Genomic DNA, 54,085 nt, shown 5'->3' on the forward strand with positions numbered 1-54,085 from the left:
CCAGAAGGGCGTCCAGGTTTGTCTTCACACACTGACCAACGGGCGCCCTTCGCCATGGTCGCGACCAGCACGAACATCGGACTCATTCATCTAGGAGCGAGCCGGTGCAAGGCTTGGCAGACGCAAGGCCCGGTCGGCGTAAAGGCCCTACCGGTCTAAGGCTTGGCCGGTCGGCCGTCGCCGTACAGCCAGACGTCCCACAGCGCGTCGAGGTCCTTGCCGGACACGCTCTCCGCGTAGGCAGTGAAGTCGTCCGTGGTGGCGTTGGCGTGACGGTACTTCGCGGGCCAGCCGCGCAGGATCTCGCCGAAGGCGTCGTCGCCGACGGTCTCGCGCAGCTTGTGCAGGACCATCGCGCCGCGCTGGTACACGGGCGCGTCGAAGAGGTTCTCCGCGGCGGGCGGAGCGGCCGGCGGAAACGTCCAGTTGGCGTCCTGTGCGAAGGCCCGCTCGAAGTGCGTCCGGGCGGGCACGTTCTCGTACTCCTCCGTGTACAGCCACTCGGCGTACGTGGCGAAGCCCTCGTTCAGCCACAGGTCCCGCCAGGTCGCGGGCGTGACCGAGTTCCCGAACCACTGGTGGGCCATCTCGTGCACGAGCGTCGTCCGGTCGAACGACGCGGCGGGGAACACGGGCCGCGTCTGCGTCTCCAGGGCGTAGCCGAGCGTCCCGTCCTTCTCGACGATCACCCCGGCCGCGGAGAAGGGGTACGGGCCGAAACGCTCCGCCTGCCGACCGAGGATCACGGGGATCTCGTCCCGCAGCGCGGCACTGCCCGCCGCGACCGCGGGATCCACGGCGGTCAGCACGGGCACGGAGCGGTCGCCGGGGCCGTCGCCGGAAGCGGACGCGGAGCCGGGTGCGGAAGCGGAGCCGGTACCGGTGTCGGTGCCACCGCCGTCCCCGTCGGCATCGGCCGTCGCCGCGCCCGTCTCGTACCGGCCGATCGCGACCGTCGCCAGATAGCTCGCCATCGGCTCGGCCGAGTGCCACACGCTGGTGACGCGGCCGTCCGCGCCCGTGCGGCGCTCCGTCCTCACCCCGTTGGAGAACGCGTCGAGGCCGGCCGGGACGGTGAGCGTGATGTCGTACGCGGCTTTGTCGGAGGGGTGGTGGTTGCCGGGGAACCACGTCATGGAGCCCTGCGGTTCGCCCACGGCGACCGCCCCGCCGGGCGTCCGCAGCCAGCCCTCCGCGGAGCCGTCCGCGTCGGTGATCGCCTCGGGCACGCCCGCGTACGTGACGATGGCCCGGAACTCCGTGCCCTCGGGGATCTCGTCGTGCGGCCGGAGCGTCAGCTCGTGCCCGGCGCGGTTGTATGCGGCGGGGGCGCCGTCGACGGTCGCCCCGGTCACCGTCAGCCCGTCGAGGTCGAGGTTGAAGGCGCTGAGGTCCTGGGTGGCGCGGGCCGTGATCGCGGCGGTGGCGTCGAGCCGCCCGGTGCCGGGGTCGTACGCCAGCGACAGGGCGTAGTGCACCGCGTCGTAACCGCCGTTGCCGAGCTTCGGGAAGTACGAATCGCGCAGCCCGGAGGCCCCGGGAGTGCCGCGGACACCGCCGGTGGCCGCCGTACACCCGCCCGCGCACAGGGCGAGGGCGACGAGGGCGGCTGCGGCTCCGGTCCGGTGGCGCTGGGTCACGTACCGATCCTAAGCAACCCACTCGAACCGGGCGCGTACGGAACGGACCGTGGCCACCCGTGAACGGCGGCGGCGCCCGGCGGGGGGGCGGGCGCCACCACCAGCTGGGGGCCGCATCACCGAGGGACCGGTCGCCCGCGGCGCTGTCGCTCACCGGCGACCGGCTCGGTCACCCGCGGCTCTGTCGTCCACCGGCGACCGGCTCGGTCACCCGCGGTCTCAGTTGGCGAGGGCGGCGACGCCGGCCTGGGCGAACTTCTCGTCGAGGTCGCCGGAGGGGGCGCCGGCGACGCCGATGCCCGCGATGGGGGCGCCCTTGGCGGTGACGGGGGCGCCGCCGGCGAGGAAGAGGGTGCCGGGGATGTCCTTCAGGGTCGGGGCGTTGGCGAGGCGGCCCGCGAGGACGGAGGTGGGGGCGTTCCAGGAGACGGCGGTGTACGCCTTCTTCTCGGCGGACTCGTAGGACTGCGGGCCGGCGCCGTCGCCGCGGAGGGTGACGAGGGTGTTGCCGTTGCGGTCGACGACGGCGACGGAGACGCGCTGGTTCTCCTTCTCGGCGGCGTCGAGGGTGGCCTGGGCGGCCTTGGTCGCGGCCTCGATCGTCAGGTGCGTCGACGTCTGGAGGTTGTCGTTGCCGGCGTCGGCCGTGATCGCGGTCGGAGCGGCGGCGGCCGGGGCGGAGGCGTTCGCGGAGACGGCGCCGAACGTACCGGCGGCGATGACGGCGGCGGCGGTGGCACCGAAGAGGATCTTCTTCATGACGGACTCCGTGAGGGTGAGGCGCTGCGGGGAAGGTGTTCGTTCGTTCGCTCTGGAATCCATCCTGTGGCCGGGACCGGGGCCCGCCGGTCCACGTACCGGCTGCCCTCCTCGCGCACACTGGAGGACGGCCGGGTCAGCCGATCGGCTGATGCCGCTGTGGTCCCCGCGGGCCAGGATGGACAGATAACCCCAGGTCAGGGGGCAAGGAGGTGGCGCGGTGACACGGCCGACGGAGCAGGACCACGACCCGGACACCCGATGGCTTGCGCGGGTCATGCACATCGCCTTCTTCCTCCTCCTCGGCGCCTCGCTGGCCCGCTTCCTGCTGCGCCACCCCTGGGAGGAGCGCAGCCCGTGGATCATCGCCCTGTCCGGCGCGCTCGCCTCCCTCTACCTCCTCGGCCCGGTCGTCGGCACCCGGGCGGCCCCGCGCAGGATCGCCTGGCTGTGCACCGTCGTCGCCGTCTGGATCGTGCTCGTCGTCCTCGCGCCCAGCTTCGCCTGGTGCGCGGTGCCGCTCTTCTACACGGGGCTGCGCACCCTCCCCGCGCGGGCCGCGCTCGGCCTGGTCAGCCTGCTCACCGCGTTCGTGGTCTTCGCCCAGGTGCAGCTCGCGCACGGCGGCTGGGACCCCAACCTGATCGTCGCCCCGCCGGCCGTCGCCGCCATCGCGACCGGCGTGTTCGTCTACTCCGACCGGCAGGCGGCACGACAGCGGGCCCTCATCGCCGACCTGATCCGCACCCGCCGCGAACTGGCCGCCATCGAGCGGCGCGAGGGCACGCTCGCGGAACGGCAGCGGCTGTCGATGGAAATCCACGACACCCTCGCCCAGGGCCTGTCCAGCCAGCAGATGCTGCTCCAGGCCGCCGACCGCACCTGGGACACCGACCAGGCCACGGCCCGCCGCCACGTCCGTACGGCCGAGTCCATCGCGGAACGCAACCTCGCCGAGGCGCGCCGCTTCGTCCACGACCTGGCGCCCGCCGACCTCGCCGAGGGCGGCGGCCTCGAAGAAGCGCTGCGCGGCCTCGCCAGCCGCGAGTCGGCGGCCTTCCGCGTCGACGGGACCGCGGTACCGCTGCCCGAGCGGGTGCAGTCGGCGCTGCTGCGGATCGCGCAGGGCGCCCTCGCCAACATCCGCGAACACGCCGGCGCCGAATCCGCCGCCCTGACCCTCACCTACCTCGACGACCAGGTCGTCCTCGACATCGCCGACGACGGCCACGGCTTCGACCCCGCCGACACCCCCGGCGGCGTCCGCGGCCACGGCCTGCCCGCCATGCGCGTCCGCGCCCGACAACTCGGCGGCACCCTCACCGTCGAATCCGCCCCGGGCGAGGGCACGGTCCTCTCCGCCGCCATCCCCCTCACCCTGGAGCCCTGATGTCCGTACGCATCCTGCTCTGCGACGACCACGTCGTCGTCCGCGCCGGGCTGCTCGCCCTGCTCGGCAGCACCCCCGACATCGAGGTCGTCGGCGAGGCCGGCAGCGGCGAGGAGGCCGTCGCCATGGCGGCCAAGCTCAAGCCGGACGTCGTCCTCATGGACCTCCAGCTCGGCGCGGGCATCGACGGCGTCGAGGCGACCCGCAGGATCGCACCCACCGGCGTCCACGTCCTCGTCCTCACCACGTACGACACGGACGCCGACATCACCCGCGCCATCGAGGCCGGCGCCACCGGCTACCTCCTCAAGGCCGAACGGCCCGAGGAGCTCTTCGCCGCCATCCACTCCGCCGCCCAGGGCCGCACCGCCCTCTCCCCGCCCGTCGCCAGCCGCGTCATGGACGTGATGCGCGGCGCCGCCGGACCGAGCCTCACCGACCGCGAGCGCGACATCCTCGGCCAACTCGGCCGCGGCCTCGGCAACCGCGAGATCGCCCGCGCCCTCTTCATCAGCGAAGCCACCGTCAAGACCCACCTCGGCCGCATCTACGCCAAACTCGGCGTCGACACCCGCGCCGGCGCCGTAGCGGTCGCGAAGGAACGCCGCTTGCTGCCGTAGGAGCGACGGCCACTCCTCCCTCCCGCCCCACCCCGCCCCGCCCCACCTCCCTGAGACGGGTGGACCACCGCGTCGACACGCCCTCCGGAACGCCCCTCGCTGCTACTGTGCGCTACTGCCTGACCGCACGGTGTCATGCATCGGTTCTCCGTGGGAGCGCACGTGAAGCTCGCGATCGTCGGCGGCGGCCCCGCCGGCCTCTACCTCTCGATCCTGCTGAAGCGGCAGGACCCGACCCACGACATCGCCGTGTACGAGCGGAACCCCGAGGGCTCCACGTACGGCTGGGGCGTCACGTACTGGGCCGGACTCCTCGACAAGCTGCGCGCGGGGGACCCCGAGTCCGCGGCGGCCGTCGCCGAAGCGTCCGTGACCTGGACCGACGGCGTCGCGATCGTCCGCGACGAGCGGACCGTCCACCGTGGCGACGCCGGCTTCGGCATCGGACGGCGCCGGATGCTCGGACTCCTCGCCGACCGCGCGCGGGAACTGGGCGTCCGGGTGGAGTTCGAGCACGACGTCACCGGCCCCGAGGCGCCCGAACTCGCCGGCGCGGACCTCGTCGTCGCCGCCGACGGCGTCAACAGCGCGCTCCGCGCGGCCCACGCCGACCGCTTCGGCCCCACCGTCACCAGCGGCCGCAACCACTACATCTGGCTCGGCACCACCAAGGTGTTCGACTCCTTCAGCTTCGCCTTCAAGGAGACCGAGCACGGCTGGATCTGGTGCTACGCCTACGGCTTCAGCGGCGAACGCTCCACCTGCGTCGTCGAATGCTCCCCGGAGACATGGCGGGGCCTCGGCCTCGACACCCGCGGCGAGGCAGACAGCCTGAACCTCCTCGAAAAGCTCTTCCACGACCTCCTCGACGGCCACGAGCTCATCGGCCGCGACCGCGCCGACGCCCCCGCCCAATGGCTCACCTTCCGCACCCTCACCACCCGCACCTGGCACCACGGCAACCTGGTCCTCCTCGGCGACGCCGCCCACACCACCCACTACTCGATCGGCGCCGGCACCACCCTCGCCCTCGAAGACGCCCTCGCCCTCGCGGAAGCCCTCCGCGGCCACACCGACCTCGACGCCGCCCTCACCACCTACGGCAAGCGCCGCCGCGCCGAACTCGTCTCCGCCCAGAGCGCCGCCCGCTACAGCGCCCAGTGGTACGAGAACCTCCCCCGCTACATGGCCCTGGAACCCGCCAAGATGTTCGCCCTCCTCGGCCAGCGCCACTCCCCTCTCCTCCCCCACATCCCCCCTCAGCTCTACTACCGCCTCGACCGCGCCGCCGACCACCTCCAACCCCTCCGCCGCCTCAAGCGCTGGCTCGGCCCCCACCTCGCCCGCGCCGCCCACGGCCGCCACTGACACCGGGCGAGGGGGCGGGGGTGGGTCGGTGCCCCTTGACCACCAGCTCCGGCGGGGCTCCTCGCGTACGGGAGCGGGCCCTGCCGCTCGGAGCCCGGCGCCGGTCCGGTGGTCCTCGTGTGCGTGGCCGGTGCGGTGCCGTGACACCATCGGTCACGTGCTCGACATCGGCTACTCCCTCTCGCGTCGCTTCCCCGACCCGCCGCAGACCGACTACCGCCGCGCGGACGTCCACGCGCTGCGGCACGACCTCTTCTGCGGGGACGTGTACCTCGCCGACACGGAGGCGGACCGCGAGGTGTCCACAGCCTGGGGATGGGTGCCCGTGCTCGACTTCGCCTGGGCACTGTGCGACATCGTCGAGCAGCTCGACCAGGACCCGCGCGGCAGCCGCGCCGCACAGCCGCAGTACGCCGAACTCGACTTCACCGAGTCCTCGGACCGCATGCTCTTCGAGCGCCGCTTCGGCTGGGTCGACGTCGAGGCCGACTGGATGCCGGGCGACGAACCGCCGATCACCTTCAACCACACGGCGCTGCGCCGCGAGGCCCGCGACTTCCTCCACGACCTCATCGCCGACCTCACGGACATGCACGAGGGCCTCGCCGACAACCCCGCCATCTGGTCCCTCCAGGCCCGCTTCCCCCGCGTGACCTAGCCCCCCCCTGGCCCACCTCCGTGTGGGCGATCGTCCCGCTGGGGCGGGACGGGTGGGCACACGGGACGGCGCCCTCGGCGGCGCCCCCGCCCCCTGGGCCCTGACCCGCACCGATAGTGAGCCGCGCACCGGGTGCGGGTTCGGGCGCGGAGGCCTGGGCCCGGCAACGGGCACCGTCCGTTGTGCCCACCCTCCCCCAGACTCCGTCCGGGGGGGGACCCCCACGCCCCTGGCGGACGATTGCCCACAACGGGGGCGGCAGGAGCTGCCGCAGCGGGACGATTGCCCGCAACGGGGGTGGGCCCGGCGCGGGTGCGACGTCCGTTGGGCCCGCAACGGGGCGCCCGGCCGGGCCGGCCTCGCTGGGCCGAGTCGTCCGTTGTGCCGCAACGAGGACGGACCGGGCCACCGAGCAGGCCCGCACCGCACCCGCACCCGCACCCGCACCCGCACCCGCACCCCAGGCTCAGTCCTCCACCCGCACCCCCAGCCGCGCCGCAAGCACCGGTGCCAGGTCGAGGAGTTGGGTGGTCGTGATGACGGCGCCGGAGAGGGATTCGATGCCGCGGGCGATGTCGAGGCGGGGGACGCCGCGGAGGTCGACGTCTTTGAGGCGGGCGCGGGTGAAGTCGACGCCGGTGAGCACGCAGTCGACGAATTCGACGCGTTCGAGGACGGCGTCGCCGAAGTCGGGCTCGCTCAGGACGCAGCCCTCGAAGACGACGTCGCGGAGCTTGGCGGAGCGCAGGTTGAGGTAGTCGCTCTTGCCGCCGCGCACGACGACGCGCTCGAACACGGCACCGTGCAGCTGCGCGCCGCCCAGCCGCGCGTCCACGACTTCGACGTCGCGGAGTTGGGCGCCGGAGAGGTCGGTGCCGACGCCGCGTACGCCCGTGAGGAGGGAGTCGAGGAAGCGGGCGCCCGACAGCCGCGCACGGTCGAGCCCGCAGTCGCGCAGGGCGCAGTCGAGGAAGCGGGCGCCTTCGCCGGACTGGTCGGTGAGGTCGAGCCCGGCCAGTTCGAGGCCGTCGTAGTCGCCGTCGGGGCGGAGGTCGCCGTCGTAGGCCGTCAGGGGAGGCAGACGTACCTCCGGCCGCCGCGCTCCCGCCACTTTCTTCTTTCGTGCGATCGCCATGGCCTCATGGTGATGTACGCCACTGACAACGCCTCCGATGTCACGAACGCGGACCCGCCCCCCGTCCCCCCTACGAGACCGGCACACGAGTCCGGCACAGGCGCCGGCGTACGCGAACGGGACGAGGGAGACGGACATGCGGAAGCTCACGATCATCGGCGGCGGCTTCGGCGGACTGACCGCGGCCATCACGGCGGCCGAGGCCGGTACGAAGGTGACGCTGTACGAGTCGCACCGGACTCTCGGGGGCCGGGCGCGGACGGCCGAGGGCCCGTACCGCACCAACGAGGGCCCGCACGCGTTGTACGACGGCGGCCCGCACTGGACCTGGCTGAAGCAGCGCGGGCTCCTGGGCGCGCTCGCGGCGCTGCCGCCGACCGAGGCGATGCGGTTCCGCGTGCACCGGGACGGGGCGGTGCGGCGGGTCCCGCCGCTGGGGATGCTGCGACTGGCCCGCCGTACGGCCGAGCAGGCGCCCGTGGACGTCGACTTCCACACGTGGGCCAGTGGGGTCGTGGGCGAGCGGACGGCCCGCCAGGCGGCGGCGTACAGCGCGGTCGCGCTCTTCCACCACGACCCGGGGTCCCTCTCGGCGCGGTTCGTGCAGGAGCGGCTGCACCGGGCGACCTCGCTGCCGCCCGAGGCGCACTATCCGCGGGGCGGCTGGGGCGAGCTGATCGACCGGATGGCCGCGCGGGCCTGGGAGATGGGCGTCCGCATCGAGACCTCGTCCCGCGTCGACGCGCTGCCGGCCGACGGCGGGCCCGTGATCGTCGCCACCGCCCTGCCGTCCGCCGCCCGGCTCCTCGGTGACCCGTCGCTGACCTGGGAGAGCGGCCGTACGGTCCTCTTCGATCTGGCGCTGCGGACCCGGAAGGGCGACCCGTTCGTGATCTCCGACCTGGACGCGCCCGGCTGGATCGAGCGGTTCACCGCCCAGGACCCGTCGCTCGCCCCCGCCGGGCAGCAGTTGCTCCAGGCCCAGCTGCCCATCGGCCCCGACGGCACCAAGGCCGACGGGGTCGCCCACGCCGAGCGGCTGCTCGACCTCGGCTTCCCCGGCTGGCGCGAGCGGACCGTGTGGCAGCGCGCATCGGTCTCCCAGGGCCGTACGGGTGCGGTCGACCGCCCGGGCACCACCTGGCGCGACCGGCCCGCCGTCGACCGGGGCAACGGCGTGTACCTGGTCGGTGACCAGGTCGCCGCCCCGGGCGTCCTCTCGGAGGTCTCCTTCACGAGCGCCGTCGAGGCCGTGTCCCTCGCCCTCCGCGCCGACCACCTCGGCCACCTCGATCACGTCGACCACCCCGATCACGTCAGTCACCTCGATCGTGTCGGCCACCTCGGCCACACGACCCGCGCCTCGTAGATCGACCACGCCAGCGCCCCGGCGCCTTCGACCTCAAGCACCCTTGACCTCAAGCGCGCTTGAGGTCGGAGGCTGTACGCGTCAAGCCGCTCCGGCGGCGCACGTACGACGACGACGCAGGGGACCGCCATGCACGCCATCCGCCTCCACGCCTTCGGCCCGGCCGAGAACCTCACGTACGAGGAGACGCCCGACCCCGTACCGGCCGCGGGGCAGGTCCGCATCCGGGTCGCGGCGGCCGGGGTGCACCTGCTGGACACGGCGCTGCGGGAGGGCGCGCAGGGGCCCTTCCCGGCCCCGACCGCGCTCCCCACGGTCCCCGGCCGCGAGGTCGCCGGCACGGTGGATGCCGTCGGCGAGGGGACCGACGCGGCGTGGCTGGGGAAGCGGGTCGTCGCCCATCTCGGCATGAATCCCGGCGGTTACGCGGAACTGGCCGTCACCGACGCCGCCCGGCTGCACGCCCTGCCCGACCACCTCGGCGAGGCGGAGGCGGTCGCGATGATCGGCACCGGCCGTACGACGCTGGGCATCCTGCAGTTCACGGAGCTGGGCCCGGAGTCGGTCGCGATCGTCCCGGCCGCCGCCGGCGGCATCGGCACCCTGCTCGTCCAGTACGCGAAGAACGCCGGCGCGACCGTCATCGGCCTCGCCGGCGGCCCGGCGAAGGTCGCGCTCGTCCGGGAGAACGGCGCCGACCTGGCCGTCGACTACACCCGTCCGGAGTGGGCGGACGAGGTCCGCGCGTACCTGGCGTCCCTGGGGCGGCGGGCCACCGTCGTCTTCGACTCGGTCGGCGGCGACACCGGCCGCGCCGCGGTCGACCTCCTCGGCAAGGGCGGGCAGCACATCGTCTTCGGCTGGTCCGGCGCCGGCCTCGACGCCGGCGCCCTCACCTTCACCGGGGAGGAACTCGCCGCCCGCTCCATCACCTCGGAGTCCGTCCTCGGCCCCGTCATGATCCAGAAGGCGGGCGGTGACGTCCGCGCCCTCGAACTCGCCGCCCTCGAAGCCGCGACCACCGGCACCCTCCGCCCCGCCGTCCACCGCTTCGCCCTCGCGGACGCGGCGGACGCCCACCGCGCCCTGGAGAACCGGGGCACGACGGGCAAGGTGGTCCTGGTCCCGTAGGGACGGCAACGAGGCGCCACCGACGGGAGGCAGGAACAGGGGGCAGGGGCAGGGGGCAGGGGCAGGGGGCAGGGGCAGGGATCGGAGGGGAAGCAGGGGCCGGATCAGACCCCCACGACGTCCCAGGAGTGCGCCTTGTACTCCTTCAGGAAGTCCGGGTGGTCCTCCCACATGCGGGCGACGGAGCGCAGCACGTCCCAGTTGTGCTCCAGGGCCTGGTCGACGATCTGGCGGAGCTCCGGGGCCGTCTCGCGCTTCTCCACGAGGCCGTTGACGGCCGACGCGGCCTGCACGGTGTAGCGGGTGGCGCGCAGGGCCCGGGAGGTGTCGTCCATGCCGAAGCCGTGGTCACTGCCGTTCGCGGGGTCGAAGAGCGGAGTCAGCCGCGCCTCGATGAAGGCCGTGATCCGCTGGAAGCGCTGCTCGATGTCCGTATCCATGCCCTCTTCCTACACCCCCGCCCCACCGAGCTCCGCAAGCGCCCCGTCCGTCAGGCGGTAGACGGTCCACTCGTCCTGCGGGCGGGCGCCCAGGGACTCGTAGAAGTCGATCGACGGCTTGTTCCAGTTGAGGACCGACCATTCGAGGCGCCCGTAGCCGCGGTCGACGCAGATGCGGGCCAGTTCGCGCAGCAGGGCCTTGCCGTGGCCGCCTCCCCGGACCTCCGGGCGGACGTAGAGGTCCTCCAGGTAGATGCCGTGGACACCGCGCCACGTGGAGAAGTTGAGGAACCAGAGCGCGAAGCCGGCGACCTCACCGGACTCGGTCTCCGCGATGTGCGCGAAGGCGGCGGGATGCTCACCGAAGAGGGCCTCGTGGATCTGCTCCACGGTCGCGTGGACCTGGTCGAGTTCCTTCTCGTACTCGGCGAGGTCGCGCACCATGGCGTAGATGACGGGGACGTCGGCGGGTGTGGCTTGACGGATCATGGGGCAAGCCTGCCCCGGATCAGGCCCTCCTGGCCAGCAGGATACGGGCCAGCGCCACCTGCTCGGCATCGAGCTCCGGCTCGCCGTCCTCGACGTCCCACAGCCCGTTCTGCAGCACCCGGCCGAGCGTCCACGCCACCGCGCGCCGCCGGTCCCCGACCACTTCGGCCAGCAGGTCGAAACGCCACAGCAGTTCGCCCGGATCGGGATCGAAGCGGTCCGTCAACGCCGGCAGCAACTCGAACCCGGGATCTCCCGCCAGCGGCTTCGGATCGATCGCGAGCCACGCTCCCCGACCGCCCGCCGACCGGCCATCCGGCCACCGACCGCCCGACGACCGGCCACCCGACCACCGAGCGCCCGACGACCGACCGCCCCCGGGCTCCGACCCGGCCGGCCCGCCCGGCCCGCCGGGCCCCTCCAGACCGCCCGGCCCGTCCGGCCCGCTCGCCAGTACGTTCCCCAGGTGCAGGTCCCAGTGCAGGAGCCGATCCCCCGGTTCCCCCGCCACCTCGCGTACCGCCGCCGCGCAGTCCCGCAGAACCGCCGCGTCCGCCGTGCCGAGGCGCGCCGCGGCGGCCGGCGCCTCCGCGAGCATGTCGGCCGCGATGTCGCCGAGCCGCCGCAGCCCTTCCGGGGCGGGGACGGCGGTCAGCCGGGCGAGGAGGTCGGCCACGATGCGCAGCGCCTCCCGGGTGTCCGCGATCGAGGAGAGCGGCCGGGTCTCGTCGAGCCGTTCGAGGAGCATCGCGCCGGTGCCGGCGTCGTGGTCGAGGAGATGTACCGCCCCCGCGCCGTCCCACGCGCGCAGGGCGATCGGCTCCCCTTCGGTCTCCTCGTCCAGGATCTGCAGCTTCAGGGCGGCGCGGCCGCCGTCGGCGACGCGCTCCACCGGAAGGACCAGCGAGGCCATCCCGTACATCGAGGGCCCGGTCACCCGCAGCCCCCACCGGTCCAGGAACTCCCGTGCCCGGTCCGGCAGCCCGGCGACGAACGCCCGCCCGGCCTCCCCGTTGTACTTCGCCTGCGACGCCGCGAGTCCCTCGGGTACGTGAATCACCCCACGACCCTAGACACCGGCGTCGCGCAGCGCCTTCGAGAATCGGCGGGCGTCGTGGAGGGCGTCCCCGGCCGGCAGTGCCGTACCGCCGGTGCGGGCGCCGAGGAAGGAGGCGACGACGATCTTCGTACCGTCCACGGCCGCCGGGAGCGTCCCGAGGACGTCGGCGTGGCCGGCGGGGACCACCGTCACCGCTGCGGCGACGGACGCGGGAGACGGCCCGCCGCCCGAACACCCCTACGCGGCAAGGCCGATGAAGCCGACGGCGGCCGCCGCGGCGAGAGCGTGCCGGGTCCTGCGTACGGGCAGGGGAGGGTCCTTCCGGAACAACGAAATCCGCACGGAGTCCGCACCCTCGGACCCAGGCCGGGCGCCACCGGGGAAACACCGCCTGAGGACCCGTATCCAGGGGCCCGAGGCCCCGGGTAACGTCCCGCCCACGCACCCGGAAGAGGGATACACATGAGCACGGTCAACGGCGGAATTTCGTTCTGGTACGCGCAGGAGGGCGCCCCCGCGCCCCGCGAACCGCTCCCCGGAGACACCACCGCGGACGTCTGCATCGTCGGCGGCGGATACACGGGTCTGTGGACCGCCTACTACCTGAAGAAGGCCGTCCCGTTCCTCGACATCACGGTCCTCGAAGCCAAGTTCTGCGGGTACGGGGCCTCCGGCCGCAACGGCGGCTGGCTCTACAACGGCATCGCGGGCCGCGACCGCTACGCCCGGCTGCACGGCCACGAGGCCGCCGTCCGCCTCCAGCAGGCCATGAACGCCACCGTCACCGAGGTCCTCGACGTCTGCGAGACCGAGAAGATCGACGCCGACCAGCACCGCGGCGGCGTCCTCGAAGTCGCCCTCTCCCCCGCCCAGCTCGCCCGCCTCAAGGCCTTCCACGCCGCCGAGACCGTCTTCGGCGAGACCGACCGCGAGCTCTACGGCGCCCGCGAGACCGCCGACCGCATCCGCGTCACCGGCGCCGTCGGCTCCTCCTGGACCCCGCACGGCGCCCGCCTCCACCCGGTCAAGCTGGTCACGGGCCTCGCGGCCGCCGTCGAGGCCCTCGGCGTCACGATCCACGAATCGACCCCCGTCACCGGGATCAAGCCGAAGCACGCCGTCACCCCGTACGGCACGGTCCGCGCCCCGTACGTGCTGCGCTGCACCGAGGGCTTCACCGCCTCCCTCGACGGCCAGCGCCGCACCTGGCTCCCGATGAACTCCTCGATGATCGTCACCGAGCCCCTCAGCGACGCCCAGTGGGACTCCCTCGGCTGGGCGGGCGGTGAGGCCCTCGGCGACATGGCCCACGCCTACATGTACGCCCAGCGCACCGCCGACGGCCGCATCGCCCTGGGCGGGCGGGGCGTCCCGTACCGCTACGGCTCGAAGACCGACAACGACGGCCGCACCCAGCCGCAGACGATCGAGGACCTCCGCGAGATCCTCGTCCGCTTCTTCCCGCAGCTCGCCGGCGTGGGCGTCGACCACGCCTGGTCCGGCGTCCTCGGCGTCCCCCGCGACTGGTGCGCCACCGTCACCCTCGACCGCTCCACCGGCCTCGGCTGGGCCGGCGGCTACGTCGGCTCCGGCGTCGCCACCGCCAACCTCGCCGCCCGCACCCTCCGCGACCTCATCCGGCAGGACTCCGGCCAGACCGGCCCCACCGACCTCACCACCCTCCCCTGGGTCGACCACAAGGTCCGCAAATGGGAGCCCGAACCCCTCCGCTGGCTCGGCGTCCACACCATGTACGCCGCCTTCCGCGGCGCCGACCGCCGCGAATCCACCGGCCACACCGCCACCACCGACCGCATCGCGGTCCTGGCGAACCGCTTGAGCGGGCGCTGAGGGAACGCCCTAACCGAGGGCCCCACCCGTCGGGGCCCCGCCAGCCCCGACCGACTCACTCCACCTCACCCCACCCCACCCACCTCACTCCACCTCGATACCGAAGTCCCCCACGAGCTCCTCGAGACCGCCCCGGTACCCCTTCCCCCCGACGACGAAGTCCCAGTCGCCGCCGTCGCGCCGCCGGAACGAGCCGAGGACGAGCGCCGTCTCGCCGGGGCGCCCGTCCGAGACGACCAGCCGGTCGAGCTCGACCCCGGAGTCGTCCCGCAGCCGGATGCCGGCCCCGGTGAACCCGCCCAGGTCGGCGTCCGGATTGACTTCGGGGTCGACCGCGGCGACGAGCACGAGGCGGTCGGCCCGCTCGGGGAGCGCGTCGAAGCCGACGCGTACGGCGGCCCGGTCGCCCGGCGCGGCGGCCACCATGGACACCGAACGGCCGGGCGTGGCAGGGTTGTTGAAGAAGACGAACCAGTCGTCGCCGAGGACCCGGTTGCCGGCGCAGACGAGCGCGCACACGTCGAGCGCGACGGACCCGGACCACACCATCCCGAGCAGGTTGAAGTCGTCGTCGGCCTCGACGGAGGCCGAGGCCGGCGTCGCGGCGGAGACGGCGGGTGCGGCGGTACGGGCGCCAGCGGTCCCGGACGCCCGGGAAGTCCCACCGGCCCCGTCCACCCCGCTCACCCCAGCAGCCCCACTCGACCCACTCGCCCCCGGTCCCAACCTCCCCCGAAGCCCGTACTGGTGGAGCAGGTCGACGAGCTCGGTGCCGGATATGAGGGTGAGGGGCTTGCCGTTGGCGAAGGCGTACGAGCCGGGGCCGAACTTGGACGTGGTGACGAGGACGCCCTTGTTGGCTCCGGCGCCCTGCACGGTGCCGAAGAGGTCGCGTACGGCGGTCGGGGGGACGGTGTTCCGGTAGCGCTTCACCTGTACGACGATCGAGCCGCCGCTGATCGGGTCGGGGTCGAGCGCCTCGACGTCCACGCCGCCGTCGTTGGAACGGCTGGTGGTCACGGCTTGGAGGCCGCGGGCCCGGAACAGCTGGGCGACGAGTCCTTCGAAGGCGACGGGGTCCATGGCGAGGAGGTCGGGTTCCTCGCCGTCCCCCTGGACGACGACGTCCGCGCTCACCTGGTCGGGGACGAGCAGCGGCGCGACGGCGACGCGCTCGTCCGGCTTGGCGGAGAGGCGTCCGCCGAGCGCGCCGGTCACGCATTCGACGGCCGCGACGAGTTCGAGGTTGAGCCGTTCGAAATCGGTCCGCCGCACGTCGACGGTGGCCACGCAGACCCGGGAGGCCAGTCCGGTGGCGGGGTCGACGCCGCCGACGTAGCCGTTGAGCGCGACTCCCTCCAGCGCGCCGAACCGGTCGGCGGCGAACAGCTCCCGCACGGCGAGGAGCACGCTCTGGGCGAGTACGTCCCGGTAGAGCGCGCGCCGCTGGGTCACGGGGCGCGGGACTTCCTTCTCCTGGTCGGTGCTGGGCAGGTATTTGACGCCCTTGGCCTCGGGGACGACCTCGTACCCGGGCAGGTCCCAGTCGAGGACCAGCGCCCGCCCGCTGCGGTCGTAGGCGGCGGAGACTTCCCTGGGGAAGCCCTCGGGCCAGGCGGTCGACGCGAAGAGCACGGCGGAGAAGAAGTCGACGACGGTCTCCGGCTCCCCGTCCCGCATGGCTTCGACGGTCCCGGCGACGCCGCTGTTGTGGGCCCGTATCTCGGCAAGTCGGCCGGCCGCCCAGCTGTCGTACTCCCGCCGGTAGGCGGCCAGTTGCTCGACGCGACGTGCCTCGGCGGCCTGCGCCGCGTACCAGTCGCGCTCGAACCGGGCCCGGGCGTCCCGCTCGGCCTGCGCGCGCCCGGAAGCGGTCCAGGCGCCCTGCGCCTGGTAGTGCCGCGGGTCGGGCATGGCGGCGGGCTCCCCGAGCGGCCCGGGAGCGAACGGCTCGACCTCCTCCGCCCGGCGCAGCGCCTCCACGCCGAAGGCGGGCGCCCGGCACCCCGTGACCAGCAACGACCCGAGCACGGCCACGCGCTGGTCGATCTCGTGCGTCCGCCGCAACGCGTCCGCGTCCCTCTGCCGCCGGTACGCGGCCCGCTGCTCCCGCTGCATCCGCGCGACGTCACGCGCGTACTCCCGCTCCACCCGCTCCGCGTCCCGCTGCTGCCGCAGCACCGCCTGCTGCTGCCCCTCCCGCTGCCGCTGCGCCATCCGCTGCTGCTCGGCCCACACCCCGAGCACCCCACCGGAACGCCGACTCATCCTCCGCACCCCTCCCCACGACACCCCACGCCCTGACGCCCCCGCCGACCCCGTAAGCCCGCCACCCCCGATTCTCCCGGACGGACCCACCCGACACCCCGAAAAACCCCACCCTCAGCACGCGCGAGGCGACCCGGCCGTGATCACGCGAAAAAGCCGGCGCCGGGATACGTGTCCCGACGCCGGCCGACCCGATCATCGAGCCGCCACGTGCACGACCTCCCTGGCGACCGCCCTGACGCCGGACACCAAGTGGTAGATGGCTCCGCTCGCAAGGATCAAGGTGCCGAACAGGATCCAGCCGCCGGGGCCGCTGTCCGCCCGGAAGTCCGAACCGTCCGAACCGTCCGACCCGGAGTTCCCGTCGCTCGGGGCCCGCAGCACCTCCCTGGCGATGTGTGCCGCACCGACCGCGGCATGGGTGGCTGCGGCCAGCGCCATCCCCGTGACGCCGATGACGAACCAATCCGCTCGCCCGAGCTCGTCCATCGCCCTCGCCTCCTCGCCCCACCCCTCCGCGCCTCGCCGGGCGACCTGCCCTCACCTCCGATCCTCCGCGCGACGCACCCGGTGCCACCAGGGGTCGGAAGGGCAGACCGGGGGGCCATGGGACCCCATCGACCACGTGCCGATCAGCCCCACGCCCACGGCGTTCCCGGATGCACGGCCGCCACCACCCGCCCGACCCGGCACGGATCTGGCACGGTCCTCGCCACCGTCTGTCAGTGCCTCGGGATAGCGTCCGCCTACGCGCGGTCGGCTTCCGAGGTGTCCAGCTCTGTAGTGCGGCTGCATCCCTGGATCTGTCCGGGGGCGGCCCGGTGCAAGCCCGGGACCCAACCGACGACCAGGCTCCGCCGATGGCCAGGACTGCCCTGCCGGCGCCGGCCGCGCGCACGCTCTCCAGGTCTGCTGATGCAGTGGAAGCCGGTGCACGAGACCGTTCACCCGCGTTCATGTGCGCTCCGTGGATCAGTGCGGACGTGCTTGGAGCCCGCCCTGAACGGCAAGCGGCCACCCCGCCCGTCATCTGTGATCTCGGGGCGGCTGATGCCTCACATCGCTACCGGGGCAAGGCCGGCAGAGCGGCACAGCGGGTCAGCACCAGGCAGATCCGTCATGGCTGGCCGTGACGTCCAGGCCGTATGTGCCGGCGCTGTCGCCGAGATCGCTGGGGAACCACACACTGAGGTGGGCGGTGGTGCCCGCGACGGGCTTCTCGAAACAGAGCGCTGAGGTGTCGACCGCGAGGCCGCCAGGTGCCGGGGATGGCGAAGGATTGGCGCTCTCGAGTCGCCAGCCGTCTTCTGCGGCGGCCTGGCGGTAGAAGGACTGCACGTCAGCCCGGGATGTCGCGTATCGGTAGTACTGCCCGGCGTAGGCGAACCCGTCGTCCTCGTCGCATCCGGAGTACCGCTCGTCCTTGGACCGCGTTCGGCTCGGGTGCGCGTCGAGGATGGACAGGGACGCCAGAGTGGGCGCGAGTTCTTGGTCAGCTCTGGTGCAGCCGTAGAGCCCACCCGACAGCGCCCATACGCCCGTTGCCGCGATGATGGCCATGCCGCCTGCGCCGACGAGAACCGGCATAGCCACCCTCTTCAGCTTCATGGCGCGGAGCGTAGCGCACCGGATGAGGCAGAAAGAGAAGGCGACATACGGAGCGACCGGCCACGGGCTACGTCTTCGCCACCCGCACCGGCCGCCCCGTAGAGCCCCTCGACGTCCACCGCTCCTGAGTGCTCCGAAGGGCCGGCGCGGCCAAACGGTACGGACAGAAGTGGGGTCAGTAGAACCAGACGACGAGACGGACGTTCTCCTCGCCGTGGACCTCGCTGAGGAGGCGCATGACGCTCCAGACCCGGCCCCAGTCGGTGTCGGGTCCTGCGGCTGACGCGCGTGTCCGTGTGCCGGAGGCGTCCGTCTCCTGCCAGTCGGCAGTCAAGAGCTCGGCCCAGGTCAGCCATGTCGTCCCGTAGACGGAGTCAGGACCGCCGTAGCCCGCGAAGTCCCTCCGCAGCCCTTCCGACGCGTCGTGCGGGAATCCGCGGTCCTCGGCGAGCGGGCGGAAGCCGAAGTGGTTGCGGATGCCGAAGAGGCAGGCGAGGCCGTCGTAGGCGTTGCCTCTGTTGAGGAGGAAGAGGTCGATGCCTGCTTCCCAGACTGCGTCCTCGTCGTCCGGACCCCACACCCGGGCCCCCGGTCGGCACTCGATCGTTCCGCTGACATCGGTCGACATGGCGTGATCATGCCGGTCAGGCTCGGGAGCCGGCATCCGTATTCCGCTCCGCGCGCTCGCGGCCGTCTCCGGCCGAGCACCACCGCCGACGACCCCCGCTTTACAAGAGCGGGAGGGCGGGGCCACGCCTGACCTGCGCAGACACTGCGAGAGCTAATCGATACCCCGGAGCCCGACAGCCACCCTCATTCCCCGTGGTTCCCCGCCCGATCTGGCACGGATGTGGCACGGTCCTCGCTGGCATCTGTTAGTGCCCTTGGATAGCGTCTGCCTGCGCGCGGTCGGCTTCCGAGGTGTCCAGCTCTGTAGTGCAGCTGCATCCCTGGCTCTGTTCGGGGGCGACCCGGTGCTAGCCCGGGACCCAACCGACAGTCAGGCTCCGCCGATGGCCAAGAGTGCCCTGCCAGCACCGGCCGCACGCACGGTTTCCAAGTCTGTTGGTGGAGTGAGCGGAGATGTGTAGGGGCGTTCACCTGCGTTCATGACCGGCTGACTGCCCATGCGGGGGCGGCTCTGAGTCGCGCCTGAACGACCGTGAACGGGGCTGAACGAGACGGAAACTGAGACGGCCACACAGGGCCTAGAACTGGCCCAGCGACCAGGGCGCTTCCAGCCTGTCAGCCGGGATGACCTTGGCCCGCGCCAGAACCTTCTCATCGAGGGCCCACACGAGGGCGCGCAACTCACGCGCGCTCTTCCTTGGCAGCGCACGAAGCACGGCTTCAAGCTGCTCGCGGAAGCCAGCGCCGTAGCACCCGCACTCAGGGATGCCACAACCAGAACCCGCACGTGGGTTCACGAGTTGCCTGAGAGGACCGTGGGCAAGGGCCTTCCAGTGCCAGAACGCTTCTTCCGCGGCTTCGGGCCAGAAGCGGGTACGTTCCAGCCGACGCAGGTCGGCCGTGCAAGACCCGGAAAGGCGATCTATGGGCGGATACCGTCGCCGCAGGGGGCGGACAGGAGTGTCGCCCCGCAGGGCTGAGGGGCGCCTACGCGGCATTGCCCCTTTGGTTGTCGGTCATAGGGGGCACGGTACAGAACCGTGTGTCAGGTGGCTACCGCGTAGGGGGGCGACGCCCTGAGCTTGGAAATCACCGATCTTTGGCGCCTGATAGGCGCTGTGAGCTGCGGAAACGGGTGTCGAGTCGAGCCGTGCGTCCCTTCTCGGCACCCGTCGTTATCCGTAGTTCCCCGTCCCACCTGGCACGGAAATGGCACGGTGACCTCTTCGTCCCGAAGCAACTCGGGGGCGAGTTCCGCCCTGGCCCGGTGCACCTCTCACCTGCACTGATGGTCCGCAGACGTTCGCGCTCGTCCGCCGCTGTTCGTCGGCGTTGTCACGCAGTTAGACACTCACCGCTCAACGACCCCTCATGGCCCAGATTCGGCCCGACCGCCAGGCAGCTGACCTCAGAGGCGTTGCTTCGCCGCCCTCACTAGATGGGCAATGCCGTCCCGTGTGTGCGTCCTTCGCTCATCCAGCTCTGACCGGCTGTCTGTCTTGTGCACGGCCGTGATCTCAGCCAGCAAGATTTCACCCTCACGGCTCAGCTCTTCATCGTCGGTGAGCATCTGCATGCGGAACAGGGCCTCCTGGGCCCTGGACCTGAGGTCGTACGCCCGGATCTGCACAGCCTCAGCGGCTTCCGGAGGAGGCTGCTCATGCGTACAAAACCAAAGATGCACGAGACACCGCCGGTAGTTGATCAAAGCCGCCGCGTAGGCCGTGTATGCGTCCAGTCGTTCCTGGCGCAGCTTCTCGTCCCGTGTGAACTGGTGGCCTCTCTCAGTGGTGCGCCGCTGGACTCCCAGGGTGATCCCCGAACCAAGCAGCGTGCCCAAGACGGCGATGGCGCTGGCGATTATGGCTTCCACCCCTGTAGAAGATCACGGCTGAAGGCAGTCTGTGATCGCTTTCCACAGGAGCGGCTGCGTCGCATACCAGGGGGAGCAGAGCCTCTGCGTGAGACAGGGCTTGCGGGCCACACCGAGCCTCTGCGCACGAGCGACCTTGAAAACCGTCGTGGCGCGAGTCACCGTGGGTTCAAATCCCACACCCACCGCCAGATGAGAGGCCCCTGACCAGCCAAGACGGTCAGGGGCCGTTCGTGTGAGCTTGCCTGTCGGCAACCTGTGTTCCCCGTGGTTTCCCGGCTGAACGGGCACAGGAAGGGCACGACCACCCGTTGATCCACTGCTGTCAGAGGCGGGGGGTACGGTGCAGCCACGATTGAGCGTTGCGCTTTGGGGAGGGGCCTTGGGAGCCAAGACTGGTCTGCTCGTGTATGCCGACGGCGATGTGCCGGGTCTGCTGCGACAGGTGGGTGCGGCGGACTTGGAGGAGGCGAATCGCATGATGCGGCGCCTGTATCCGGGCTGTGAGATCGAAGAGGCTGGGGGCTCGCCCCTGGGGGAGGGCGTGTATCCCCCCGACGGGACGGCCTATGCGGCGAGCTGGCCGGGCGTAGAGGTCATCTGCGATCAGCGCGTAATGATCGACTTCCCGTCACAGCTTCCCAAGCACCTTGTGGCGGCGAGTGCCGGCCGACGGTTGGTCCTGCATGCCATGCACAGTGTGGTCGACTGGCTGGCATTCGCTGTATGGGAGGACGGACGCCTCATCCGCTCTCTGAGCCTGTCCCCAGACCACGGGATCATCGAGAACATCGGAGAACCGTTCTCTTTTGAACTCCCCTACTGGGCTGGGGACCGTCCGGCGGACGTCATTCCTTGGCCGGGTGAGGAAGAGGAGCCGTACGCCTTGCCCTTCCATCCCCTGGAACTTGGAGAAGACGCGCTACGTGCGCTCTGCGGCTTCATCCAGGAGGGCCGTCCCGTGCCCGAGGACGTGGACGCCGACAGCATCGAACTGTATGGCTTCCGGGTGACGGACCCGCAGGCTCCTGACGCCGCTGAAAAGGAAGCGGAACTGCGGAAGGCCATGGAAAGAATGGGGCCGCCACGGATCTACAGGATGGGCCCTGACGGCTCGCTGGTCGAGCAGGACAGCCTCTAGCTTTGCGAGGCGCCCTAGTCGGCTTCTGGCTGTCCTGTCTGGGCTGGGACTGAGCGCGCTCGGAAGGTCGATGAGCCTCTGGAAGGCGGCTGCACGACACGCTCGTCTGCCACGATGCGACCGGTACCGACGCGGAGCGACCACACCGGCCTCCGCCACATCGCGGCAGCAGCTGCTCCCCACCCGCCCCTTCCCGGTGGTGCGGTCGCCTCACGATTCCGTCATCCGTGACTGCGGGGGTACGGCGCCCGGCCCTCCTCAGGCCCGGCAGTCGGCCCGCCGTGCGCAAGAGGCCACCCCTTCCTCGCTGCTGGCGTCTTTGGGTCGCCCGTCTTGGCCGCAGTCGGCAGCGCTCGTGGCTACGCGTGCCATGTGACGGTTGCCGTGCTCGAAGGCCTGCTTCTGCTGCCCATCAACCCGAGCCGTCAGGCGTGCGGCCGGCGGCCGGGCTGGAGCGGGGCGTAGACAGGAGCGCAGGCCCGGGCGACGGGCCGCACGCGCCGCGCCGTGCGCGGCGAGTGCCTTGATGAGGTAGAGAAACTTGTAACAACTGCTTCAGCTAAGGGTTGAGCTCAGGGAGGTCAGGGTGTTGTTCATCGGACCATCCGCCCTTCGGCACCTCCATGAGCGTGAGAGCTCCATCCTCTGCCTCGAGGACTCTCACGAAGATCCCGCTGTTGTCCTCGCCGGGAAAAACAACGGAGAAGTAGGGGTCCATCTCCATCAAGAAGTCCCAGCCCTCCCGCTGGGCCGTGTCGAGGACATGAGCATGCCGACCGGTTGCCTGCCACATGCTGGCCGTGTGGAAGGTGTTGGTGACGTCGATGGCGTACTTCTCAAGGCACGTCGCGTGATTGGCCCACCATTCCAGGCTCGCCTGACCCACGAATCGATCCATGCGCACACTATGCATGGTGCTCCGGCCGGGCGGGCAAGTTCGTGCGGCTGCCGACTGTCGCAGGTCAGGTCAGGTCAGGTCACGAGACAGAGTTGCACGCGGCACGGGTCTGTCCAGACCGCCAGACAGCCATGATGGACCGCACAGCTCCTAGACGGTGGGCTTGAGGACCTCACCCTCGTCATCTCGCAGCAAGCGGCTTATGTATCCACTCTGGGCCAGACGGTCGTACGCGTCGAGCACATCGGCGGGCACCTGCTGGCTGATCATGAATCCCTGCTCCGGGTATACCAGCAGCCGCTGCAGGGCTCCCACGAGCATGTCGATGACCAAGCGGGCGTCTCCGATGGAGTCGGCGTAGTCCTGGAGCGTCATCGGGCTTGAGGCGCTGACGATCTCGACGTCCGGCCACAGCTTTCGCGCCGTGGCGTAGGCGCGTCGTTCCTCGTACGGCTTGCTGATCAGCAGGACGGAGGACACGGTGATGCCGGCCTCGTTCAGGAGGTCCCGGGAGAAGCGAATGTTCTCGCCGGTGTTCCGGGCTCGCGGCTCCACCAGCACCGCTGAGGCGGGAACACCCAGCTCGATCGCTCGCTCTTGGTAGTGCACGGCCTCGCCGCGGGGCATGCGTTCGCGTGTGGTCGGGCTTGTCGCTCCGGTGAACACGAGAAGTGGGGCCATGCCGCGCCTATACAGGTCGACTGCGGTGTCGGCCACGCCCAGGTCGTGGCTGCCGAGCCCGATCGCCACCGAGCAGGGCCGGGGTGTGTGGCCCATCTGGTGGTAGTCCCAGAGGCGTTGGGTGTCGGCCCAGTCCTGTGTGGAGATCACCGCTGAGCTTCCTTGCCCTTCGCGGAGTCGGGGACCTTGAAGTCGTACTCCCACGCAAAGCGGGAGGCGGCGTGGATGCCGATGGCGAACTCGACCACGGTGCCGTCAGCCGTGTACGTCGTCCGGTGCAGCTCGACCACAGCCTCGCCGGGCGGAAGTTGAAGGAACTTCACTTCGTCCGCCGTGGGTGTGCGGGCGAAGAGTGCCTCCTTCATGTGGTCGATCTCGTACCCCGCGTCGTACAGCACGCGGTAGCCACCGCCTCGGCCGGCCGGACCGGGGGTCGGATCCACCAAGCGCGTGCCCTCAACGTGCTCGGGGCGGTAGTAGCTGGTCAGCGTGTGCGTCGGCTGATCGCCTTCCTTGACCAGCCGGGCCCGTGCGTAGACCGGGGCTCCCGTCTCCAGACCATGGGCAGCGGCCACAGCGGGCGGAGCTTCGACAAGGTTGACGGTCTGGGTCTGCTCGTTGCGGCGGTACGCCCGGCCGGAGGCGACCCGGTCAGCGATGAACGCGACTTCGTCGCCGTCTCGCCACTTCGCCTTGTCGTACCGGGCGATGCCGAGTCGCTTGAGAGGAACTTGCTGGCGTACGACAGTCCCGTGGCCGCGCGTTGAGGTGACCAGACCTTCCGCCTCTAGTGCCTTGTAGGCGGCATTGACCGTTGCCTTGGAGCCTTCGCCAGCATCGACCAGGTCCCTGATCTGCGGCAAACGCTGCCCTGGCGCGTACTCGCCCCTCCTGATCTCCTCGGCCAGCTTGTCTGCCAGCTCCCGCCATTTGGGCGCCATCACGTACCCCTCTCAACGAGAACAAGTCAAACACAGTCCTAGGACAGCGGGCCACTATCTACTCAGCCGCTCGTAGTCCTAGGACAGCGAGTGCTGGCGGTTCCTCTTTGGGCTGTCCAACAACGTAGGGAGTGCAGATGCCGTCCTTCAAGATCGACCTTTCTACCGCCGTGGTGTTCGTGGCCACGGCTCCCACGCCGAAGCTCGTCAGCAAGCAGACCGGCGAGCGCGCCATGGACCGGGAGACCGGCGCCGGCCTCTCCACGGTCGGACTCCTCATCTCCGACGAGGGAGAGGGCAACCTCTACCAGGTGACCATCCCGGAGACCGGCCTCCCCGACGGCCTCGCCCCTGGCATGCCGGTGTCGGTCATCGGGCTCAAGGCCCGGGACTGGGAGAACACGTTCAACGGCCAGACCCGGCACGGCATCTCGTTCCGCGCCGTCGCCGTGACCCCGATGGGGGCCTGACCATGACCGACCTCGCGACGTTATGGGAGGTCGGCCTCCCGCTCGCCGGAACCGCCGGCGGTCTCGGGTACGCGAAGGTCCGCGCGCCCCGGGTGTTCTGGTCGCTGGTGGGTCTGCCGGTGGCGACCACGCGGTTCGCGATCACCTACCGCTCGACGATGGACGTGTGCGGGCTGACGGTGCAGCCCTCCCGCTTCCGGGCCTTCCTCGTCCGCAATGTCGCCCGCCGCCCCGACGTCCAGCCCGTGCCGCCGAAGGTCCGCCGCCTCCGGGTCACCTCGACCGGCCTGCGGGTCACCCTCCGGCTCCCCGCCGGACTGGAGCCCGCCGACGTGATGGCCGCCTCCGAACGGCTGCGGCACGCCTGGGGCGTCCACTCCGTCAACGTCATCGAGACCAAGCCCGGGTTCGTCGAGCTGCGGATGACCGGCTACGACGTCCTGCGGCGCGTCCGGATGCCCCGACGCAGGGTTCCCTCCGGGCCGATGACCGTGCCGGTCGCTCTGCGGGAGGACGGCACCGCGTTCGTCCGGGACTACCTCAAGGTCCCGCACGCGCTGACCCTCGGTGCGAACCAGTCGGGCAAGTCGATGTACCAGCGCAACCTGGTCGCGGGGCTGGCCCGGCTGCCGGTGGCCCTGGTCGGGATCGACTGCAAGCGCGGGGTGGAACAGCGTGGCTACGCGTCCCGCCTCTCCGCTCTCGCGATCACTCCGGAGGAGGCGGACGGCCTCCTGGACGGGCTGGTCGGGGAGATGGAAGAGCGCTTCGACCTGCTCAGCGAACACGGGGTCGGCGACATCTGGGCTCTGCCCGACACCGTCCGGCCGGCCCCGGTGGTGGTCCTGGTCGACGAGGTCGCCGAACTCTTCCTGGTCGCCACCAAGAAGGACGAAGAACGCCGGGACCGGATGGTCACCCAGCTGATCCGGCTGGGGCAGATGGCCCGTGCGGCGGGCATCTTCCTGGAGGTGTGCGGGCAGCGCTTCGGCTCCGACCTCGGCAAGGGCGCCACCGCCCTGCGCGCCCAGTTGACCGGCCGGACGGTGCACCGGGTCAACGACAAGCAGACCGCCGAGATGGGTGTGGGCGACATCGCCCCGGACGCGGTGGTCACCGTGCTGACGATCCCGCCCGACCGGCCCGGCGTCGCGGTTGCGGGGGACACCTCCGGCGGCTGGTCCCGCATCCGCACCCCCGCCCTCACCGCTGCCGAAGCGGCCGCGATCTGCGCCGCGCACGCGCACCTGACCCCGGACCTGCCCGCCCTCGCGGACTTCCGCCCGGTCGTCCCGGGTGCCGACGCCGCTGCGGTGCCGGTTCCGCTGGTGAAGCCGAGTCCGGCCACCGCATAACTCTCCGCCCCCTCGGTCGGCGTGACCGTCTCACGCCAGGTCCCTACCTCCCCCATGCCCGAAAGGAGGTAACCCGTGTTCCGCACCCTTCGCCTCGACGCGGTACTGATCCAGGCCGTCATCGCCGGGGCCCTGTCCTTCGCCCATCTGCACGACCTGGCGGCCGCGGCCGGTCAGGACGGCTGGAAGGCGTGGGCCTATCCGGTCTCCGTCGACCTGCTGCTGGTCGCCGCCTGGCGCCGGATGCGCACCGACAGTGCCAACCGGGATGCCTGGCTGTGGTTCGCCATCGCCCTCATCGCCTCGCTGGGCGCGAACGTCGCCACCGCCGGACTCCTCGACATGAACCACGTCCCCGACTGGCTGCGCATCCTCGTCGCCGGGTGGCCCGCCCTGGCCTTCCTCGGCGGCACCCTCCTCGCCCACGCACCCCACCCCATCCCCGAACCGGAACCCGTCCCCGTGCCGGAGCCCGAACCGCCGGTCGACCTCGTCGTCGAACGTGCCCCGGAACCGGCACCCGAGCTCCCGCCGGCCGAACCACCCATGGACGTTCAGGCGGAACCCGCACCGGAGGAAGCGCAGCCCGAACCCGCGCCTGCTCCTTCGGTGCCCGCTGTCGCCGTCCCGCCCGCTCTCCTGGCCCACGCCCAGAAGATCGCGGACGCCCACCGGGCCCAGACCGGCAGCCCGATCGACGCGGAGACCCTCCGCACCCGCCACGGCGTGCCCGCCGCCCTCGCGGACTCGATCGCCCTCCAGCTCGCCTGACCCCAAGAGGAGACCGCTCATGCGTCCGTCCATCCGCTCCGCCCTCGAACGCTCTGCGGAGCTGACCCGCAGCAATCAGTTCGTGGAAGCCGTCGCCCTTGCGGAGGCCGCGTTCAACCGGGCCACCGATGACGAACTCTCCGAGATCCGGCAGTGGCTCAACGACCACACGAACGACTTCGTCGGAAAGGTCTGACCGACCATGCGACCGAACCGCTTCCACCACGTGATCAAGATCGGCCCGGTGCAGATCGGCACCCACCACGACGGCCGGGGCCGGACCAAGCACACCGCCGTGTGCACGGCCCCCGGCTGCGACTTCTCCGCCGACTACAACACCCGCGCCGCCGCCGAACTCGCCGCCCGCACCCACCGCTGCAACCCCCGCTGACCACTGAGGAGTTCCGCGTCATGGACGTCCCGCTCTGGCTCGCCCTGATCGTCGTCGGCGGCCTCGGCATCAAGCTCATCCGCCCGCCCTGGTGGCTCGTCGCCGTCATCCTCCTCGGCGGCTACCTCCTCGCCGACAGCCTCCTCACCCCGCTCATCGACCCGATCACCAAGTAGGGAGACACCCGTCATGCTCCGACCGCACGTCCCGGTCAACCCGCTCCCGACCGGCCACATCACCCCGCTCATCCAGCCCACCCCCACCACCGACATCGAGCCGATCGCCCCGGTTCCGGCCCCGGCCCCGGTGCCCGTCGCCCCGGCCCGTACCTCGGTGCAGCTCACCCCGGGCAGTGCGCTCGCCTTCGCCGCCGGCGGTGGCGCCGTCGTCCTGGTCGTCGGCGCCGTCCTGGTCTCCATGCTCCTCGCGGTCGCCATCACCGGCGTGTCCGTCGCGGTGTGCGCCGTCGTCCTCAAGTCCCTGCTCAACCAGGAAAGGAAGCACTGACATGGGCCTGTTCAGCCACAAGTCCCACGACACCCCGGCCAACCCGCAGATGGCCGAGCTGGGCCGCGAGTACGCCATCGCCAAGCGCCACGGCGACCGCAAGACCGTCGGCCGCATCACCCGCCAGCTCGGCACGAGCGGCGTCAGCGACTCCGACGTGGCCTCGTTCCAGCAGGGCCGCGACGCCTACGACGCCATCCCGCCCATCAAGTCCAACCGTCGCAGGGGCCGGTGACCACCATGGACACCCAGACTCTTGCCGCCGCGGGCTTACCGGCCCTCGGCTGGGCCCTGCACGGCGGACTGCTCCTGCGCCGCCTGGCCACCGCCCGCCGCGACCCCCTGACCGGCCTGCACACCCGCGCCGGATGGACCACCCGCGCCAACCACCTGCTGGCCAAGCACACCGGCGCCCTCGTCCTCCTGATCGACCTGGACGACTTCAAGGCCATCAACGACACCCACGGCCACGCCGCCGGAGACGCCGTCCTCACCACCACCGCCGGGCGCCTGGCCGACTGGTGCGGACGGCACGGGATCGCCGCCCGCCTCGGCGGGGATGAGTTCGCCGCCATCGTCACCGACCCCGCCCACACCGCCGGCCTCTTCGCCCTGCGCGCCGCACTCGCCGAGCCGGTCACGCACAACCGCCGGACCCTGCGGGTCTCCGCCTCCGTCGGCCACTGCCACCGCGACCAACTCCCGGTCCCGCTGCTCACCGACGCGCTCTCGGCCGCCGACGCGGCGATGTACGCGGACAAGGGGCACGGCAGGCGCAACAACACACGCTAAGCGGCCCCCGGGACGGCCTCGGTCGCCAAACTTCCGCCGCCCCGGGCGCCTTCAACCCCACTCCAGATCCAACGGACCCGAAAGGGACAGCCCATGATGCCCCAGACCCCCGCCGCCCGCGTCTGCTCCCACTGCGACGGCTTCCCCGTCGTCCACATCACCACCGGCGCCCTCACCCCCGACGGACAGCGCCGCACCCTCGCGGCCGCCTGCCCCCGCTGCCAGGGCACCGGCACCCGCACCGCCCCGGCCTCCCTCGCCCACGCGGGGAAGTGACCGCCTTGACTGACACCGCCACCGCGGCGGGCCTGGACCCGGCCACCCTGAGCGACCTGCTCCGGCTGGCCGGGTCCCCCGGCTTCGACCGCCTCACCGAACAACTCCGCCGCACCGGCGGCTGCACCGCCCCCATCCGCCTCACCGGCGCCACCAAAACCCTCGACCCCGCCACCAAGACGGTGCTGCACGCCTACAACACCGACGCCGAACCGGGTGGCGTCCTGCGCGTCGCGTGCGGCAACCGCCGCGCCTCCCGCTGCCCCTCCTGCGCCTGGACCTACGCCGGGGACACCTACCACCTGATCCGCGCCGGCCTCACCGGTGATCCCGGTAAGGGCACCCCGGAGACCATCCGGGACCACCCCCGGGTCTTCGCCACGCTCACGGCCCCGTCGTTCGGCCCCGTGCACAACCGGCCCGGCACCCGGCCCTGCCACTGCGGCACCCGCCACGCCGAGGACGCCCCCGAACTCGGCACGCCCCTCAACCCCGAGACGTACGACTACGCGGGCGCGGTGCTGTGGAACAACCACGCCTCCGAGCTGTGGCGGTACTTCACCATCTACCTGCGCCGTGAAATCGCCGCCCGCGCCGGCCTCACCCAGAAAGCCGCCCGCGAACAGTCCCGCGTCTCCTTCGGCAAGGTCGCCGAGTACCAAAAGCGTGGGGCCGTTCACTTCCACGCTGTCATCCGCTTCGACGGACCGGACGGGCCAGCCACCCCGCCCCCGGCCTGGGCCACCCTCGGCCTGCTCACCGACGCAATACGGGCCGCCGCCGCACGCGTCCAGGTCGTGGTCCCCGCCGCCCCGGCCTACGGCATCGGCCAGGACCTCACCCTCACCTGGGGCACCCAGCTCGACGTCCAGCCCATCGGCGCCTTCGGCCACGGCGAAGACCTCACCGAACAGGCCGTCGCCGCCTACGTCGCCAAATACGCCACCAAAGCCGCCGAGACCACCGGCTCCGTCGACCACCGCATCGGCAACAAGGAAGCCCTCATCCTCCTCGACGTCCCTGACCACCCCCGGCGCCTGATGGAAGCCTGCATGGACCTCGACGCCGCCTACCCCGACCGGCGCCTTCGCACGTGGGCCCACATGCTCGGCTTCCGCGGCCACTTCTCCACCAAATCCCGCGCCTACTCCACCACCCTCGGCGCCTTACGCCAGGTCCGCGCCGACTACCGCGCCGCCCAGCAACGCACCGCCCTCGGCCTGCCCGACCCAGACGAGCACCCCGAGTCCACCCTCCTCGTCGTCGCCCACTGGGCCTACGCCGGCCACGGCACCACCCCGGGCGAGTCCTGGCTTGCAGCCAACATCCGCCGCGACATCCAGCACAACCGCGAACACGCCCGCGAGATCGGCACCGAACTGTCCGAACTGGAAGGGGAACTGGCATGACCACCGCTACCGCTGAACTGCTGACCGTGCCCGAGGTCATGGCGCGACTCAAGCTCGGACGCTCCACGGTCTACGACCTCATCCGCTCCCGCCGCCTGGTCTCCCTCACCATCGGCCGGTCGCGCCGCGTTCCCGCCGACGCCATCCGGGACTTCATCGACAACCAGATCGAGGAGGCCGCCTGATGGCCACCCAGCGCAAGCGCAACCCCAACGGGGCTGGCACCATCACCCAGCGGAAGGACGGCCGCTTCCAGGCCGCCGTCTACGTCCTCCAGCCGGACGGCACCCGCGCCCGCAAGTTCGCGTACGGCAAGACCTGGGCCGAGTGCGACGCCAAGCGCCGCGCGCTCCTCGACAAGGTCGCGAGTGGCACCCCTGTGCCCACCCGCTCAGCGAAGCTCTCCGAGTGGCTGGCGTACTGGCTGGACAGCGTCGTCCAGCCGCGCCGCAAACTCAGCACGTACGACAAGTACGAGGCGCACGTCCGCCTCTACCTCTCCCCCATGCTCGGCACGAAGCGGCTGGAGTCCCTCAGCGTTCCGGACGTCCGACGCTTCCTCCTTCAGCTGGAGAAGAAGACCACTGCGGCCACCGCCAAGGAATCCCACCGCGTGCTGCGTACGGCACTCTCCGCCGCCTGCCGGGAGGAGCTGATCGTCCGGAACGTCGCCAAGCTCGTGGAGCCGCCCAGGGCCGCCGTACGCGATCTCAGCCCGTGGTCTCTCGACGAGACGCTCGGCTTCCTCGCGGCCTCCCGTCGGGACCCGCTGTACGCGGCCTTCGTCCTCGCCATCGCCATGGGTCTCCGCCGCGGCGAGCTGGTCGGCCTGCGCTGGAGCGACATCGACCTCGACAACCGCGTCCTCCTGGTCCGCCAGCAGGTTCAGCGTCGTCGCGGAGTGCTCTACAACGACGAGACCAAGGGGCGTCGCTCCCGCGCGATTCCGCTCCCCGCCATGTGCCTGGCTCCCCTGCGCTGGCATCGGATGCGGCAGAAAGCGGCGTACGAAGTGGCCGGTACGGAGTGGTCGGGCACGGGCTACGTCTTCGCCACCCGCACCGGCCGCCCTGTCGAGCCCCGCAACGTCCACCGCTCCTTCGTCCGCGTCAGCAAGGCGGCCGGCCTCCGCCCCATCCGCCTCCACGACGCCCGGCATGGCTGCGCCACGCTTCTCACCGCGGCCGGCGTCGCGCCCCGCGTCGTGATGGAGATCCTCGGCCACAGCCAGATCAGCCTGACCATGGACGTGTACACGCACGTCGTCCAGGAGACGCAGCGCGAGGCCATCAGCCACATGGACCGGCTCCTCCAGCGACGGAAGCCCAGGCCCGGCCGCCCCTGACCGCTTCCGTTGATGTCACCCGTGGATGTCGAAGACCCCCAACCATGATCGGTTGGGGGTCTTCGGCGTTCCTACCTGGAGCCCCCTGTCGGGTTCGAACCGACGACCCCCGCTTTACAAGAGCGGTGCTCTGGCCAGCTGAGCTAAGGAGGCAGCGAGTGCAGTGTAACGAACGGGGGAGGGAGGGGGGTGGGGAATACGGGGGTGGGAGAGGGCTGACAGATCGGGCGGGGGGAGGTAGCGTCACTGGGAGTTCACCTGGGTGGACTAGACCTCAATCCTTCCTTTACTCGGATCGTCCGGCACGTTCCTGCCGGTGAAGGGACACATCACCATGGCTTCCGTCACTTTCGACAAGGCGACTCGGGTGTACCCGGGCGCGACCAAGCCCTCCGTCGACCAGCTGGACATCGAGATCGCCGATGGCGAGTTCCTCGTGCTGGTGGGTCCGTCGGGCTGTGGCAAGTCGACGTCGCTGCGCATGCTCGCGGGCCTCGAGGACGTCAACGCGGGTGCGATCCGCATCGGTGACCGCGACGTCACGCACCTGCCGCCGAAGGACCGGGACATCGCGATGGTGTTCCAGAACTACGCGCTGTACCCGCACATGACCGTCGCGGACAACATGGGCTTCGCGCTCAAGATCGCCGGCGTGAACAAGTCGGAGATCCGCGCGAAGGTCGAGGAGGCCGCGAAGATCCTCGACCTGACCGAGTACCTGGACCGGAAGCCGAAGGCGCTCTCCGGTGGCCAGCGCCAGCGTGTGGCCATGGGCCGCGCGATCGTGCGTGAGCCGCAGGTCTTCCTCATGGACGAGCCGCTGTCGAACCTCGACGCGAAGCTCCGCGTGTCGACCCGTACGCAGATCGCGGGCCTCCAGCGCCGTCTGGGCATCACGACGGTCTACGTCACCCACGACCAGACCGAGGCCCTCACCATGGGCGACCGCGTCGCCGTGCTGAAGGACGGTCTGCTCCAGCAGGTCGACTCCCCGCGCAACATGTACGACCGCCCCGCGAACCTCTTCGTCGCCGGCTTCATCGGCTCCCCGGCCATGAACCTGGTCGAGGTCCCGATCACCGACGGCGGCGTGATGTTCGGCAACAGCGTCGTCCCCGTCTCCCGCGACGCCATCGCCGCCGCGGCCGCCAACGGCGACACCACGGTCACGGTCGGCGTCCGCCCGGAGCACTTCGACGTGCAGGGCCCGACGGGCAAGGACGGCCTGGCCGTCACCGTCAACGTCGTCGAGGAGCTCGGCTCGGACGGCTTCGTGTACGGCTCCACCCGCGTCGGCGGCGAGGACAAGGACCTGGTCGTCCGCGTCGGCGGCCGTGACGTCCCCGCCAAGGGCACCACGCTGCACGTCGTGCCGCGCGCCGACGAGCTGCACGTGTTCTCGACCTCGACGGGCGCACGCCTCAGCGACTGAGACACCCGCCCCTGAGCGCCCGGATGTCCCCCGAGCGCTCAGGTAGTACCGGACGGCCCCGCATCTGCTGCAGATGCGGGGCCATCCGTTTAAGCGGGCGCGGGGGGTCCACAACGGGCGTACCCCGGAAAACCCCGGCATTCGGGGCCGGCGCCGGGCCGCCGCGTCAACACGGGATTCGAAAAGACACCTCGAACCATCCCTCGCGAGAGTGACTAAATGTCGCCATATCACTACCGGCCGCTACGCTCGCCTCCGTGACGCACACTGCCCGCCGAATCGGCCGCTCCCTCGCCCTCGTCCTGCCCGTCGTCCTGGTGCTCTCGGGCACGCTCGCGGTGTCCGCGGTTCCGTGGGCGGGCCAGGACTCCGGAACCCAGCTGACGGCGTCCTCCTCGGGGGCCTCCGTCCGGGCCAAGTCCCGTGCTCCGCAGGATGTCCTGCGCGACCAGCTCCTCGCGGAACTCCAGGAGAAGGACCCCGGCACGGCCCTCACCCACCTCCAGCGCGAGGTGGAGAACCGGCCGTCGCTCGCGAAGCACTGCTTCTCGATCGCCCGCGCCCTCGGCCGCGCCGCCGTCGAGCACTACGGCCCCTCCCGCGCCCAGTCCTACTCCCGCCCGGTCTGCGACACCTCGTACGCGACCGGCGTCATGCGCGCCGGCTGAACATCCTCACGCCGAGACACCCTCACGCTGAACACCCCCGCGCGTGACGCCCACCCGCCGTACGCGTGCGGGCGGATCGCCCTTCGGCCCTTCGGGCCCGGTTCAGCGTGCTGAAGGACCTGGTTCGGGCGGGGCGCCTATGGTTCCCCGTATGCACACCTCTCCGACGCAGGCCGTGGTCCTGGCGGGCGGCCAGGGCTCGCGGCTCCGCCCGTACACCGACGACCGCCCCAAGCCGATGGTCGAGATCCCGGGCACCGGGACCCCGATCATCGGCCATCAGCTTTCCTGGCTGGCCTCCGAGGGCGTGACAGACGTCGTCGTGTCCTGCGGCCATCTCGCGGAAGTGCTCCAGGAGTGGCTGGCGGGCGCCGACCTCCCCCTCAAGGTGACGACGGTCGTGGAGACCGAGCCGCTGGGCCGCGGTGGCGGCCTGAAGTACGCCGCCGCGCACCTGCCCGCGCCGGACGAGCCGTGGTACGCGACCAACGGCGACATCTGGACCCGTTTCTCGCTGCGCGAGATGGCCGATTTCCATGCGGAGCGGGGGGCCGACGCGACGCTGGCCCTGGCCCGTCCGCGGATGCCGTGGGGCGTCGTGGAGACGGACGACTTCGGGCACGTCACCGACTTCATCGAGGCGCCGCCGTCGCCGTATCTGATCAACGCCGGCGTGTACGTCTTCTCCGCGGCCTTCACGGGGCTCCTCCCGGACCTCGGGGACCACGAGCGGACCACCTTCCCCCGTCTCGCGCGAGAGCGCCGCCTGGCGGGCTATCCGCTGCCCCACGGGGCGTACTGGAGGGCCATCGACACCGCGAAGGACCTCACGGAGGCCGCGAAGGAGCTGGCCGCACAGCGGACCTGACGGCCGTTCGCGTACGGGAAAGGGCGGCACCGCACTGGATGCGGTGCCGCCCTTTCCCGTACGTACTCCGTGTCAGCCCAGGAGGCCGCCGATCGGGTTCCGGGCGCCGCCCGAGGTCGAGCCGCTCTCGGTGGGGGTGCTGCCGCCGGTGGAGTCGCCGGTGCCGCCGCTCGACGAGCCGCCGCTGCCGGACGGGGTGTCGCTGGTGGACGGCGGGGGCGCGGGCTTGGACTGGGTGGGCGTACGGCTGCCGCCGCCCGTGCTGCTGCCCTGGGTCGCGGTGGGGCTCTGCGTACGGGTGGACCGGCGGGTCTCGGTGGGCCGGGTGGCCTCCTGCGTCGCCTCGCGCTCCGCGGGGCGCTCGCTGGTCTCGACGGGCTTCGGCGCGGTGGAGGCGCTCTTGGAGGGCGAGCGGCGCTGCGGCTCGGTGGGGAGCGGCTGGCCGGGGAGGTGGTTGATGGGGTCGTCGTTGGGACCGGGGACGGTGACCATCTCGGTGGAGCGGACGGCGCCGCCGAGGACGGAGCCGATGAGGAGGGTGAGGCCGACGACGACGGAGGCGAGGAGGGTGCTGCGGCGGATGACGCGGCGGCGGAGGTCCCAGAGGTCGGCGCGGGGGCCGAGGGTGCGCCAGGCCTCGCCTGCGATGCGGCCGTCGAGGGAGTAGACGGGGGCGCCGGCGATGACCAGCGGGGACCAGGCGGCGAGGTAGATGATGTCGGCGGAGTCGTAGACCGGGACGGTCTTCCAGCTGACGGTCAGCAGGAGGGCGGCGGAGAGCAGGGCGCCGACGACGGCGGCCGCGCGCTGCCAGAGTCCGAGGACGGTGAGGACGCCGACGACGACCTGGAGGAAGGCGACGGTGAGTCCGGCGCCGACGGGGTGCTGGAGGGCGAAGTCGCGGAGGGGTTCGGCGAGGGCCCAGGGGTGGAGGGAGTTGAGCCACTTCACCATGGAGCCGCGTTCGCCGCCGTCGAAGTAGACGGGGTCGCAGAGCTTGCCCATGCCCGCGTAGATGGAGATGAAGCCGAGGAAGACGCGGAGCGGGAGGAGGACGACGCCGAGGTTCATCCGGCGGCCGGGGTAGTAGGCGTGCCGGACGGAGTCGTTGGCGTGGCGCTGGGCCGCGCGGGTGTGCGGCGCGTCCTGGTCGTACGCCTCGGCGGCCTCGGTCCTGAGCTCGTAGACGTCGTCGTAGGCGCCCTCGGCGCGGCGCATCGGCGGCAGCAGGGGCGCGGAGTCGGCGGGCACCACGGGGGTGGGCATCGTGGTGTCGATGCGCGGGATGGCCTGGGTGTCACCGGCGTCGTGACCGGAGTGACCAGGGAGGCCGGAGCTACCGGGGAGGCCCGGGTGTCCGGGAAGGCCCGCGTGACCGCCGTGCGCGCCACGGCCGCCACGGCCGACGGCCGGTTCGAGCGTGGAGACGGACGACTCGCGCACGGCCTGGAGGAGGCCGGTCGCGCCCGGTGCGGACTTCCCGGTCCACACGACGGGGCGGCGGCGCGGGGCGCCCGCTCCGGCGGCTCCGGACAGGGCGGCGGTGCGGGCACCGGCGCCGAACTTGGGCTGCGGGGCCGGCGCGAGCCGCACACGGAAGCTGGCGTGGTTCACGATCACCTGGGCGGGATCGGAATCCACCTTGACCATGCTCAGCGCGGGCTGATCGTCGAACCCCGGCCGGGGCGTTCTGGTGTCCACACTCATCTAACCGAGTGATCTGGGTTTAGGACACTGCCTTGACAGCTCGATAATGTCCGAGGCCCGTCAAGATCACGCCGCGGCCGGGGGCCGGGGTGCTACCGGTGCGAGGTCAGCCCATGCGGCGGCGGGCCGCCTCGTAGAGCACGACACCCGCGGCGACACCGGCGTTGAGCGACTCGGCGCCACCCGGCATCGGGATGCGGACGAGGAAGTCGCAGGTCTCGCCGACCAGGCGGGACAGGCCCTTGCCCTCGGAGCCGACGACGATGACGACGGGGCCGCCCAGCTCCTCCAGCTCGTGGACCTCGCGGTCGCCGTCGGCGGCGAGGCCGACGACGGTGATGCCGGCCTTCTGGTACGCCTCCAGGCAGCGCGTCAGGTTGGTGGCGCGGGCGACCGGGGTGCGGGCGGCGGTGCCGGCCGAGGTCTTCCAGGCACCGGCGGTCATGCCGGCGGCGCGGCGCTCGGGGACGACGACGCCGTGGCCGCCGAAGGCGGAGACGGAGCGGACGACGGCGCCGAGGTTGCGCGGGTCGGTGACGCCGTCGAGGGCGACGATCAGCGGGTCCTCGTGGTCGTCGTACGCGGCCGCCGCGAGGTCCTCGGGGTGCGCGTACTCGTACGGCGGCACCTGGAGGACGAGGCCCTGGTGGTTGAGGCCGTTCGTCATCCGGTCGAGCTCGGGGCGCGGCGCCTCCATGATGTTGATGTTGCCGCGGCCGGTGGCGAGGTTCAGGGCCTCGCGCACGCGCTCGTCGTTGTCGATGAACTGCTGCACGTACAGGGTCGTGGCGGGCACGCCGTCGCGCAGGGCCTCGAAGACCGGGTTGCGGCCGACGACCATCTCGGACGTCCCCTTGCCGCCGCGGCGGGCGACGGGCTTGCGCTTGGCCGCCTGCCGGGCCATCGCGTTGGAGACGCGGAACGCCTTGTGGCCCTTGCGGTCCTCGGCCTTGGGGGTCGGGCCCTTGCCTTCGAGGCCCTTGCGCCGCTGGCCACCGCTGCCGACCGTCGCACCCTTCTTGTTCGACGTGCGACGGTTCCTGCGCTGGCTGTTCCCGGCCATGACTACCTGTTTCCTCTGCTGACGTACAAAGTCTGTAACTGAAGTGTGCCGCCCGGTGTCCCGAGCGGCACGTCTTCTAACGGTTGCCCAGCGTCCAGCGGGGGCCGTCGGGGCTGTCCTCGATGGCGAGGCCGGACTGGGTGAGCTGGTCGCGGATCGCGTCCGCGGTCGCCCAGTCCTTGCGCTCACGGGCCGACTCGCGCTGCTGGAGCACGAGCCGCACGAGGGTGTCGACGACGCCGTGGAGCTCCTCGCCGCCACCCGTCTCCTCGGCCCAGTGCGGGTCGAGCGGGTCCAGGCCGAGGACGCCGAGCATGGCGCGGACCTCGGCGAGGCGGGCGATGGCCTCGTCCTTGTCGTCCGCAGCGAGGGCGCTGTTGCCCTGGCGGACGGTGGTGTGGATGATCGCGAGCGCGTGCGGCACGCCCAGGTCGTCGTCCATGGCCTCGGCGAAGGCCGGCGGCACCTCGGCGGCGGGGGCGACGGGCGCCCCGGCCTTCTCGGTGGCGCGCTGGACGAAGCCCTCGATCCGGGCGAACGCCGACTCGGCCTCGCGCAGGGACTCCTCGCTGTACTCGATCATCGACCGGTAGTGCGGGGTGCCCAGGTAGTAGCGGAGGACGATGGGGCGCCAGTTCTTCACCATCTCGGACACCAGCACGCTGTTGCCGAGCGACTTCGACATCTTCTCGCCGCTCATGGTGACCCAGGCGTTGTGCACCCAGTACGAGGCGAAGTCGTCGCCGAAGGCCTTGGCCTGGGCGATCTCGTTCTCGTGGTGGGGGAAGATCAGGTCGAGGCCGCCGCCGTGGATGTCGAAGGCGGAGCCCAGGTACTTGTGCGCCATGGCCGAGCACTCCAGGTGCCAGCCGGGACGGCCGCGGCCCCACGGGGTCTCCCAGTCGGGCTCGCCCGGCTTGGTCGCCTTCCACATGGCGAAGTCGCGCGGGTCGCGCTTGCCGGTGATGCCGTCCTCGGCGGGCTGCCGCAGGTCGTCGATGTCCTGGTTGGACAGCTCCAGGTAGCCCGGGAAGGAGCGCACGTCGAAGTAGACGCTGCCGTCGGCCTCGTACGCGTGACCGCGCTCGATCAGACCGCGCATCATCTCGATCATCTCGGGGACGTGGCCGGTGGCGCGGGGCTCGTAGGTCGGCGGGAGGCAGCCGAGGGCCTCGTAACCGGCGTTGAACGCGCGCTCGTTCTCGTAGCCGATGGACCACCAGGGGCGGCCCTGCTCGGCGCCCTTCCTGATGATCTTGTCGTCGATGTCGGTGACGTTGCGGACGAACGTGACGTCGTAGCCGCGGTACGCGAACCAGCGGCGCATGATGTCGAAGTTCAGCCCCGACCGGATGTGGCCGATGTGCGGGGCCGCCTGCACGGTGGCGCCACAGAGGTAGATCGAGACGCAGCCCGGCGTGAGCGGGGTGAAGTCACGGATCTGCCGGGCGCTGGTGTCGTACAGGCGAATAGTCACCACTCCAGGGTAGTGGGCGTGTGGTGGTGCCCCGCCCCCGGTTCGCCATCCCCGGCGACGTTTTTCACCGCCACCGGGGGCGTACGAGGGGGTTGGGGGCGAACTAGGGGGCGGTTACGGGGTACACGAGGGCGGTCGCCAGGGCGGCGAGGCCCTCGGCGCGCCCCGTGAGGCCGAGTCCGTCGGTGGTGGTGCCGGAGACGGAGACGGGCGCGCCGGCCGCGGCGCTCAGGGCCTTCTGCGCCTCGTCGCGGCGCTTGCCGACCTTGGGGCGGACGCCGACCACCTGGACGGCGATGTTCCCGATCTCGTACCCCTCGGCACGGACGATCCGGGCGGCCTCGGCGAGGAGGGTGACGCCGGAGGCGCCGGACCACTCCGGCCGGGAGGTGCCGAAGTGGGCGCCGAGGTCGCCGATGCCGGCGGCGGAGAACAGCGCGTCGCAGGCGGCGTGGGCGGCGACGTCGCCGTCCGAGTGCCCGGCGAGTCCGTACCCGTCGCTGTCGGCGGCGTCCCAGAGCAGGCCGGCGCACCAGAGTTCGCGGCCCTCCTCGAAGGCGTGCACGTCGGTGCCGATGCCGGTACGGGGAAGGATCACCGGCTGCGCCGGCGGCGCCGGCGGCGTCCGGTGTGCGGGCTGCGTCGGCTGCGTCGGCTCAGAAGCCATCGTTGGCCCTCCTGCGGGCGAGTACGGCCTCGGCGAGGACGAGGTCGAGTGGGCGGGTCACCTTGAAGGCCTCTTCGTGACCGGGCACGACGACGACGGGCGCGCCGAGCCGCTCGACCATACCGGCGTCGTCGGTGGCGCCCTCGCCGGCGAGGGCGATGGTGGCGTGGGCGTTGACCAGCGTGTCGTGGTCGAAGCCCTGCGGGGTCTGGACGGCGCGGAGGCGGGCGCGGACCGGGGTGGCGACGACCTGCTCGGGGTCGCCGGGCTTCGCGGCCGGTTCGACCTCCTTGACGGTGTCGGCGACGGGCAGCGCGGGGACGACGGCGACGGCCCCGTCCCGCACGGCCTCGATGACCGCGTCCACGGTGTCGACCGGGACGAGGGGGCGGGCGGCGTCGTGGACGAGGACGGTGGTGATGCCCTCGGGGAGCGCCTGGAGGCCGAGGTGCACGGACTCCTGGCGGGTGTCGCCGCCGGGCACGACGAGGTAGTCGGTGCGCTCGGGGAGGGCGTGGGCGTCGAGGAGGTTCTTGACCTCGGCGGCGCCGTCGGAGGGGGCGACCACGACGACCAGCGAGACCGCGCGGGAGGCGGCCATCGCGCGGACGGCGTGGATGAGCATGGGGGTGCCGTTCAGCGCGCGCAGCGCCTTGGGGGCGCCCGGGCCGAGGCGTACGCCCCGTCCGGCCGCCGGGATCACCACAGCGGTACGAGGAGGACGCGCTTCGTCTGACATCGGTTGCACTCCGGCAGGTTTGTTTCCGCGGCCGACATGGGTATGGCCTCACCGTGCCGGACGCTCCGCCTTGACCGGGCCCTTTCCGTGACGACGGTCGAGGCGTGGCCGCCCGGGCACAGGGGTTCGGACGTAACAGGGGGTGCGGGTTCTTTCTCAGCGGTGCGCACACGTGATCGTGCCCGTGTGCGTACGGCCGCGCGTACGCTCCGCGTTCGTACGCGAACATGCCGCAGCGCCCGACGACGGCACTGTGTGGATCACAGCACGCCAGCGGGCGCCGCGGCATCGCTTCACTTGGTAGCGCGCTCGGACGTCGTCAGAGCACGCTCAGGACGCGAGGACCTCGTCGAGGAGAGCCTCGGCCTTGTCCTCGTTCGTGTTCTCCGCGAGGGCGAGCTCGCTCACCAGGATCTGCCGAGCCTTGGCAAGCATGCGCTTCTCACCTGCGGAGAGCCCGCGCTCGCGCTCGCGCCGCCACAGGTCGCGGACTACTTCGGCGACCTTGATGACATCGCCGGAGGCGAGCTTCTCGAGATTTGCCTTGTAGCGACGGGACCAGTTCGTCGGCTCTTCGGCGTACGGCGCACGCAGCACCTCGAAGACCCGGTCCAGCCCGTCCTGCCCGACCACGTCGCGCACACCGACGAACTCCGCATTGTCCGCAGGCACGCGAACAGTCAGGTCGCCCTGCGCGACCTTGAGCACCAAGTAGGTCTTGTCCACGCCTTTGATCTGGCGAGTTTCGATGGCCTCGATCAGCGCGGCCCCGTGATGGGGATAGACCACGGTGTCGCCAACCTTGAACGTCATGTGACAGGTACCCCTTCCGTGGCTATCCAGGGTAACACGGATTCGGCTTCTTCTGAATGGCGTTTTCGCAGGTCAGGGCATATCTCGGGGCTTGACAACGGCATCACGGACGTGCTGCGGAGGGCTTCCGGAAGGCGGTATTCGCAGGTCGGAGCGGCTGCGTGGACAGAGAGAAACGCGCACGTTACACATACCCGAGAGCCCTGGAGGGACGCTCGATGTCCCGATTTGTCTGGTTCGGAGTGGCCTTCTTCACGTACTCCGTTCGAGGATCGACCACTCGTACGGATGCATCCGGCGGGGATTCCGTAATTGATCAGCCGACCCCGGTCCGCGATTTTCCGGAGGTACGACTCCGGGTAATGCGCGGCGACCCCCGAATTGATCAAGGCGCTTATGTGAACAACAGGTCAATGAGTCGTGTTCCAGCCACGGCGGCCGATGGCCGACGGGGGTCTGACGGGCCGGCGGACCGCCCCCGAGGTGCGTGCCCCGGGCGGCCCGGGAGACGCGCGCGGCCGGTTAGGGGCGGGTCGGGTGCGGGACGGAGAGTGCGGCTCGGTAACCTAAGCGCGCTGACACACCTTTAGTTGTTCCTTAGTCCCCAAGCCCGTCCGTACGTCCTAGGAGATGCCGCCGCCGTGAGCCGCAGCCTTCGACGCGGCGCCCTCGCCGCCACCGCCATCGTTCTCTCCACCGCCGCACTGTCCGCCTGTGGTGCCGGCAACAACGCGCAGACGCTGGGAGTGCGGCCGGACAACGCCGCCGTCACCGTGGACGACGTCAAGATCCAGAACGCGCTGGTGATCACCCAGCCCGAGATCGGCGTCAAGGGCCCGGCCGTCGTCTCGGCCACCGTCTTCAACAACGGCAACCTGCCCCAGGTCATCGAGTCGATCACGCTCCCGGGCACGCTCGGCACCGTGAAGCTGCAGGCGGCCGAGGGCTCCGGCCCGATCACCGTCCCGGCGCTCGGCTCCGTCGTCATCGGCGGCGACGGCAACGCCTCCGCCGTGGTCGAGAACGGCCTCGCCGAGGCCCGCAACGGCGACGCCCAGAAGGTCGTCTTCAAGCTGAGCAAGACCGGCGACGTCAGCCTGGAGGCCTTCGTCGTCCCGGCGACCAGCTACTTCAAGGACTTCGGCCCGAGCATCGTCCCGGCCCCGCCGGGCGCCACGCCGACCGCCTCGGCCTCCGCGTCCGCCGAGGGCGAGCACGGCGCCGAGCCCACGGGCGAGGCGAGCCACTCGGCCGGTCACTGACCGCACAGACGTGAAGAGGGGCGCCCCCCGACCGGGGGGGCGCCCCTCTTCACGTACAGGCGCCGCTCTGCGCGCTCACGCGCCGGGCCGCACGCGCACGCGCTGCACCGCACGCGCACGCGCCGGCCGCGTCGGCCGCGTCGGCCAGGGCGGCATGCCGCATGCGTCTGAGGTCTACGGCTCGAACTTGTAGCCGAGGCCGCGGACCGTCACCAGGTAGCGCGGGGCGCCGGGGTCGGGTTCGATCTTCGCGCGGAGGCGCTTGACGTGGACGTCGAGGGTCTTGGTGTCGCCGACGTAGTCGGCGCCCCAGACCCGGTCGATGAGCTGCATGCGGGTCAGGACGCGGCCCGCGTTGCGCAGCAGCATCTCCAGGAGGTCGAACTCCTTCAGCGGCAGGTCGACCTTGCCGCCCGAGACCGTCACCACGTGGCGGTCGACGTCCATGCGGACCGGGCCGGCCTCCAGGGCCGCCGGGGTGACCTCCTCCGGCTCGCCGCGGCGGCGGAGCACCGCGCGGATGCGGGCGACCAGCTCGCGCGAGGAGAAGGGCTTCGTCACGTAGTCGTCGGCTCCTATCTCCAGGCCGACGACCTTGTCGATCTCGCTGTCCTTGGCGGTCACCATGATGACCGGGACGTTCGAGCGGCCGCGCAGCTGGCGGCACACCTCGGTACCGGGAAGGCCCGGAAGCATCAGGTCGAGGAGGACGAGGTCGGCTCCGTTGCGCTCGAACTCGTCGAGGCCGTCGGGTCCGGTCGCCGCGACGGCGACCTCGAAGCCCTCCTTGCGGAGCATGTACGACAGGGCGTCGCTGAAGGATTCCTCATCCTCGACGACAAGCACTCGGGTCACGGAAGGACCTCCGGGGCGGGGAGCGGTTCGGTCATGAGATCAGGGGTGGGGGAGGAGACGGGCCGGCGGTCCCGTGCGGAGCCCGCCTCGGGCAGCCGCAGGGTGAAGGTGGAGCCCTGACCCTCGGTGCTCCAGACGGTGACCTCCCCGCCGTGCGAGGCGGCCACGTGCTTCACGATGGCCAGGCCGAGCCCCGTACCGCCGGTGGCGCGGGAGCGGGCCGGGTCGACGCGGTAGAAGCGCTCGAAGACGCGCTCCTTGTCCTTGTCGGGGATGCCGATGCCCTGGTCGGTGACGGCTATCTCGATCAGGTCGCCGCCGGGCGCGGCGATCTTGCGGGCCGCGATGCCGACGCGGGTGTGGGCCGGTGAGTAGTTGACGGCGTTCTCGACGAGGTTGCCGAGGGCGGCGGCGAGCTGGCCGCGGCTGCCCCAGACCCGCAGGTCGGCGGTACCGCCGGACGCCATGGTGATCTGCTTGGTGGTGGCGGTGTGCCGGGAGCGGTCGATCGCCTCCGCGACCAGCTCGTCCACGGACACCGGCTCGGAGTCCTCCAGCGGGTCGTCGTTCTGCACGCGGGAGAGGTCGATGAGCTCCTGTACGAGGTTGGTGAGGCGGGTCGCCTCGATCTGCATGCGGCCGGCGAAGCGGGTGACCGCCTCGGGGTCGTCCGAGGCGTCCATGACGGCCTCGGAGAGCAGCGAGAGCGCGCCCGTCGGGGTCTTGAGCTCATGGCTGACGTTGGCCACGAAGTCGCGCCGCACCGCTTCGATGCGGCGGGCCTCCGTGAGGTCCTCGACCAGGAGCAGCACGAGCCGCGAGCCCAGCGGGGCGACCCGGGCGGAGACGGCGAGGGCCTCGCCGCGTCCGGTGCCGCGCCGGGCCAGGTCCAGTTCGACCTGCCGTATCTCTCCGTCGCGGCGGGTGTCGCGGGCCATGTTGAGCATGGGTTCGATGGCCAGCTTGCCGCCCCGGACCAGGCCCAGCGCGTACGCCGCGGAGCTGGCCTTCACCACGGAGTCGCTCTCGTCGAGGACGACCGCGGAGGAGCGCAGCACGGACAGCACGGTGTCGACGCCGGGCGGGAGCACGGCGTCGGTGTGCAGGGAGGTACGGGTGGGGCGCGCGTGGTCGCGTTCGCTCCAGCGGAACGCCAACATGGCGATCACGCCGGTGCACAGTCCGGCGATCGCTGCCAATGCGGCGACCGCCGCGTTCACGTCCATGCCCTCAAGGTTATGCGGGGCGACGGACACTCTCCCAGCCGTCCGAGCGGCTGCTCGAACAGTCGTCGCCCAGAGTTCACCGAGGAGACGGGGGTGGTTCATTTGCCCGGAGACGGTGGCGGCGCGCGTCGCCCAGAGTTCACCTCGGGGAAAGTGCCGGTTCACGTCAGGTGTCGGAACCGGACGCGTAGGGGGCCGAACGTGGCAACGTGGGGGTCCTAGCCCCACCCGGACCCCGGAGCATTGCGTAGAGAGGGACATCCATGCGGGACGCGTACCACGAGGAACTCGACTCGATCGGCGAAAGCCTGGTCGAGATGGCCCGGCTCGTCGGGTCGGCGATCGGGCGCGCCACGACGGCGATGCTCGACGCGGATCTGAAGCTCGCGGAGAGCGTGATCGCGGCGGACCAGAAGGTCGACGACCTCCAGCACGACCTGGAGGCGCGGGCGATAGCGCTGCTCGCCCGCCAGCAGCCGGTGGCGACGGATCTGCGCATCGTGGTGACCTCGCTGCGGATGAGCGCCGACCTGGAGCGCTCCGGCGACCTCGCCCAGCACGTGGCCAAGCTGGCCCGGCTGCGGTTCCCGGACACGGCGGTCCCGCGGGACCTCCACGCCACGATCCTCGAGATGGGGCAGCTGGCGCAGCGCCTGATGGCGAAGGCCGCCGAGGTCATCATCACGAAGGACGTCGACCTGGCGCTCCAGCTGGAGCAGGACGACGACGAGATGGACCTGCTGCACCGCACGCTCTTCCAGCACCTCATGGACGACCGCTGGAAGCACGGCATCGAGACCGCCGTGGACGTGACGCTGCTCGGCCGCTACTACGAGCGGTTCGCCGACCACGCGGTGTCCGTCGCGAAGCGCGTCGTCTACCTCGTGACCGGCGAGCACGCCGACGAGCTCCAGGCCGCGGACGCCCCGGTCGAGGGCGCGTAACCGCGGGCGGAACATCGGGCGGAACAACAGGGGGCGTGTACGCGACCGGGGGGCGCGTACACGCTCGGGGGGCGTGTACGCGACCGGGGGCGCGTGCACCGTCGGGGGGCGGGCGCGGGGCGGGCGAGGGCGCATCGGCGCGCGGGCTCCGATGCGCCGTTGATGCGCCCGGGCGAGTGGGCATGCAATGGGGGGAGGCGACGCACGCCTCGAATAGGGAGGGACCCTCATGGCCGAATCCCCGATGTCCCCGATGACGACCGAGTCCGGCGCGGAGGCGCCGCGCGAGGCGGTGTTCCTGCCGGTGCTCGGCGCCTGCGGCTGCGGCTCGGGCTGCGGCTGCGGCTGCCAGTCGGGCTCGCCCTGCCAGTGCGGCGGCTGCTCGGGCTGACCGCGTGAGGGGTGGGGTGCGGCCGCACCCCGCCCCTCACGCTCACCCGATGTCGAGCACGCCGACCGTCTGGCCGCCGCTGACCTCGCCGGTCGTACGGAAGCCCAGTCGGCGGTAGAACTCGCCGGGCCCGTCCTCGCCCGGCTCCCAGGTCACGTACAGCCGCCGTTCCCCGCGCCGCAGCAGCTCGTCGCGTACGGCTTCGACGGCGAACCGCCCGTACCCCTTGCCCTGTCCCCCGGCACCGATGTTCAGGCGCCAGAGGCCGCTGCGGCGGTCGGTCGGGTCCTTCTTCTCGTCCCACGGGATGTCGAGGAAGGCCATGACGAAGCCGACGAGCTCCTCGCCGTCGAACACCAGCCGCGGCCACGCCGTCTCCCCGAAGGCGTACGCCTCCGCGAGCGAGCGCTCGACGGACGCCACGTTGCGCTCCTGGTGCGGGTGGACGCGCAGGGCGACGGCGGCGTCGACGTTGGCGGGGGTGACCGGCTCCAGGCGGAGCGACGCACTCGTGTTCATGGACCGGACGGTAACGATTCACCGCACTCTCCGCCCCCGATTATCGGACCCCGCCAGGATGGGCCGATGACCGTCCGCCCGCTCCGCGTCCTCCTGGCCCTGGCCGTACTCCCCGCCCTGGGTGCCCTCGCCGGCTGCACCGTGCCGATCGCGGGGGTCGCCGGCATCGCGGTGACGGCGGACGGGAAGCCCCTCGGCGTGATCCGGATGTGCCACGACCGGATCGACGGGGCGCTCGTCCACCCCTACGACGACGCCGCCGGCGGCCCGGACCCCACCGGCGACCCGGACCCCACCGGCGTCTGGAACCACGACACCCCGGTCACCGACTTCACCAGCTGGTCCCTCGGCTCCCCCGCCGACGGCTGGACGGCGGAGAAGCCGCTCGCCCCCCTCGTCCCCGGACAGCAGTACGGCCTCTACGGCTGGACCGAGGGCAACTCCTGGTCCACGACCTCGGTCCTCTTCACCACGGTCGACCTGGCGAAGCTCGTACCGGGTCAGGTGCGGTACCAGCGGGGCGACGAGGTCCGAACGGTCTCCCTCGACGACTTCCGCGCGAAGGCGTGCGAGGGCTTCTGATCCGGGTCGCCCCTGAGGCCGGTCGCCCCTGGGGCCGGTCGCCCCTGAGGACAGGGGGCGCGGGGCGTGGAGCCGTACCCGTCGGACACCCCCTACGGGCTGACGAACACCACCGAGCGGAGCTTCAACCGGTCGCCGGCCGGGCGGCCGTGGGGGTGCAGGGTCCACGAGTCGCCCGTGCAGTCGGACCCGGTGAAGACGACGGCGAACGCGTCGGTGTCGTTGTGCGGCGCGAACGCGGGGGCGGAGGAACCCGGGTCCGCGGCCTCGGGGAGGGTGACGCACACGTCGCTGGCCGGTTCGTGCAGGGTGACCCGCTGCGGGTCGCCGCTGATGCCGACGAACCCGTAACCGAAGTCGCCGGCGGCGGCGTTCGCGGGCGTGGCCAGGGTGGCGGTGAGGGCGAGCGCGCCGCAGACGGCGGCGACGGAGTGGCGGAGACGCACGAAGGTTCTCGTTTCGGTGGGAACGACCAAGGTCACCCCACCCCTAACCCCTCCCCCCGCCCCGCAAGCGGCGCACCACGGCCGGAAGGTTTCGCCCTCACCCGATCGGCCCGATCGGCCCGATTCCGAACGGACCTAGGGGGTGAAGACCTGCTCGAGGCGGTGGATCGCACCGTCGTCGCCGGTCTGGTAGCGGAACACGAGCCCCGAGTCGGGATGCGCGGCGACCCAGTCGACGAGCTCCTGGACCCCGATCCGCTGGTTCTCGGTGCTGGCGACGATCGGGTCGGTGACCGTGACGTACGCGGCCTGGTCGAGGGCCCAGCGGCTCTCTTCACCGCTCCTCTGGGCAACCACGTATGGCGAGGCATGTTCAACACCGACCAGTGGAAGCCCGCCCTCGCGGCGGCCGGCGTCATCCCGGAGCGCGAGGAGGGCGAGGAGACGTACGCGGCAGCGCGCGAGCACGGGATGCACGCGCTCCGGCACTTCTACGCGTCGTTGCTCCTGGACGCCGGAGAGAACATCAAGGCCTTGGCGGAGTACCTGGGCCACTCCGATCCGGGCCTGACTCTGCGGGTGTACGCCCACCTCATGCCGAGCAGCCGGGAGCGCACCCGAAAAGCCGTGGCTGCCGTCTTCCCGGACGCTTACGCTCCCCATCACTAAGGAACCGGGGGACGCGATGGATGACGAGGACGTGGCCGAGTACTTCACGTTGATCTGTGACGACCCGTCCTATGCCGTCGTGCTCCTCGACTGCGGGCCGCGCGAGAGGGACGTGGTCCGGGCTGTGCGCGAGGTGACGGGGCTGAGCCTCTGGCACAGCAAGGTACTGATGCGGCGGGCCCCAGTCGCTGTCCTTGAAGATCGCCCCCAGGACCTGGCAGACGACGCTGTCGCCGTACTCCGGAGTGCCGGCGCCCTGGCCGAAGCGAGGCAGGAGCCGGAGCCCGAGCGTTGGGCGGCCCCGTCCCCCTGACGGCCCCCAGACGGCTCCAGCCCACGAAGAAGCCCCCTCCCAGCGGAGAAACCGCAGGTAGGGGGCTCTTTCGTGAGTGAAGGTTACTTCTTGCCCTGGTTCTTGACGGCCTCGATGGCGGCCGCGGCGGCGTCCGGGTCGAGGTAGGTGCCGCCGGGGTTGAGGGGCTTGAAGTTCTCGTCGAGCTCGTACGAGAGGGGGATGCCGGTGGGGATGTTGAGGCCGGCGATGTCGGCGTCGGAGATGCCGTCGAGGTGCTTGACGAGGGCGCGGAGGCTGTTGCCGTGGGCGGCGACGAGGACCGTGCGGCCGGCGAGGAGGTCCGGGACGATGTTGTCGTACCAGTAGGGGAGCATGCGCTCGACGACGTCCTTGAGGCACTCGGTCCGCGGGCGCAGCTCCGGGGGGATCGTCGCGTAGCGGGCGTCGTGGGCCTGCGAGTACTCGCTGTCGTCGGAGAGCGCCGGCGGCGGGGTGTCGTAGGAGCGGCGCCACAGCATGAACTGCTCCTCGCCGAACTCGGCGAGGGTCTGGGCCTTGTCCTTGCCCTGGAGGGCGCCGTAGTGGCGCTCGTTCAGACGCCAGGAGCGGTTGACCGGGATCCAGTGGCGGTCGGCCGACTCGAGGGCGAGCTGCGCGGTGCGGATGGCGCGCTTCTGGAGGGAGGTGTGCAGCACGTCGGGGAGCAGGCCGGCGTCCTTGAGCAGCTCGCCGCCGCGCGTCGCCTCCTTCTCGCCCTTCGCGGTGAGGTTCACGTCCACCCATCCGGTGAACAGATTCTTCTCGTTCCACTCGCTCTCGCCGTGGCGGAGGAGGATCAGCTTGTACGGTGCGTCGGCCATGCGTACGAGCCTAATCGACCGCTGACGATTGACGCGCGTCGTCAATCCGTTGGCGTCCGACGTATGAGATGCGTAAGTTACGAGAGCCGGATGCAGGGCTTACGCACAGCAGGGGACCGCCACACATGACCATCGCTTCGCTCAGACGATCAGCCCGTACGACGGTGTCCGGCTTCCCCCAGGGATTCTGGTGGCTCTGGCTGTCGACCCTCGTCAATCGGACCGGGGCCTTCGTCCTGACGTTCCTCTCCCTCTACCTGACGGTCGAGCTCGGGCACTCCGCGTGGTTCGCCGGTCTCGTCGTCGCCCTGCACGGCCTCGGCGGCGTCGCCGGCTCGCCGCTCGGCGGCGTGCTCACCGACCGCTGGGGCCGGCGCCCCACCATGATCACGATGCACCTGGCGGCCGCCGCCTGCGCCGCCGCACTGGCCTTCGTCACCAGCGCCTGGGGCATCGCCGCGGTCGTGCTCCTCATGGGCGTCGCCATGCAGGCCGTCCGGCCCTCCATCAACGCCGCCATCGCCGACATGGTCCCCGCCCACGACGTGCGCCGGGCGTACGCCCTCAACTACTGGGCCCTCAACCTCGGCTTCGCCATCGCCGCCATCGGCGGCGGCGCCGCGACCTTCCTCGGCTACCGCACCCTCTTCCTCGTCGACGCCGTCGCCACCGTGCTGTGCGCCGTCATCGTCTTCCTGCGGCTGCCGGAGACCCGGCCCGAGGCCGCGTCCGACGCGAAGGGCGAGCCGATCGCGGAGGAGAAGGTCAGCATGCTGACCGTGCTGCGCGACGCTCCGTTCCGCACGCTCGTGCTGCTGAACCTCCTCGTCTGCCTCGTCTTCACCGCCCCCTGGATCGGTCTGCCCCTGACGATGGCCGGCCAAGGCCTGGCCCCGTCCGCGTACGGCGTCGTCATCGCCGTCAACGGCATCGTGATCGTCGGCTTCCAGCTGCTCGTCAACAAGCTGACCGACAAGCGCTCCCCCGTCGTCCTCCTGAGCCTCTCCTCCCTCCTCTTCGCGCTGGGCACGGGCGCCACCGCGCTCGCCGGCTCCTCCGTCGCCTTCGCCGCGACGGTGGTCGTGTGGACCATCGGCGAGATGATCCACGTCCCGACGAACGCCGCCGCCACCGCCCGCCTCGCTCCCGAGCACGCCCGGGGCCGCTACCAGGGCGTGATGGGCATGTCCTGGGCCGTCGCCGGCTTCGTCGCCCCGATCGGCGCCGGCGCGATCGTCGACGGTCCCGGCCCCGACGTCCTGTGGGCGGCGACGGCCGCGATCGGCGTCGTCGCCGCCGTCGGCTACTTCATCCGGCTGCGGAAGGCCCTCGCCGAGGAGCCCGACCTGCCGAAGGTCACGGACCGTACGGAGATCGCCGACCTCGGGGACCACCCCGAACTCGCCCTCACGGACCGCACCGAACTCGCCGCCCTCACGGACAGCGCCGAACTCGCCGACCGCACCGACCTCGCGGACGTCGACGGCAAGGACACCGGGAAGTCCCCTTCGGTCAGCGCCTGATCCGGTCGGCCTCGTAGGACGCCCACCCGGCCAGGGCGAACCCCTGCCCCTGCCTGCGCACTTCGGTGGCCCCCGCCCCGCCGAAGTGCGCGGGCACGACCAGTTCCCGCTCGTCCGCGGCCCTTTCGAGGATCCGGCGGCGGCTGGTCGCGGCGCGGGCGGGATCCAGGCAGAAGCAGCTGGCGTGTGCGGGGTCGAGGATCTGCACGGGGCTGTGGAGGAGGTCTCCGACGAAGACCGCGCGGTCGGTCCCGGAGGCGAGCCGCAGGACGGCGGAGCCGGGGGTGTGACCGGGCGCGGACTCCAGGACGAGGTTCTCGTCGATGCGGTGGGTCCCGTCCCAGAGCGTGACCAGACCCGCGCGGTGTACGGGCGCCACACTGTCCTCGTAGACGAGCCGGTCCTCCTCCTGGCGGCCGGCGCCGTACGCGTTCTCCGGGCCGAAGTGGAAGTCGTCGGCGGCCGGGAGGAGGTACCGGGCGTTCGGGAACGTCGGCGCCCACTCCCCTCCTTCGTCGTACGTGTTCCAGCCGACGTGGTCCGCGTGCAGATGGGTGTTGACGACGACGTCGACGTCCTCGGGCCGTACGCCCGCCCGCTCCAGACGGCCGACGAAACCGTCCCGCCGCCGGTGGAAGTGCGGCGAGTGCGGCCGCTCGCGCCCGTCGCCCACCCCGGTGTCCACCAGGACGGTCCGGCCCCCGCTGCGCAGCACCCAGGTCTGCAGCGCCATCACCGCGTCGTCGGTGTCCGGCGTCCAGTGGTCCGGCGCCAGCCACTCCTCGTTGTCCTTCCACACCTCCGCCCCTGCGTCCGGCACGAGGGCGCGAGCGGGCGCGAACGGCCCCTGCCACTCGACGATCCGGATGACCTCGACGTTCCCCAGGACGATGCTCCGTGCGTTCTCGTTCGTCATGCGACCGACAGTAGGGAGGGGCGATCGAGCCTCTCAATGCTCTTTCCGCTCCTTCCGATGCGCAAGAAGCTCAACTCCGGTGCCGTGGCCGGAGGTACGCTCCCGGGCATGAGGGACGTGGTGAGCGACGCGATCGCAGCCGTACGCATCGGGCAGCCGTTCTCGGAGCGGGTGCGGGTCGGCGGCCGCTGGTGCGCGCGGCTCGACCCGTACGACGGGGCCGGCTTCCACGTCGTGCTGCGGGGCAGCTGCTGGCTGCTGCCCGACGGCGGCGAACCGGTCGTGCTCGGCGCGGGGGACGCGGTGCTGCTGCCGCACGGCACCGGGCACGTCATCGCCGACGCGCCCGCCGACGCGGCGACGGTGGCACGGGCGGTGTCCTTCGCCCGGTGGGCCGACGAGAACCTCCCGCGCCCGCCGCGGGCGTACGACGACGCGAGCGAGACCGCAGCGCCGTGGCCCGGCGCTCCGTACGACGGCGTGAGCGAGACCGCAGCGCCGTGGCCCGGCGCTCCGTACGACGACGCGAGCGAAGCCGTGGCACGCGAGATCGGCGGTCCTCACGACGGCGCGCGCGAGGTCGAGATGCTCTGCGGCAAGTACCGGCTCGACCGCAGCCACGCGCATCCCTTGCTCGCGGAGCTTCCGCCGCTCGTCCACCTGCCCGGTCACGGCGGCGGCCCCGAGCTCCGGGCCGCCATCGGCCTGCTGGGGGGAGAGCTGGACGCGCGGCGGCCCGGCTCGTCCCTCGCGCTCCCGAGCCTGCTCGACCTGCTGTTCGTCTACATGATCCGGTCCTGGATGGCCGGGAGCACGGCCGGAGGGTGGCCGGCCGTCCTGGGCGACCCGGTGGCCGCGGCGGCGCTGCGCGCGCTGCACTCCGACCCGGCCGCCCCCTGGACCGTCGACCGGCTCGCGGCCGAGGCGGGCGTCTCCCGCCCCACCCTGGCCCGCCGGTTCACCGCCCTCGTGGGCAGGCCCCCGATGGCGTACCTCACCTGGTGGCGGCTGACCCGCGCCGCCGCACTGCTCCGGGACACCCGGGAGCCGCTGGCCACCGTCGCCCGCCGCGTCGGCTACGCCTCGCCGTACGCCCTCTCGCACGCCTTCCGCCGCGAGTTCGGCACGACGCCGGGCCGCTACCGGAACGACCCGGTCACCTCGGACTGAGGGCCGGGTCGCCGCCGGAACGACCGGGCGCCCACGGCTGAGGACCGGGCCGCGGGCGTCGGGTCAGTTCGCGGGCTTCTGGGTCAGGTTCTTGAACGCGTCGAGGTTGCGGGTCGACTCGCCGCGCGAGACCCGCCACTCGTACTCGCGGCGGATCGCCGAGGCGAAGCCCAGTTCCAGGAGCGTGTTGAAGTCGCCGTCCGAGGCCTCCAGGACGGAGCCGAGCAGCCGGTCGAGTTCGTCGGGGGTGACGGCGGAGAGGGGGAGCTTGCCGGCCAGGTAGACGTCGCCGAGGCCGTCGACCGCGTAACCCACCCCGTACAGCTTGAGGTTGCGTTCGAGCAGCCAGCGGTGGACGCCCGCCTCGTTCTCGTCCGGGTGGCGGATCACGAAGGCGTTCAGCGAGAGGGAGTGGCGCCCCACCCGGAGCGAGAGCGTGGTGAACAGCTTGCGCGTGCCCGGGAGTTTCACGACGTACGAGCCGGGCTCCGGGGACTCCCACTCCAGCTCGGCGTCGTTGAACGTGTCCTCGATGATCCGCCGAACGTCCTCAGCCATGGTGCGAGCGTACGCGACGGCGGTTCTCGCGCAGCCGGTGGTCGTGCATGGCGGCCGTGTAGACGTCCGCCGTGCCCGAGGCGGCCGTGTCCCAGCCGAAGGAGCCGGCGTGCCGGGCCGCCGCCGCGCCCATCCGGGCCGTCAGGTCCGGGTCGGCCGCGAACCGGCCGAGCGCGCCGGCGTAGTCCGCCGGGTCGTGGCCCTGGACGAGGAAACCGGTCACGTCGTCCCGCACGGCGACGGGCAGACCGCCGACCGCCGCCGCGACGACGGGGGTGCCGGCCGCCTGCGCCTCGATCGCGACGAGACCGAAGGACTCGCTGTACGAGGGCATGACGAGGACGCTGGCCGCGCGGAACCAGTCCGCCAGCCGGTCCTGGCCCACCGGCGGGTGGAAGCGCACGACGTCCGCGATGCCGAGCCGGGCGGCCAGCTTCTGCAGCTGCTCCGGCTTCGCGAGGCCGCTGCCGCTGGGGCCGCCGACCACCGGGACGACCATGCGGGAGCGCAGCGAGGGATCCCGCTCCAGGAGCAGCGCGGCGGCGCGCAGCAGGATGTCCGGGGCCTTCAGCGGCTGTATCCGGCCGGCGAAGACCGGGATGAAGGCGTCCTGCGGGAGGCCGAGCCGGGCGCGGGCCGCGGCGCGGCCGTCGGCGGGGCGGAAGTGGTCGAGGTTCACGCCCGGGTGGACGACGGCGATCTTTCCGGGGTCGGCGTCGTAGAAGCGGGCGAGCTCGTCGGCCTCCTCGGCCGTGTTGGCGATCAGCCGGTCGGCGGCGGACACGATCTGCGTCTCGCCGATGACCCGCGCGGCGGGCTCGGGCGTGTCGCCCTCGGCGAGCGCCGCGTTCTTGACCTTCGCCATGGTGTGCATGGCGTGGACGAGCGGGACGCCCCAGCGTTCGGCGGCGAGCCAGCCGACGTGGCCGGAGAGCCAGTAGTGGGAGTGGACGAGGTCGTAGTGGCCGGGGCGGTGGCCCGCCCACGCCTGCATCACGCCGTGTGTGAAGGCGCAGAGCTGGGCCGGCAGCTCCTCCTTGGCCAGACCCTCGTACGGACCGGCGTCCACGTGCCGTACGAGCACGCCGGGGGTCAGCTCGACGACCGGCGGCAGCCCGCCGGTGGTGGCCCGGGTGAAGATCTCCACCTCGATGTCGATGGCGGCGAGG

At 71.7% G+C, this 54,085-nt stretch carries 62 protein-coding genes and 1 tRNA gene (1 of these 63 cut by a window edge); 32 read left to right on the forward strand and 31 right to left on the reverse strand.

Annotated features, from left to right (window positions below; all coding sequences use genetic code 11):
- Positions 1-155 precede the first annotated feature (155 nt).
- Together ACIQFX_RS36750 and ACIQFX_RS36755 are read right to left on the reverse strand one after the other, a co-directional pair.
- Positions 156-1,640: a M1 family metallopeptidase gene (locus ACIQFX_RS36750; protein ID WP_402472389.1), complete on the reverse strand. Its 1,485-nt coding sequence runs from the start codon at positions 1,638-1,640 to the stop codon at positions 156-158.
- Positions 1,641-1,859: 219 nt separating this feature from the next.
- Complete coding sequence (locus ACIQFX_RS36755; protein WP_402472391.1) at positions 1,860-2,399, reverse strand: heme-binding protein; 540 nt, start codon at positions 2,397-2,399, stop codon at positions 1,860-1,862.
- 220 nt (positions 2,400-2,619) lie between these two features.
- On the opposite strand from ACIQFX_RS36755, the gene ACIQFX_RS36760 reads away from it, so the two are divergent.
- From ACIQFX_RS36760 to ACIQFX_RS36775, 4 genes are all read left to right on the forward strand, one after another.
- Positions 2,620-3,789, forward strand: a complete 1,170-nt coding sequence (locus ACIQFX_RS36760; RefSeq protein WP_402472394.1) for a sensor histidine kinase — start codon at positions 2,620-2,622, stop codon at positions 3,787-3,789.
- Entirely contained in the window at positions 3,789-4,409 is a 621-nt protein-coding gene (locus tag ACIQFX_RS36765) for a response regulator transcription factor (RefSeq protein ID WP_017242455.1), read from the forward strand. Before ACIQFX_RS36760 ends, ACIQFX_RS36765 begins: the two co-directional genes overlap by 1 nt.
- A gap of 135 nt (positions 4,410-4,544) precedes the next feature.
- Positions 4,545-5,777, forward strand: coding sequence for an FAD-dependent monooxygenase (locus tag ACIQFX_RS36770; RefSeq protein WP_402472396.1), 1,233 nt, complete (start codon positions 4,545-4,547; stop codon positions 5,775-5,777).
- Positions 5,778-5,934: 157 nt separating this feature from the next.
- Positions 5,935-6,435 (forward strand): hypothetical protein, encoded by a 501-nt coding sequence (locus ACIQFX_RS36775; RefSeq protein ID WP_402472398.1) that lies wholly within the window; start codon positions 5,935-5,937, stop codon positions 6,433-6,435.
- A 466-nt stretch (positions 6,436-6,901) separates the two neighbouring features.
- On the opposite strand, the gene ACIQFX_RS36780 is transcribed toward ACIQFX_RS36775, so the two are convergent.
- Complete coding sequence (locus ACIQFX_RS36780) at positions 6,902-7,570, reverse strand: pentapeptide repeat-containing protein (protein WP_402472401.1); 669 nt, start codon at positions 7,568-7,570, stop codon at positions 6,902-6,904.
- 136 nt (positions 7,571-7,706) lie between these two features.
- Here ACIQFX_RS36780 and ACIQFX_RS36785 point away from each other — a divergent pair, with 136 nt between their 5' ends.
- Positions 7,707-8,939, forward strand: a complete 1,233-nt coding sequence (locus ACIQFX_RS36785) for a phytoene desaturase family protein (RefSeq protein ID WP_402472404.1) — start codon at positions 7,707-7,709, stop codon at positions 8,937-8,939.
- Between the two features lie 129 nt (positions 8,940-9,068).
- Positions 9,069-10,070 (forward strand): zinc-binding dehydrogenase, encoded by a 1,002-nt coding sequence (locus tag ACIQFX_RS36790; protein ID WP_402472406.1) that lies wholly within the window; start codon positions 9,069-9,071, stop codon positions 10,068-10,070.
- Positions 10,071-10,174: 104 nt separating this feature from the next.
- Here ACIQFX_RS36790 and ACIQFX_RS36795 read toward each other — a convergent pair whose 3' ends face one another.
- From ACIQFX_RS36795 to ACIQFX_RS36810, 4 genes are read right to left on the reverse strand one after another with little or no spacing between them, the layout of a single operon-like run.
- Positions 10,175-10,510, reverse strand: a complete 336-nt coding sequence (locus ACIQFX_RS36795) for a hypothetical protein (RefSeq protein WP_376488612.1) — start codon at positions 10,508-10,510, stop codon at positions 10,175-10,177.
- A 9-nt stretch (positions 10,511-10,519) separates the two neighbouring features.
- Entirely contained in the window at positions 10,520-10,999 is a 480-nt protein-coding gene (locus ACIQFX_RS36800) for a GNAT family N-acetyltransferase (protein WP_402472409.1), read from the reverse strand.
- A gap of 19 nt (positions 11,000-11,018) precedes the next feature.
- On the reverse strand, positions 11,019-12,059 hold the full coding sequence (locus tag ACIQFX_RS36805; RefSeq protein ID WP_402472411.1) for an aminoglycoside phosphotransferase family protein: 1,041 nt from the start codon (positions 12,057-12,059) through the stop codon (positions 11,019-11,021).
- Positions 12,060-12,068: 9 nt separating this feature from the next.
- Positions 12,069-12,251: a hypothetical protein gene (locus tag ACIQFX_RS36810; protein ID WP_402472413.1), complete on the reverse strand. Its 183-nt coding sequence runs from the start codon at positions 12,249-12,251 to the stop codon at positions 12,069-12,071.
- 270 nt (positions 12,252-12,521) lie between these two features.
- On the opposite strand from ACIQFX_RS36810, the gene ACIQFX_RS36815 reads away from it, so the two are divergent.
- A complete protein-coding gene (locus ACIQFX_RS36815) occupies positions 12,522-13,910 on the forward strand; it encodes an NAD(P)/FAD-dependent oxidoreductase (protein WP_402472415.1) in 1,389 nt (462 codons plus the stop codon).
- Between the two features lie 84 nt (positions 13,911-13,994).
- Here the strand turns inward: ACIQFX_RS36815 and ACIQFX_RS36820 are convergent, their stop codons facing one another.
- The 5 genes from ACIQFX_RS36820 to ACIQFX_RS36840 form a co-directional block, all read right to left on the reverse strand.
- Entirely contained in the window at positions 13,995-16,178 is a 2,184-nt protein-coding gene (locus ACIQFX_RS36820) for a restriction endonuclease (protein WP_402472417.1), read from the reverse strand.
- 195 nt (positions 16,179-16,373) lie between these two features.
- Positions 16,374-16,667 (reverse strand): hypothetical protein, encoded by a 294-nt coding sequence (locus ACIQFX_RS36825; RefSeq protein WP_402472418.1) that lies wholly within the window; start codon positions 16,665-16,667, stop codon positions 16,374-16,376.
- A 609-nt stretch (positions 16,668-17,276) separates the two neighbouring features.
- Complete coding sequence (locus ACIQFX_RS36830; protein ID WP_402472420.1) at positions 17,277-17,786, reverse strand: hypothetical protein; 510 nt, start codon at positions 17,784-17,786, stop codon at positions 17,277-17,279.
- Between the two features lie 175 nt (positions 17,787-17,961).
- Entirely contained in the window at positions 17,962-18,414 is a 453-nt protein-coding gene (locus ACIQFX_RS36835; RefSeq protein ID WP_402472422.1) for a hypothetical protein, read from the reverse strand.
- 1,410 nt (positions 18,415-19,824) lie between these two features.
- Positions 19,825-20,289 (reverse strand): hypothetical protein, encoded by a 465-nt coding sequence (locus ACIQFX_RS36840; protein ID WP_402472423.1) that lies wholly within the window; start codon positions 20,287-20,289, stop codon positions 19,825-19,827.
- Between the two features lie 382 nt (positions 20,290-20,671).
- On the opposite strand from ACIQFX_RS36840, the gene ACIQFX_RS36845 reads away from it, so the two are divergent.
- Positions 20,672-21,430 carry a DUF6928 family protein gene (locus ACIQFX_RS36845; protein WP_402472424.1) on the forward strand — a complete coding sequence of 253 codons (759 nt, stop codon included), beginning with the start codon at positions 20,672-20,674 and terminating at the stop codon, positions 21,428-21,430.
- Positions 21,431-21,989: 559 nt separating this feature from the next.
- Here the strand turns inward: ACIQFX_RS36845 and ACIQFX_RS36850 are convergent.
- The 3 genes from ACIQFX_RS36850 to ACIQFX_RS36860 form a co-directional block, all read right to left on the reverse strand.
- Positions 21,990-22,328, reverse strand: a complete 339-nt coding sequence (locus ACIQFX_RS36850) for a hypothetical protein (protein ID WP_051786986.1) — start codon at positions 22,326-22,328, stop codon at positions 21,990-21,992.
- Between the two features lie 150 nt (positions 22,329-22,478).
- Positions 22,479-23,159 (reverse strand): YdcF family protein, encoded by a 681-nt coding sequence (locus ACIQFX_RS36855; RefSeq protein ID WP_402472427.1) that lies wholly within the window; start codon positions 23,157-23,159, stop codon positions 22,479-22,481.
- Positions 23,156-23,950: a GntR family transcriptional regulator gene (locus tag ACIQFX_RS36860; RefSeq protein WP_402472430.1), complete on the reverse strand. Its 795-nt coding sequence runs from the start codon at positions 23,948-23,950 to the stop codon at positions 23,156-23,158. The genes ACIQFX_RS36855 and ACIQFX_RS36860 overlap by 4 nt, the downstream gene beginning before the upstream one ends.
- A gap of 137 nt (positions 23,951-24,087) precedes the next feature.
- On the opposite strand from ACIQFX_RS36860, the gene ACIQFX_RS36865 reads away from it, so the two are divergent.
- The 13 genes from ACIQFX_RS36865 (at position 24,088) to ACIQFX_RS36925 (ending at position 31,266) form a co-directional block, all read left to right on the forward strand.
- Complete coding sequence (locus ACIQFX_RS36865; protein WP_033203710.1) at positions 24,088-24,420, forward strand: hypothetical protein; 333 nt, start codon at positions 24,088-24,090, stop codon at positions 24,418-24,420.
- Positions 24,421-24,422: 2 nt separating this feature from the next.
- Entirely contained in the window at positions 24,423-25,775 is a 1,353-nt protein-coding gene (locus ACIQFX_RS36870) for an FtsK/SpoIIIE domain-containing protein (RefSeq protein ID WP_402472433.1), read from the forward strand.
- Positions 25,776-25,850: 75 nt separating this feature from the next.
- Positions 25,851-26,546, forward strand: a complete 696-nt coding sequence (locus tag ACIQFX_RS36875; RefSeq protein ID WP_402472436.1) for a DUF2637 domain-containing protein — start codon at positions 25,851-25,853, stop codon at positions 26,544-26,546.
- Positions 26,547-26,565: 19 nt separating this feature from the next.
- Positions 26,566-26,742 (forward strand): hypothetical protein, encoded by a 177-nt coding sequence (locus ACIQFX_RS36880; RefSeq protein WP_167348151.1) that lies wholly within the window; start codon positions 26,566-26,568, stop codon positions 26,740-26,742.
- A 6-nt stretch (positions 26,743-26,748) separates the two neighbouring features.
- Positions 26,749-26,937, forward strand: coding sequence for a mobile element transfer protein (locus ACIQFX_RS36885; RefSeq protein ID WP_402472439.1), 189 nt, complete (start codon positions 26,749-26,751; stop codon positions 26,935-26,937).
- 20 nt (positions 26,938-26,957) lie between these two features.
- Entirely contained in the window at positions 26,958-27,113 is a 156-nt protein-coding gene (locus ACIQFX_RS36890; protein ID WP_402472441.1) for a hypothetical protein, read from the forward strand.
- Between the two features lie 13 nt (positions 27,114-27,126).
- The gene (locus ACIQFX_RS36895; protein ID WP_402472444.1) at positions 27,127-27,444 is read left to right on the forward strand and encodes a SpdD-like protein; all 318 of its coding nucleotides are present in this window, start codon (positions 27,127-27,129) and stop codon (positions 27,442-27,444) included.
- A 1-nt stretch (position 27,445) separates the two neighbouring features.
- Positions 27,446-27,679 carry a hypothetical protein gene (locus ACIQFX_RS36900; RefSeq protein ID WP_402472447.1) on the forward strand — a complete coding sequence of 78 codons (234 nt, stop codon included), beginning with the start codon at positions 27,446-27,448 and terminating at the stop codon, positions 27,677-27,679.
- A 5-nt stretch (positions 27,680-27,684) separates the two neighbouring features.
- The gene (locus ACIQFX_RS36905) at positions 27,685-28,236 is read left to right on the forward strand and encodes a GGDEF domain-containing protein (protein WP_402472449.1); all 552 of its coding nucleotides are present in this window, start codon (positions 27,685-27,687) and stop codon (positions 28,234-28,236) included.
- Between the two features lie 93 nt (positions 28,237-28,329).
- Positions 28,330-28,512 carry a hypothetical protein gene (locus ACIQFX_RS36910; protein WP_402472451.1) on the forward strand — a complete coding sequence of 61 codons (183 nt, stop codon included), beginning with the start codon at positions 28,330-28,332 and terminating at the stop codon, positions 28,510-28,512.
- 5 nt (positions 28,513-28,517) lie between these two features.
- On the forward strand, positions 28,518-29,921 hold the full coding sequence (repSA, locus tag ACIQFX_RS36915) for a replication initiator protein RepSA (RefSeq protein WP_402472453.1): 1,404 nt from the start codon (positions 28,518-28,520) through the stop codon (positions 29,919-29,921).
- The gene (locus tag ACIQFX_RS36920) at positions 29,918-30,106 is read left to right on the forward strand and encodes a helix-turn-helix domain-containing protein (RefSeq protein ID WP_402472456.1); all 189 of its coding nucleotides are present in this window, start codon (positions 29,918-29,920) and stop codon (positions 30,104-30,106) included. The genes repSA and ACIQFX_RS36920 overlap by 4 nt, the downstream gene beginning before the upstream one ends.
- On the forward strand, positions 30,106-31,266 hold the full coding sequence (locus tag ACIQFX_RS36925; protein WP_402472459.1) for a tyrosine-type recombinase/integrase: 1,161 nt from the start codon (positions 30,106-30,108) through the stop codon (positions 31,264-31,266). Before ACIQFX_RS36920 ends, ACIQFX_RS36925 begins: the two co-directional genes overlap by 1 nt.
- A 76-nt stretch (positions 31,267-31,342) precedes the next feature.
- On the opposite strand, the gene ACIQFX_RS36930 is transcribed toward ACIQFX_RS36925, so the two are convergent.
- A tRNA-Thr gene (locus tag ACIQFX_RS36930) sits at positions 31,343-31,419 on the reverse strand.
- A gap of 181 nt (positions 31,420-31,600) precedes the next feature.
- Here ACIQFX_RS36930 and ACIQFX_RS36935 point away from each other — a divergent pair.
- The 3 genes from ACIQFX_RS36935 to ACIQFX_RS36945 all read left to right on the forward strand — a co-directional run bounded on the left by ACIQFX_RS36935 (position 31,601) and on the right by ACIQFX_RS36945 (position 34,234).
- Positions 31,601-32,698, forward strand: coding sequence for an ABC transporter ATP-binding protein (locus tag ACIQFX_RS36935; protein WP_402472461.1), 1,098 nt, complete (start codon positions 31,601-31,603; stop codon positions 32,696-32,698).
- Positions 32,699-32,955: 257 nt separating this feature from the next.
- Positions 32,956-33,366, forward strand: coding sequence for a hypothetical protein (locus ACIQFX_RS36940; protein ID WP_402472464.1), 411 nt, complete (start codon positions 32,956-32,958; stop codon positions 33,364-33,366).
- Positions 33,367-33,517: 151 nt separating this feature from the next.
- A complete protein-coding gene (locus ACIQFX_RS36945; protein WP_402472466.1) occupies positions 33,518-34,234 on the forward strand; it encodes an NDP-sugar synthase in 717 nt (238 codons plus the stop codon).
- A gap of 72 nt (positions 34,235-34,306) precedes the next feature.
- On the opposite strand, the gene ACIQFX_RS36950 is transcribed toward ACIQFX_RS36945, so the two are convergent.
- The 6 genes from ACIQFX_RS36950 to ACIQFX_RS36975 form a co-directional block, all read right to left on the reverse strand.
- On the reverse strand, positions 34,307-35,941 hold the full coding sequence (locus ACIQFX_RS36950) for a DoxX family membrane protein (RefSeq protein WP_402472469.1): 1,635 nt from the start codon (positions 35,939-35,941) through the stop codon (positions 34,307-34,309).
- Positions 35,942-36,047: 106 nt separating this feature from the next.
- Positions 36,048-37,004: a 23S rRNA (guanosine(2251)-2'-O)-methyltransferase RlmB gene (gene rlmB / locus ACIQFX_RS36955; protein WP_402472472.1), complete on the reverse strand. Its 957-nt coding sequence runs from the start codon at positions 37,002-37,004 to the stop codon at positions 36,048-36,050.
- Positions 37,005-37,080: 76 nt separating this feature from the next.
- Positions 37,081-38,481 (reverse strand): cysteine--tRNA ligase, encoded by a 1,401-nt coding sequence (gene cysS / locus ACIQFX_RS36960; protein WP_402472474.1) that lies wholly within the window; start codon positions 38,479-38,481, stop codon positions 37,081-37,083.
- A gap of 103 nt (positions 38,482-38,584) precedes the next feature.
- Positions 38,585-39,148, reverse strand: coding sequence for a 2-C-methyl-D-erythritol 2,4-cyclodiphosphate synthase (ispF, locus tag ACIQFX_RS36965; protein WP_402472476.1), 564 nt, complete (start codon positions 39,146-39,148; stop codon positions 38,585-38,587).
- A complete protein-coding gene (gene ispD, locus ACIQFX_RS36970; protein WP_402472478.1) occupies positions 39,138-39,887 on the reverse strand; it encodes a 2-C-methyl-D-erythritol 4-phosphate cytidylyltransferase in 750 nt (249 codons plus the stop codon). The genes ispF and ispD overlap by 11 nt, the downstream gene beginning before the upstream one ends.
- Positions 39,888-40,217: 330 nt before the next feature.
- Positions 40,218-40,700 (reverse strand): CarD family transcriptional regulator, encoded by a 483-nt coding sequence (locus ACIQFX_RS36975; protein ID WP_003953493.1) that lies wholly within the window; start codon positions 40,698-40,700, stop codon positions 40,218-40,220.
- Between the two features lie 641 nt (positions 40,701-41,341).
- On the opposite strand from ACIQFX_RS36975, the gene ACIQFX_RS36980 reads away from it, so the two are divergent.
- The gene (locus ACIQFX_RS36980) at positions 41,342-41,962 is read left to right on the forward strand and encodes a DUF461 domain-containing protein (RefSeq protein WP_402472481.1); all 621 of its coding nucleotides are present in this window, start codon (positions 41,342-41,344) and stop codon (positions 41,960-41,962) included.
- 174 nt (positions 41,963-42,136) lie between these two features.
- Here the strand turns inward: ACIQFX_RS36980 and ACIQFX_RS36985 are convergent, their stop codons facing one another.
- Both ACIQFX_RS36985 and ACIQFX_RS36990 read right to left on the reverse strand, forming a co-directional pair.
- The gene (locus ACIQFX_RS36985) at positions 42,137-42,817 is read right to left on the reverse strand and encodes a response regulator transcription factor (RefSeq protein ID WP_017242433.1); all 681 of its coding nucleotides are present in this window, start codon (positions 42,815-42,817) and stop codon (positions 42,137-42,139) included.
- Entirely contained in the window at positions 42,814-44,043 is a 1,230-nt protein-coding gene (locus ACIQFX_RS36990) for a sensor histidine kinase (RefSeq protein ID WP_402472483.1), read from the reverse strand. Before ACIQFX_RS36990 ends, ACIQFX_RS36985 begins: the two co-directional genes overlap by 4 nt.
- A gap of 263 nt (positions 44,044-44,306) precedes the next feature.
- Here ACIQFX_RS36990 and phoU point away from each other — a divergent pair, with 263 nt between their 5' ends.
- Both phoU and ACIQFX_RS37000 read left to right on the forward strand, forming a co-directional pair.
- Positions 44,307-44,987, forward strand: a complete 681-nt coding sequence (gene phoU, locus ACIQFX_RS36995) for a phosphate signaling complex protein PhoU (RefSeq protein ID WP_033203724.1) — start codon at positions 44,307-44,309, stop codon at positions 44,985-44,987.
- A 229-nt stretch (positions 44,988-45,216) separates the two neighbouring features.
- Entirely contained in the window at positions 45,217-45,378 is a 162-nt protein-coding gene (locus ACIQFX_RS37000) for a hypothetical protein (RefSeq protein WP_017242430.1), read from the forward strand.
- 42 nt (positions 45,379-45,420) lie between these two features.
- Here ACIQFX_RS37000 and ACIQFX_RS37005 read toward each other — a convergent pair whose 3' ends face one another.
- On the reverse strand, positions 45,421-45,897 hold the full coding sequence (locus ACIQFX_RS37005) for a GNAT family N-acetyltransferase (protein WP_402472485.1): 477 nt from the start codon (positions 45,895-45,897) through the stop codon (positions 45,421-45,423).
- A 66-nt stretch (positions 45,898-45,963) separates the two neighbouring features.
- On the opposite strand from ACIQFX_RS37005, the gene ACIQFX_RS37010 reads away from it, so the two are divergent.
- On the forward strand, positions 45,964-46,479 hold the full coding sequence (locus ACIQFX_RS37010; RefSeq protein WP_402472488.1) for a hypothetical protein: 516 nt from the start codon (positions 45,964-45,966) through the stop codon (positions 46,477-46,479).
- Between the two features lie 92 nt (positions 46,480-46,571).
- On the opposite strand, the gene ACIQFX_RS37015 is transcribed toward ACIQFX_RS37010, so the two are convergent.
- A complete protein-coding gene (locus tag ACIQFX_RS37015; RefSeq protein WP_402472489.1) occupies positions 46,572-46,925 on the reverse strand; it encodes a hypothetical protein in 354 nt (117 codons plus the stop codon).
- A gap of 135 nt (positions 46,926-47,060) precedes the next feature.
- On the reverse strand, positions 47,061-47,282 hold the full coding sequence (locus ACIQFX_RS37020) for a hypothetical protein (protein ID WP_402472491.1): 222 nt from the start codon (positions 47,280-47,282) through the stop codon (positions 47,061-47,063).
- Between the two features lie 12 nt (positions 47,283-47,294).
- Here ACIQFX_RS37020 and ACIQFX_RS37025 point away from each other — a divergent pair, with 12 nt between their 5' ends.
- A complete protein-coding gene (locus ACIQFX_RS37025; RefSeq protein ID WP_402472494.1) occupies positions 47,295-47,594 on the forward strand; it encodes a tyrosine-type recombinase/integrase in 300 nt (99 codons plus the stop codon).
- A gap of 16 nt (positions 47,595-47,610) precedes the next feature.
- Entirely contained in the window at positions 47,611-47,907 is a 297-nt protein-coding gene (locus ACIQFX_RS37030; protein WP_402472497.1) for a ribosomal protein L7/L12, read from the forward strand.
- A gap of 83 nt (positions 47,908-47,990) precedes the next feature.
- Here ACIQFX_RS37030 and ACIQFX_RS37035 read toward each other — a convergent pair whose 3' ends face one another.
- The gene (locus tag ACIQFX_RS37035; protein WP_402472498.1) at positions 47,991-48,749 is read right to left on the reverse strand and encodes a phosphoglyceromutase; all 759 of its coding nucleotides are present in this window, start codon (positions 48,747-48,749) and stop codon (positions 47,991-47,993) included.
- Between the two features lie 125 nt (positions 48,750-48,874).
- Between ACIQFX_RS37035 and ACIQFX_RS37040 the strand changes: the two genes are divergently transcribed.
- Complete coding sequence (locus ACIQFX_RS37040; RefSeq protein WP_402472500.1) at positions 48,875-50,272, forward strand: MDR family MFS transporter; 1,398 nt, start codon at positions 48,875-48,877, stop codon at positions 50,270-50,272.
- On the opposite strand, the gene ACIQFX_RS37045 is transcribed toward ACIQFX_RS37040, so the two are convergent.
- Positions 50,262-51,188, reverse strand: a complete 927-nt coding sequence (locus ACIQFX_RS37045; RefSeq protein ID WP_402472502.1) for an MBL fold metallo-hydrolase — start codon at positions 51,186-51,188, stop codon at positions 50,262-50,264. The genes ACIQFX_RS37040 and ACIQFX_RS37045 overlap by 11 nt on opposite strands.
- A 108-nt stretch (positions 51,189-51,296) precedes the next feature.
- On the opposite strand from ACIQFX_RS37045, the gene ACIQFX_RS37050 reads away from it, so the two are divergent.
- Positions 51,297-52,358: an AraC family transcriptional regulator gene (locus ACIQFX_RS37050; protein WP_402472504.1), complete on the forward strand. Its 1,062-nt coding sequence runs from the start codon at positions 51,297-51,299 to the stop codon at positions 52,356-52,358.
- Between the two features lie 63 nt (positions 52,359-52,421).
- Here the strand turns inward: ACIQFX_RS37050 and ACIQFX_RS37055 are convergent, their stop codons facing one another.
- On the reverse strand, positions 52,422-52,916 hold the full coding sequence (locus ACIQFX_RS37055; RefSeq protein ID WP_017242420.1) for a YbjN domain-containing protein: 495 nt from the start codon (positions 52,914-52,916) through the stop codon (positions 52,422-52,424).
- Positions 52,909-54,085: the 3' portion of a D-inositol-3-phosphate glycosyltransferase gene (gene mshA / locus ACIQFX_RS37060; RefSeq protein WP_402472507.1), read on the reverse strand. Its footprint extends 191 nt past the window's final position; the window shows 1,177 of its 1,368 coding nt (coding positions 192-1,368); the start codon falls outside the window, past its right edge — the gene reads right to left on this strand; it ends in the stop codon at positions 52,909-52,911. Before mshA ends, ACIQFX_RS37055 begins: the two co-directional genes overlap by 8 nt.

Source organism: Streptomyces sp. NPDC093089 (assembly GCF_044754405.1).
Taxonomy (GTDB): domain Bacteria; phylum Actinomycetota; class Actinomycetes; order Streptomycetales; family Streptomycetaceae; genus Streptomyces.

Bases quoted from the DNA above. Each gene is read 5' to 3' on its own strand.
- ACIQFX_RS36755 (WP_402472391.1), bottom strand. From the start codon at position 2,399: ATGAAGAAGATCCTCTTCGGTGCCACCGCCGCCGCCGTCATCGCCGCC.
- ACIQFX_RS36765 (WP_017242455.1), top strand. From the start codon at position 3,789: ATGTCCGTACGCATCCTGCTCTGCGACGACCACGTCGTCGTCCGCGCC.
- ACIQFX_RS36770 (WP_402472396.1), top strand. From the start codon at position 4,545: ATGCATCGGTTCTCCGTGGGAGCGCACGTGAAGCTCGCGATCGTCGGC.
- ACIQFX_RS36780 (WP_402472401.1), bottom strand. From the start codon at position 7,570: ATGGCGATCGCACGAAAGAAGAAAGTGGCGGGAGCGCGGCGGCCGGAG.
- ACIQFX_RS36785 (WP_402472404.1), top strand. From the start codon at position 7,707: ATGCGGAAGCTCACGATCATCGGCGGCGGCTTCGGCGGACTGACCGCG.
- ACIQFX_RS36790 (WP_402472406.1), top strand. From the start codon at position 9,069: ATGCACGCCATCCGCCTCCACGCCTTCGGCCCGGCCGAGAACCTCACG.
- ACIQFX_RS36795 (WP_376488612.1), bottom strand. From the start codon at position 10,510: ATGGATACGGACATCGAGCAGCGCTTCCAGCGGATCACGGCCTTCATC.
- ACIQFX_RS36800 (WP_402472409.1), bottom strand. From the start codon at position 10,999: ATGATCCGTCAAGCCACACCCGCCGACGTCCCCGTCATCTACGCCATG.
- ACIQFX_RS36815 (WP_402472415.1), top strand. From the start codon at position 12,522: ATGAGCACGGTCAACGGCGGAATTTCGTTCTGGTACGCGCAGGAGGGC.
- ACIQFX_RS36820 (WP_402472417.1), bottom strand. From the start codon at position 16,178: ATGAGTCGGCGTTCCGGTGGGGTGCTCGGGGTGTGGGCCGAGCAGCAG.
- ACIQFX_RS36825 (WP_402472418.1), bottom strand. From the start codon at position 16,667: ATGGACGAGCTCGGGCGAGCGGATTGGTTCGTCATCGGCGTCACGGGG.
- ACIQFX_RS36830 (WP_402472420.1), bottom strand. From the start codon at position 17,786: ATGAAGCTGAAGAGGGTGGCTATGCCGGTTCTCGTCGGCGCAGGCGGC.
- ACIQFX_RS36835 (WP_402472422.1), bottom strand. From the start codon at position 18,414: ATGTCGACCGATGTCAGCGGAACGATCGAGTGCCGACCGGGGGCCCGG.
- ACIQFX_RS36850 (WP_051786986.1), bottom strand. From the start codon at position 22,328: ATGGATCGATTCGTGGGTCAGGCGAGCCTGGAATGGTGGGCCAATCAC.
- ACIQFX_RS36860 (WP_402472430.1), bottom strand. From the start codon at position 23,950: ATGGCGCCCAAATGGCGGGAGCTGGCAGACAAGCTGGCCGAGGAGATC.
- ACIQFX_RS36865 (WP_033203710.1), top strand. From the start codon at position 24,088: ATGCCGTCCTTCAAGATCGACCTTTCTACCGCCGTGGTGTTCGTGGCC.
- ACIQFX_RS36870 (WP_402472433.1), top strand. From the start codon at position 24,423: ATGACCGACCTCGCGACGTTATGGGAGGTCGGCCTCCCGCTCGCCGGA.
- ACIQFX_RS36880 (WP_167348151.1), top strand. From the start codon at position 26,566: ATGCGTCCGTCCATCCGCTCCGCCCTCGAACGCTCTGCGGAGCTGACC.
- ACIQFX_RS36885 (WP_402472439.1), top strand. From the start codon at position 26,749: ATGCGACCGAACCGCTTCCACCACGTGATCAAGATCGGCCCGGTGCAG.
- ACIQFX_RS36890 (WP_402472441.1), top strand. From the start codon at position 26,958: ATGGACGTCCCGCTCTGGCTCGCCCTGATCGTCGTCGGCGGCCTCGGC.
- ACIQFX_RS36895 (WP_402472444.1), top strand. From the start codon at position 27,127: ATGCTCCGACCGCACGTCCCGGTCAACCCGCTCCCGACCGGCCACATC.
- ACIQFX_RS36900 (WP_402472447.1), top strand. From the start codon at position 27,446: ATGGGCCTGTTCAGCCACAAGTCCCACGACACCCCGGCCAACCCGCAG.
- ACIQFX_RS36905 (WP_402472449.1), top strand. From the start codon at position 27,685: ATGGACACCCAGACTCTTGCCGCCGCGGGCTTACCGGCCCTCGGCTGG.
- ACIQFX_RS36910 (WP_402472451.1), top strand. From the start codon at position 28,330: ATGATGCCCCAGACCCCCGCCGCCCGCGTCTGCTCCCACTGCGACGGC.
- ACIQFX_RS36920 (WP_402472456.1), top strand. From the start codon at position 29,918: ATGACCACCGCTACCGCTGAACTGCTGACCGTGCCCGAGGTCATGGCG.
- ACIQFX_RS36925 (WP_402472459.1), top strand. From the start codon at position 30,106: ATGGCCACCCAGCGCAAGCGCAACCCCAACGGGGCTGGCACCATCACC.
- ACIQFX_RS36935 (WP_402472461.1), top strand. From the start codon at position 31,601: ATGGCTTCCGTCACTTTCGACAAGGCGACTCGGGTGTACCCGGGCGCG.
- ACIQFX_RS36945 (WP_402472466.1), top strand. From the start codon at position 33,518: ATGCACACCTCTCCGACGCAGGCCGTGGTCCTGGCGGGCGGCCAGGGC.
- ACIQFX_RS36950 (WP_402472469.1), bottom strand. From the start codon at position 35,941: ATGAGTGTGGACACCAGAACGCCCCGGCCGGGGTTCGACGATCAGCCC.
- rlmB (WP_402472472.1), bottom strand. From the start codon at position 37,004: ATGGCCGGGAACAGCCAGCGCAGGAACCGTCGCACGTCGAACAAGAAG.
- ispF (WP_402472476.1), bottom strand. From the start codon at position 39,148: ATGGCTTCTGAGCCGACGCAGCCGACGCAGCCCGCACACCGGACGCCG.
- ispD (WP_402472478.1), bottom strand. From the start codon at position 39,887: ATGTCAGACGAAGCGCGTCCTCCTCGTACCGCTGTGGTGATCCCGGCG.
- ACIQFX_RS36975 (WP_003953493.1), bottom strand. From the start codon at position 40,700: ATGACGTTCAAGGTTGGCGACACCGTGGTCTATCCCCATCACGGGGCC.
- ACIQFX_RS36990 (WP_402472483.1), bottom strand. From the start codon at position 44,043: ATGGACGTGAACGCGGCGGTCGCCGCATTGGCAGCGATCGCCGGACTG.
- phoU (WP_033203724.1), top strand. From the start codon at position 44,307: ATGCGGGACGCGTACCACGAGGAACTCGACTCGATCGGCGAAAGCCTG.
- ACIQFX_RS37000 (WP_017242430.1), top strand. From the start codon at position 45,217: ATGGCCGAATCCCCGATGTCCCCGATGACGACCGAGTCCGGCGCGGAG.
- ACIQFX_RS37005 (WP_402472485.1), bottom strand. From the start codon at position 45,897: ATGAACACGAGTGCGTCGCTCCGCCTGGAGCCGGTCACCCCCGCCAAC.
- ACIQFX_RS37010 (WP_402472488.1), top strand. From the start codon at position 45,964: ATGACCGTCCGCCCGCTCCGCGTCCTCCTGGCCCTGGCCGTACTCCCC.
- ACIQFX_RS37025 (WP_402472494.1), top strand. From the start codon at position 47,295: ATGTTCAACACCGACCAGTGGAAGCCCGCCCTCGCGGCGGCCGGCGTC.
- ACIQFX_RS37030 (WP_402472497.1), top strand. From the start codon at position 47,611: ATGGATGACGAGGACGTGGCCGAGTACTTCACGTTGATCTGTGACGAC.
- ACIQFX_RS37035 (WP_402472498.1), bottom strand. From the start codon at position 48,749: ATGGCCGACGCACCGTACAAGCTGATCCTCCTCCGCCACGGCGAGAGC.
- ACIQFX_RS37040 (WP_402472500.1), top strand. From the start codon at position 48,875: ATGACCATCGCTTCGCTCAGACGATCAGCCCGTACGACGGTGTCCGGC.
- ACIQFX_RS37045 (WP_402472502.1), bottom strand. From the start codon at position 51,188: ATGACGAACGAGAACGCACGGAGCATCGTCCTGGGGAACGTCGAGGTC.
- ACIQFX_RS37050 (WP_402472504.1), top strand. From the start codon at position 51,297: ATGAGGGACGTGGTGAGCGACGCGATCGCAGCCGTACGCATCGGGCAG.
- ACIQFX_RS37055 (WP_017242420.1), bottom strand. From the start codon at position 52,916: ATGGCTGAGGACGTTCGGCGGATCATCGAGGACACGTTCAACGACGCC.